We start from the raw sequence: 57,671 nt of genomic DNA on the forward strand, positions 1-57,671 counted from the left end.
TTTACAGGGTCAATACGCCCTAAATTAACGATCCAATCTATCATCTATCTGCTCCAACCAAGTTAATATTATACACTTGATTAGAATTAAACCGGTGAGCTGTAGATTTAATCATCTCATCTCCTTTTATAACGATATCTTATTTGCTATTACCCCTATTGCTCTCTCCTGAGAAATTCTGAGAAACTACTTCTATTACTGGACTTACGAACTTTTGCTATTTCAACACCCCGCCTCGTAAACAAAGTGCGTAAATTCAGCTATTAGTCTGATATTTAGGAAATTATAAAATTATTAATAAACAAGTTGGCTTTCTAGGGCAAAATGATCCGATAAATCAAGCATCCCATATGGTGCATACGGCACTTTAAGCCCACCATCATACATCGCATTCTCATCTGGCGCTCTTAGCACTAAAATTTGTGTGGTTTGTATTATTGGCTGCTTGTAATCCTTGATTGCTAAAACATAATCCAACATTTCGCGTGAGTCATCGGTATTCATCTTATTCTTAGTGAAGTCAGATGAGTAAGGTACTAAGGTTTGGTTAATCCAATGTGCTGCTTGCAATACATGCGGCATGATATTGCGATTATACTGCACTTTATCCTTTTCCCACCAGTTTATATTTAGATCTCCCATCAATAATACGGGCTCAGTATTTGGAATATTTCTACTTTGAATAAAACTATATATTTGTTGAAATTGTTGATCTCGTGCTGCAATCGCCTTTTCATCATTCCATGCTTGAGTATGCGTACCAAAAATATTGTAAAGTTTACCTTTTTTATTGATTTTAACCCACTGAATCGTCTTGTGAGCACCACAATCTGAACCAGTACAATCACTATAGATCAGTGCATCACTTTGCACAATTGGCCAACGGCTAAATATAACCACACCGCTGGTTAATATTGGATCAACCTCACTGGGGTATACTGGACCATAATGGTAAGGATAAGATTTGCTCATTCCGGCAATAAAATGCTCACGATGCGATTTGTCAAATAACTCCTCAGCAACAACGACATCATAATGTTGGATTTTAGTCGGGATAATCGTTGCCCTTTCACTGGCCATATTCATACGCGTATTCCCTACGGCAAAGTAAAAAGGGTTTAACTGCACATTATAGGTTAAAACATTTAGTACATTAGCTTCTTCATTAACCTGCGATGCCAATGACTGCTGTGGCGCATCAAGCACAAAGAAAATATCATCGGTACTTTGCACACTAGCACCGTGATGCACAATGCCTATATATAAATTAAAAGCTTGTCCATCATGTGTAAATATCTCTTTTTTGCTAATAAGCTGAGTATTATAAGGAAAACTTCCTGGTGTTGGTTTATGATCAAAAAGTGTTATTTTGCTATGCCCATCATCTGTGTACACTTCACTATCAGAAGACATAACACTAGAGCCAATCCAATCCCCTCTAACACACAAATTAAAATCAATGCGATTAAATGCTTTTTGATGACTTAGATCCGTTAATGTGCTGACAAAACAATATGTCTGACTATTTTTAATCCCTTTGTTATAGTTGATATCAAACAAAGGTGCATATCCATAAGGTGAAATATCCTTATCATATCCCTTGTATGCACTAGTAGAAATTGCTTGTGATGATGCACCTGCATTGAAAGAAGACTGCGCTTTCAATGCTCTATTTGTATTATTAATAAACTCAATATGATATTCCGCATATGACAGACCACTACATAACAAACTAAGCATTAAGATAGATTTTTTCATCATAATTTCCCTTTATCCTTTTTTATTTTCAACCCATCATTGGTTTAATAAAATTCTAATCACTTAAAAAATTTTAAATAACTAGTAAAAGTACTCAATAGTTAAAAAATTACATAATTTAGGGTTTTTCCCTGTTAATCATTTATCGGTTTTTGATTACCTTAGCACTGTCCGTCAAATTCATAAATTATTTATGCGCTTGGATGGCATACGCAGCTACACACAACATGTGGCATTTATAAATTAATAAAAAAGGAAAAAAGTGTAATGCACTATTATGCATGGAGTATATTAAGATTAAGTAGCGACCTTAATCAAAAAATGACAAAACCTGAGATGAAAGTAATTTGGACTATTGGTGGTGTCTGCGCCATATCTGTTATAGCAATTGCAGCTATTGCTATTTTTTTGTTGTAGCCATCTTGTTTTATATACTAATGGCACTACCTTTAGGAGGATTGATAACCATCCATGGCCGCTTCGCATTGGATCCTTACGCCATCCTGGCTCAGGATGACAAGTCAGGGGCGTCATTGCGAGCATGGATGCGCGGCAATCCAGTTTGCCAAGGATGGTTGATGTCTGCTTTTTGCAAAGCTTATATTCACAAACCACTTCTTAAGGTAGCGGCATTAGTTTTATATACCATTTATCAGACATATCACTTACTAACGTGAAACAGAATAATCAAAGCGCCTAGTTATGACAAGCTCTGGATATTTTTTGTTTTTTAACTTAAACGTTAAATGATAATTAAATGGCGTTGAGTTCCAGTTAAATATATTGGCTGCAGATGTTTGTAATTCATGATACAAGTCATTTCTGGCGCCTCCACCGTAGTATTTATTATATTGAATTTTTCTGTCACCCTCTACCCAAGGCAACTCGCCTTGTTGTGCCTGTGATATAGGGATATTTTGAAAATCATCTATTGTACCCCTGTAATTAGTAAATTTCACACCATATGTTTCTATGTACCAGTTAGAAAAGTAAAATAAAAGCCGAGTGTGTAAATTAAATTTGCCATCTGAGAAAGTTTTCATACTTGTGCCTAACTTAGGCTCATCTACAGAAGCAATCTCTTGAGAGGCGCTCGAGCTAAAACCTAAATTATCCATTACTTGTACACTAACATTATTATTACTTACAACACTTGGTGCTTGTAATACAATTTTTGCGCTGGTTTTACTGCCTGAAATCAACTTCCAATTACTTGGAATTGTCCATAGATAAGGTTGTACTACCAATTGCCTTCTCCCTTTTGCGCTTCCTTGTGCCTCGAGTGTTAATTCAGAACCGATTACTGTTGCTTGATGCCCAATAATTTTCACACTTGGATTTAACTGTGGATCTGGTTTAACACTATATTTAACAACAGCTGTACTGCTACTTTGGCCACTATCATCTACAACATAGACTTGTATACTGTATCGATTATTATTCAGATTATAATCAGGCACAGTAAACACTGGATTATAGACATTACCCGCACTTAAACAATTACCACAGCTAGCACTCCAGTAATAATTATTACTCGGGATACTGCGCCCTTTTCCAGCGGTTGCTTGCGCATTTAAACGCATTTCCTGACCTTCAAGAATCTCCTGATCTGCGCCCAAAGTAACACTTGGCGCTAGTACGGGATCTGGTTTAATTGCTACTGAATGCTGTGCATTTGCTTTAAAACCTTCACTATCTGTCACCTCTATAGAGATATTAGCACTTTGCCCCGCTGATTTATATTGAGGTGCTTTAATGGTAACTTGCGCTTGATTAGCATCACTAATGATTTGCCAAGGTGCGGGAATATGCCAAGTATAATGGCTTATACTTCGCCCGCCTTTGGCTTGTGCATCAGCATTTAGGGTAAGCTCATGAGACTCGACAATATCGCTCACACCATTGATATTAACTGTCGGTAAAAAACCGTCATTAGATGTTACTTGGTAGGTCACCTGCCCAGTTGATGATTTGCCATAAGCATTTGTAACCGTTAAAGTGAATGTATATTGATTGTTACCATTAGCATGATAAGCTGGCACATCAAAGCTTGCATTTAATTGATTCGCATTATTGATTACGATATGGGCATCTGATGCCTGCCAATGGTAGCTAAGAGTCTGATCTGGTGCACTTGTATCGCCCTGAACCGTAGCACTTAAGGCTTTATTGGTTTGCTCAATGATATTACCATTATCTGGCATTGTAATGCTTGGGGCTTGATATATTATAACGGTTAAAGCCACATCGTATATCAACTGATAACCGAAGTCAGGACCTTTGACACTCATTAATACTTGTCCTGTATAACGACCCGCGTGTGCTTGATCATAAGCAGCTGTTTTGACCAACTGAAAGATCATTTGGTTTTTATCTAGCATTTGATCAGTTAACCTATTTAATGGAAACCAACGGTAGCCATCGATAAGGCTTCTATAACCCATAAAATTAAAGTTGACAACTTTACCTTGCGCATTTTTAAGCTCTGCGCTAAAAGCGGTGTGATCAGGGTTGCCAATGGTTTCTTTATCGGTCAACTTACTTGGCACCCCAGATATCTCTGTATTTGCAGTTGCTTGCAGATCAGCTACATTTACATAGGCAAGCAACTGAGCATTGGTGTTGATAAACTTATCTTTATAGCCCAAAGTAGCACCGGAAAAACGCCTGTCACCTTCTTTTGCAAAATCCCAATGTAAAGTTTCAACTTCAGTAGCCACAGTACTTCCAACACTTGCCATCATTTGTGCTTTATTTGCATACATTACTTTTATCGTGGGCGTATAGGCACCTTTAGTCGCTGTTTCAAATATAGCATTAATCTCACAAGAATCACCGATGCCTAAGTCTTGAGAGCAAGTACTACTACTTTGCTGTAAGCCATCAGAGAAAATAATGTTTCCTAAGCCTTTGGCAATTCGATTGCCTTGATTTATCACGCGAAACTGCACTTTATAAGGTTGATTAATCATAATATTTTCAGGTAATGGTTTTGTTGCGACTATTTGTAATTGCATATTTTCAAGCACATTAATTATTATCGATTGCTCAGTTTGCACTCCGGTATTATCGGTAACGGTTAATTTAAGCACATAGCTATTTTTACCACCTTGATTAAACATAGGTGCAGTAAACTCTTTATGCGTATCGCCTCCTGTTGTATGTGCCATAGCAGTTCCAGACCACTGATAGTCTTCAATATTTCGTCCAACACCTGCATTGACTATTGCGTTAATATTTATCTTCTCTCCTTCAATAACACGATGGTTTCCGCCTAATACTACCGTTGGCGCTAGAGCATCATCCGCATCAACTGATATAGTTAATATGGCGTGATCACTACTTACCCCTGTGCTGTCTATAACTGTTAATCCTATTTCACCTTGTTGACCTGACCCACTATATGCTGGTGCTTTTAAGGTAATATGCTTTGCGTGTTGATCTCCTATGAACGCCCAACCCTTAGGGATAAGCCAATGATAATTATCTTCTGGAATATTGCGCCCACCCTTTGCTTGTGCATTAGCATTTAAGGTGATCTCTTGGTTTTCTATAAGCTGTTTATCTCCTTGAATTGTGACCGTCGGCTTTAAATTGCTATTGGCTTGTATTGTATACTTCACTGTATTAGCAATGCTTTTAACCCCTGTATTATCGGTAACAACCAATGATAAATTGTAGCTATCTGAGATACCGTTATATGCGGGCGCTGTAAATACGGGGGTTGCTGTATCTTTCCCTGATGTTAAATACTGTGCGCCATTACCACTCCATGTATAAGATTTAATATATCGACCACCTTTTGGACTGCCTGAACCTGATACTTGGCGAGATTGACCTTCCTCTATTATTTGATTACTTCCTGCATTGGCCGTTGGCTTAAGTGCATCATCAGGATCAACGGATATGCTCAAGGTTGTTTGATCACTGCTTACCCCTGTATTATCAATAACGGTTAATGCAATTTCACCTTCTTGACCCAATCCACTATACGCCGGCGCTCTTAAGGTAATGTATTTTGCTGTCTTATTTCCGACAACCTCCCATCCCTTTGGGACCAGCCAATGATATTTATTCTCTGGAATATTGCGCCCACCTTTGGCTTGTGCGTTAGCATTTAAGGTGACCTGTTGACTTTCTGTAACCTCTGTAGCGCCTTGGATTGTTACTGTGGGCTTTAGACTGCTATTTGCTTGAATTGTATAAGTCACTGTACTAACAGCGCTGTTAACACCTGTATTATCAGTAACAACCAAAGATAAACGATAGCTATCTGCGCCACCCCTATATGCTGGGGCTGTAAATGTAGGTGTCGCGGTATCCTTCCCTGATGTTAGATACTTTGCACCATTACCACTCCATGTATAGGATTTAATATATCGATTACCCTTTGCCTTGCCTGATCCTAATACTTGATAAGATTGGCCCTCCTCTATTGTTTGATTACCTCCTGCATTCGCTGTTGGCTTAAGTGTATCATCAGGGTTAACAGATATTGTTAATATTGTTTGATCACTACTTATCCCTGAGCTATCAATAACCGTTAACGCAAGCTTACCTTCTTGACCTAATCCACTGTATGCCGGTGCTTTTAAACTAATATGCTTTCCTTCTTTATCTCCTAAAATTTCCCAGTCCTTAGGAATTATCCAATGATAATTGCTCTCTGGAATATTGCGCCCACCTTTGGCTTGTGCATCAGCACTTAAGGTGATCTCTTGATTTTCAGTAACCTCTTTATTGCCTTGAATTGTTACTGTAGGCTTTAGAGCGCTATTAGCTTCTACAATATATTTAAGTATTTTTGTTGATATCTGCCCTGTTGAATCAGTCACTGTCAGCTCCAACTGATATTCATTACCGTTTAACTGATAAGCTGGTGCTGTAAAACTGGGACTTAAGGTGTTTGATGCATTTAACTGAATACCACCGCTAGCTACCCATTTATAGCTGGTAATTTGACGCTGCCCTTTTGCTTGTACCGTAATGTTATCAACATTAACTTTATCACCTTCTGTTACTTTTCTTAGAGGGTTAACCATGATAATTTCAGGCTTCAATTTTGAATCAGGCATAACAATAATAGTGTGACTGACTGTCGCACTTGATTGCTTTGTGTTATCAGTGACAAATAAGCTTACCTCAAGCTCATCTTCAGATGAACCACTATAAGCAGGGGCCTGTAAATGAAGTTCACTTTTATCACTTGCCTCATCTATTTTCCATGCCTTATTTTTTATTAGCCAATGATAGGCATTGGTAGGAATACTTCTACCATTACCAGCTTGTGCATGCGCTATTAAAGTAATGTTATCACCTTCAATTACCTTACCATCCTTATTGTCACTAATACTATTTATAATCGGATCTTTATTGCTATCAGACGTCACAATGATATGAATAGATGCGGGTTCACTTTGAATCCCAGTATTATCAATTGCGATCACTTGTAATTGATACTTATCCTCACCACCTGAGAAGCTTGGTGCTGTAAAGACCCTTTCTTGATCTTGTCCTTTCAAATGTGCTACCGCTGAACCAGAGAACTGATATTTACTAATTGATCGACCATTACCTGCTTGAGCAACTGTATTAATAGTAATGCTTTGCCCTTCAATCACCGTGCGATCACTACCTAAACTCACCTTTGGTTTTAAACCTTCATCCGCCATGATTTCAATACTATGATCTGCTTGAGCACTCTTGGCACCTACGCTATCAATCACCGAAACTTTAAAGCTGCCTTTAATGCCTGTTGTTGTATATTTAGGCACTTTTACTGTTAATTGTTTATGATTGCGATTGCCTATAACCTCCCAACCTTCAGGTACTAGCCAGTGGTAGTTATCCTCAGGGATACTGCGCTGACCTTTTGCGGTTGCTTTTGCTTCTAATGTTATCTTTTGCCCCTCTGTTACCTGTGTATCCGCTACAATCTCAACACTTGGTTCTAATATCGCATCTGGCGTCACCGTATAAATAACACTACTAGGCTCACTAACAATGCCTGCATTATCTGTCACACTCAACGTTAATTCATACTTATCTTGAAAAGCTCCCTTATAAGCAGGTGCTGTGAAAATTGGTTGTAATACATTAGGATCACTTAAATAACTTGCACCATTGCCATGCCAATGATATGAGCTGATAGACCTACCCTCTCCAGCAATGGCACTAGCAAGCACTTGATGTGTTTTACCTTCCTCAACTGACTGAGCTAAACCAGCATTTGCTGTTGCTTTCTTTTTGCTATCGGCCAATACCTCAAGTGAGGAGAAAACAGTTTGTTTATTGCCTTTGCTATCGGCAACAACTAATTTAAAGTCATAGGTATTATGATCTTTATGGTATGCCGGTGCTGTTATCTGTACTGTTTTTTGCGCACTATCTACATTATGTACCTCTTTTGCAAAGTCCCATTGATAATGCAAACTTTTATCCTCTGGGAAAATAACCGGTGTTAGTGAGTGATTTTGCCCTTCTTGCAATGTGATTTTTTGCGGTAAATAGACTGCATAATCTTGTGTCGAGATGACACTTTTTTTCACTGACTGCATAAACGCAGGGTTATTGCTCAAAGATATAAGTACTTTATTGCTTTTAGTCTTTTCTTCTTGAGCTGGCGATAGTTGACTAACATCATAGGTTCCACCATGGTTTTTGGCGCTATAATAAACCCCTTGGTTTGCCAAGGTCATATGCTGATAATTACTCGCACTTTGATAAACCTCTTTGACACTATTGCCTGCGGTGAAATAAAGTAAATATTTGCCAGATTGAGAGCGTAAATTACTGATATAAAACGCATCATCAATGCCTGTAATTGCACTTAACAATCCATATGGCAGAATATTGCTGACTTCAATTGAGCGCGATATTAACTCACCTTTTTCTGATAATTGATACCATGTTAACTGCCCCATCAAATTAACAAGAATATTAATCAGCCCATTCTGACTTGATAACGCCATAATATAGCGCGGACTATCAAATAAATGTATCAGTGGCTCTATGTGCGTTTTGCTTGCATCCTGCGCTATAGTAATATATCGCACCCCACTGTTACTTGATGTGTTAATCGCAAGTAGCGCTTGCTCTTTACCAACTAAAATTAATGATTGAATAGAGCCTGTAAAACTCGCAACTTTGTTAACACTACTGAAGTCACTGGCAACCTGATAAACATTATTTAACTTAGTCACAGGATTATAACTTGTAACAAGTATTGCCTGCATACTATCAACATAAAGTAAGTGTTGCAGAAATTGTGGATAGGTTTGAGAGAGTGTTAATGGCAATAATTGCTCATTACTATACTTAAATAGCGTATTACTTACATCATCACTTGCAAAATAAATATCTCCATGCTCATCTGCTATGGCACTATGTATTGATTTGATCTTAGGATCTAACTTAGCAACATCTATCGTCTGACTGTCTTGCGAGCCTTGTGATAACAACATATGGATTTGACTACCCATATTTGCCAACACACCACGTATAGGGAAAATATAATCTCTGGTGTTAAATAAATTATTTTTGATATCTAATGTTGCCGGTTCACTGCCAACTTCTACCTTAAACTGACATACTCCATGACTTGCTAAAGTAACGCTTTGATTTACAAACTCACAAGCATGCCTTTTTAGCTGACTACTAACGTCAACACCCTTACTCAGTATCTCGGTGCTAACAGGTGTGTCGCTGCCATTGTAAAGCGTGTACAAATAATCAGTATCGTTTATTTTATGATAAAAGCGCCAAAACTTTTGCCCAATGGGTTTAACATAAACAGGAATCTCGGTATCAGTTTGTAAGTTGCTATCAAGCGCATTAATTTTTAAATAATAGGGCTCGCTATCTTGCTGCTCTTTTTGCGGTGGTAGGTAGCCATAGTATATCTTACAGGCTTCGTTTGCTTTAAGTGATGTCAGATGCAAGCAATCCTGTGGCTGAGGAAGATAAGAAAAGCGCTGATCTTTGACAAACTCGCTATCATCAAAATTAACTTGAGAAAATCCCTGCCAAGCAAATGGCGAACCATTATATATTGTGAAATAATATGACTTACTATTGCCTGTAAATATTGGCACATCCGTTTGTAGTTTTATTGGCGCCACCATAACTTTACCCGTATATACTTCAGTTTGCTTATCAAACTGCCCTGTTACACTAATAAAACCCGAACCAAGGCTATCTGTATTAGCAATAAGCCATAGACTATAGCGTTGATTTGCGTGCAAGATGCCATCAACAACTAAAGGGTTATAGCCATCAATCCTCACACCCTTTGGCAGTATGATATTCACAGCACTTATTTTTAAGTCATGCTTAGGTATGATCGTCATTTCATAGCGTTGACTCGGTTGGCTAATATAAACATTATTAAACGAAAATGCCTGACTGTTATAAGTTTTCAGCTGAATATCATCACGCATATTTGAAGCGCTAATCGTAAACACACCTTGGTTTAATAATGAACTCAAATGATCTGTATTAAGCGAAATATCTACAGTAGCTAATGCGGGGATGACCTGTTGCCTTGAAACAACTTTACCATTATACGATAAAGCAACATTGTTTAAAGGGATAACATTTGGATTAAATAGTGTCACACTCTGTGTGTCATGACTTAGAAAAATATCGTTATTATGTGCAGACAGAAAATTGAGTACTGCCTCATCTAACAGCGCATTACCTTGTGGCTTAACGGTTGTCGAAAAATGTTTATCAAATACTTGATTTGTTGTCGTGCTTACACTGACATCAAAATTAATCACACCTAACTGGCTTGCCGTAACATAAAGAGGGATTGTACACTCATGTGTAAAATGCTTAAAAACACCCTGATCATTAAAGCAAGTTTTCGCACCTGCCAAGTCTTTGGCTAAACTCACCTCTTTATTGTTGATAAAAATATTTGTGATTTTAACGTCATGACTCGCATCCGAATGATTGCCAATAATTAACGAGTTTTCCTTATCATTGAATACTTTAAGAACCACTAAAGCCTTACTATGTTCTTTTATATAATGTGGCAAACTAACATTCGTGCCAATGGATACTCTAGTTTCACCAGCTTCACCAACCCCGTCACCTTTTACGCCACACCCAGCAATAAGTAAAAGATATACTACAAAACATAAATATCGCATATAGTTAAAACAAAACATGTCAAAGACTACCCCATCGCATCTGTTTTTTAATCAAATAATTTCTTCAAACAGATTATATCGGGCTAAATATTTGATCATACCTAGGGTTTTTACTAATGCTGCTATGATGGATATTTCAATCAAAAGATATATAGAGTTAGTCACTTTTAGTCATTTGTAATCAAAGTAAGCTTTGGTTAAATTAGCACCAAGCAGCAAAGCATACTGCTTAATCAAATCGTAACTTTAAAATATTGAGGAGTTAATTCATGAAAAAAATAACCACTGCCATCACACTTCTAGCTTCACTTGGATTAATTGGCTTTGCAAATGCAAACCAAGTTTCACCATATGCCTATGCATATAGTGTATATGGAGACAATTTAGTTGCAGGTGCTACGCTAACAAATGTAACAGCTGACACACCAAATACTGCTTTTAGCCTTCCTCAAGGTGGTTTGCCTGCCGCACTATCAAAAGATAATAAGAATGCAGGATTAGTGACATTCTATTCAACAGACAAAAATCAAAAAGATATTAAAATTAGCCTTACCTATAGCGTAGATGCGGGGGTAAGCCCTCAAACATGTGTAGTTACTGTTGAGTCAACGAATATTTTTGATAAAGGACAACCATTAAATGCTCAATTAACAACGCCAATCTGTGGTGTCTTATTCCACCCTAAGTACGGCACAAATACAAAAGATGGTGATCAGGTCGTAACAACTAACTGGAAAGTTGAGTAATCTATAAAAATCGCATCGACAAATCGATCGCTTGAATGTTTTTAGTCAATGCACCAATCGAGATAAAATTAACGCCGGTTTGTGCAACCGCATAAATACTATCAAGTGACATATTACCAGAGGCCTCAAGTTGCGCTTTACCCTTAGCGACACTGACGGCCTTTTGCATATCTCTCAATGAGAAATTATCAAGCATAATCACATCAGCATGTGCTTTAAGTGCTTCATTGAGCTCATCAAAGTTCTCAACCTCAACTTCAACCATTTTCTGTGGCGCGATTTCTCGCGCTTTTTCAATCGCCTTGGTAATGGAGTGATCACAAGCGGCAATATGGTTTTCTTTAATTAAAAAGGCATCAAATAAACCAATGCGGTGATTCATCCCACCACCACAGGTGACGGCATATTTTTGCGCCAAGCGAAACCCTGGAATCGTTTTGCGTGTATCAAGTATTGCGCACTCAGTGCCTTTAATCGCTTTGACATATTCACGCGTTTTTGTGGCAACTGCTGAGAGCATCTGCAAGAAATTAAGCGCATTGCGCTCAGCAGATAAGATACTGCGTGCTAAACCCTCCACTTCAAAAAGTGTTTTATTAGCAAGAACTTCATCACCATCATGATGATACCAATGGATTTTCAAATTAGGGTCAACCTGTCTGAAGACTTCATTAACCCAATCATAACCGCACATCACCATCGGTTCACGTGTGATTACGCGTGCACGAGCCTGTTCATCTTCATTGATCAATAATGCATTAATATCACCTTGATCAATATCCTCAGCCAATGCTTGCGTTACCATGGTTGTCACAAGCGCTTTTGGGACTTCGGTAATTTGTTCAGTTTGTAAGTGTGTATGACTCATTTATTATTAAACTCCACCATTCGCGTTAATGGCACCATTGCACGCTCACGCACATCATCTGGCACGATAATTTCATTGTCCTCATTCTCTAAAACTTCAGCAAGATTCTTTAAGGTATTCATCCCCATCCAAGGACAATGCGCACAGGATTTACATGTTGCACTATTTCCCATAGTTGGCGCTTCAATAAACACCTTATGTGGCGAGGCTTGCTTCATCTTATAGAAAATACCGGCTTCCGTTGCTACGATAAAAATAGGATTTGGTAAGTTTTTTGATGCTTCCAATAATTGTGAAGTGGAACCCACCGCATCAGCCAGTGCAACAATCTCTTGAGGTGATTCTGGATGCACTAATACAGCAGCTTCTGGATATTGTGTCTTTAAATCAAGGAGTGCACGCGCCTTAAACTCTTCATGTACAATACACGCACCATTGTAATGCACCATATCAGCGCCAGTTTGTTTCTCAATCCAACGTCCTAAATACTTATCTGGTGCCCATAGAATCTTTTGACCCTGTTCATCCAAATACTCACAAATTTGCAAAGCATTAGATGAGGTAACCGTCCAATCAGCTAGGGCCTTAATACGCGCTGAAGTATTGACATAAACAACAACTGTTCGATCAGGATGCTTAGCAATAAATGCTTTAAACTCTTCTTCCTGGCAACTTACATCAAGGGAGCACTCAGCCTCTAATGTCGGCATAATGACTTTTTTATGAGGTGACAAAATCTTGGCACTCTCGCCCATAAAGCGTACACCTGCAACGACAAGTGTATCTGCCGGATGGTCCTTTCCAAAGCGCGCCATAGCTAATGAATCGCCTAGCATACCACCGGTTTCTTCAGCCAATGCTTGAATATCTGCATCAACATAGTAGTGCGCAATTAAACAGGCATTTTTTTCTTTTAACAATCGTTTTATTTTCTCACGATAAAAGGTTTTTTCTTGTTCATCCGTTACCTGTAAGCTTTCAGCTTTTGGCCAAGCTTGAGCAACACGCGATTGAAATTCGACATCACTGATCATATTAAGATGACTTTAATATACTAATAAAAGGTTTTCGGAGTGTACCACAGACCATCAAAAATAAGAAAAAATAGCAGCACTTTTATTATTTTTTACGCTTTCTTACCACCTTAAAATATTTAACAACGCTATTTATATAGATGACACATACAATTTTAGATAAAAGCATTTGGTAAAGAATACTTAACTGATATATGATACTTAACAACTTTTAGTGACAATAAACCAACCAATTAACAATGATAATGCGCTTTAGCTTGTAATGCTAGTGTATCATTTTGTGGTTTAAAAAATTAAGGACAATCTATATAGTATGGGTTTTATTTTTAAAAAAATTGCCATTATTGGCACACACGATAACCCAGCGGTTTCTGAGACCGTTGAATATCTAGCACATACATTGATTGAACACTCAGCACGTATTTATCTTGAAGCTGAAACGGCGGAGAGTTTAGATCATCGTTTTGGTGAAGGTTATGACTTAAAAGCAATTGCTAAGCACTGCGATGTTGCTGTGGTTGTTGGCGGAGATGGTAATTTCTTAAATGCGGCAAGAAGCTTATCTTTGCTAAGTAGCATACCTATTGTCGGGGTTAACCGTGGCAAATTGGGATTTTTAACCGACATTAACCCCGATGAACTAAATACACGTTTGTTTGATGTGCTTGAGGGGAATTACCAACAAGAACAACGCTTTATGTTGCAAGCTTCTATTAAAAGTGACATCTGCCCACCTGAAAAAACCGTGGCATTAAATGATATTGTCATTGCAGCAGGTCAACATAGTCGTTTATTTCAGATGCATGTCCACATCGATGGTCGCTATGCTTTTGATCAACGTGCTGATGGTATGATTATTGCAACCCCTACCGGTTCAACCGCGCATGCACTATCCGCAGGCGGCCCTATTATGCATCCTGGACTTGACGCCATCGTTATGGTGCCGATGTTCTCACACTCTTTAAATAGCCGCCCGATTGTTTTAAATGCTAATTGTGATATTCAAATTACTGTTGGCGAGTATAATAACCCAGAACCAAGCTTAAGTTTTGATGGTCATATGAAATTACAACTTTCGCCAGGGGACACCATTAAGCTTAGTCGCTGCCCAAAATCAGTAACGATCTTACATCCGCTGGATTATGACTATTTTCACTCATTACGTTCAAAGCTTCATTGGGGCAAAATGCTCTTTCCTTAAATTCTAATCAATGCCTTTGTTTGCCAGTAAAACTATTGTATTTGGGCTTTGATCGGGCATAATAACGGCTTAAATTTGACAAGAAATGATAATGAAAACAGTAAAATAATAGGATTAAACATGGAAAACACACAAAACAACCAACCTAACTTCGTTATTCAAAAAATTTATACCAAAGACATTTCATTTGAAGCACCAAGTACACCTGATGTTTTCAAAGCACAATGGCAACCTGAAGCTAATGTTAACGTCGATACAACATCATCAAAGCTTGATAATGATGTATACGAAGTTGAATTAAGCTTAACTGTTACCGTTAAAAATAGTGACAACAATGCTTATTTAATCGAAGTTTCACAAGCAGGTATTTTCACTTTACAAAATATGCCAGAAGATCAAATTGCCCCAATGCTAGGTGCTTTCTGCCCAACCACACTATTCCCATATGCCAAAGAAACCATTGATAGCCTAATTAATCGCGGTGGATTCCCTCAGATTAATCTCGCACCTATTAACTTTGACGCACTTTATATGCAACGACTTGCGCAACAGCAATCAGGTGAGCAAACACAACACTAATCCAAATCTAAATAATTCCTCTTTCTTCTAATGATTTTTTCACATTCTCATGATCATTTGCTCTTGCAGGCTGTGCCATTTCATGATTAAAACGTTGTAAATTATCATCATATTTTTGCTTTCGTTTAATGTTTTCAATTTCGGCGTCTTCATTGGCAAACAATTCGGCCGTGATTAAAAGCATTGTCTCTTCCATATTCTCAAGCACATCTTCAATACTTACTTTTTTATGATGATAGGCTTGTAAACTCAAGCGTTGTTTTAAAAAACTTTTTTGTAATGCAAAATACCGTGATGCCTTATTAAGCTCAGGCTTTTGACTTGTTGCACCCACCGTTGTATTCAGACTTGTAATTGAATGTTTCAAATAATCCTCACCATAATTGCCATACTCTGTTCGTTCATTACCGAGCATAACAGCCCCCACCTTCACCGAGATACCACCGGATACATAACGCTGATTACCACGTGCTTGATAAAACTCACTGATTCTTCTAAAGTCTTCTTCCGCATGCGTAATTTGTGCATGATTAATCCGCGTTTTTGTTAAGCTTAAAATAGCAGTTGGTTCTGGCAAATCATCTGCAAATGCTTGATTAATCTCTGCATGCATTTGGTAATCGTTAGCGTGATTAGCAACATATGGCACAACTGTATCCCAAGATAAAATAAATATCTTTAGACGATCAAACACTTTAGTGGCAAGGTCATTACGCTGTATAGCAGAGATACCATGATCTATCGGTGTACTACATTCAGAAAAATTCTTTACCGAGTTAAGTTCAAAAGCATTCACCAGTATTAAAAAAGCATTGTCATTTAAATTTTGATTATGTTCGTTTAAATGCGCTTCACCAAGCCCATAGGTTTCAAGCTTCTCTTTGCCATGTCGTGATACCCTAGCATCAACCTTAACACGATATAAAGGTGCGCACAGTATTGCTTTTATTTTTTCTGCTAGGCAAAAACTCAACGTAACGGCATCATCAATATCTCTTTGTCGAATAGTCGATCTACCAAACACACGATTGTGCAATGAATAAAATTCTAAATAAAAATAACAAGCACTCATAATGCCATTATATAAAGCACTCAAATATTGACTCATCGCATCATCCAAGTTTTCACCTGTTAACGATGAGCTAAATATAGGCTCATTTAAAATAAACTCGGGAATAACTTTGATTAAATAGATCATTGCTAAGTCGCGTACACGCAAATCATTTCCAAAAGTTTCTTTCCAATGCTTTTGATAATTATCAGGAATGATTTTAACGATTTCTCTTTTTACTTCAGCACCTAGCTTTTTATTGAAATAGCTATTGTAATCATCAAAATACGCCCACAAGGTCACTTTGGTATCAATCACTTTAAAAAATTGTTCTCGCGTTATAGTGTGTTCAGCTTGACCGGCTTGGCTTGATGTATAAACAGGATAGCTTTCAAGCGATTCACTTTGAAGTCCATTACTTGTGAAGTTGAGTTTTTTATATTTGCGATTATAGCTTGTATCACGCGCCATCACTTCAGAATGAATGACTTTCTTAAGCAGTTCTTGACGTACTTGTTTAATTTCTTCAGGTGTCATATTACCTAGCTTATCCTTGTCGGCATAAAAGCGATTGTAGACCTCGCGCGTTTTGGTTCCTAGATGACGATCCGCCGGTTGAACAGCTGCGACAAGATTAGCAAGGCTAATGTATAACAAATTGGTTTTATAATTCACTCCCTTTGTAATTGATTTAAGATGATACAAACGCAAGCTCACCATTAAAATGGCTTGATTTAACGCATACTCTGCATATCTATCTTGATTACGCTGCAAATAGTCAATCTTTTCCTCAACTGTTTTGCTGTCTATTGCCCCACGATCACCAGATTTGACCATGGTGTTTAGAAATTCATTAATACAGTTCTGCGCCTTATATCTTGCAGTATAAATCTCATTGGTAGAATCATAGTTTTTTTTGCCAGTCATCGGGTCAGTCATGCTAAAGCCACGAATATCCGCACTAATGGTTTTAGCTGCAATATAATTCGTCAGATTCGATGTCACAGCAACAAGTAATGTATTGGCAACACGCTCTTTTAAGCTTCCATCAACCTGCGATGCTTTATAGATACTAGTAACACTGGTAGCAATCGCATAACCCAATGGACCGCCAAAAAACGTCGCAGCCACTGTTGCCATACCCATTACTACATCTACCGCGCCATCAAAACGATGCTGGCGTTTCTCCTCTAGCGTCATCCTTAAATAATATTGGCTTGCCAAGTTATCAATATCTTGTGCGTAGACTTTAGCCTCTTTTGAAAAAAGTGTAATCACTTCTGTCAATGCTTTTGATTGATCCTGTAGACGTTGAATTGTCATATTTTCCTCCTGTATTACCAGCTTCCTGTTCTATACTGTTCTATATACTTCCCCTGTTCTTTCCTTAGATCTTTCTGTCATCGCTATTATTGTATCTATACCCACCACAAATACGGATGGTAATTAACACATAACGTTTAATAAAAAGACAAAAACAGCATATGCTGTTTTGTTGATATTGAAAACATTTTTAAGCAGATTTTATACACGCGGCTAGATTTATTTTTACAACCTGCAATTTTGCATCGACTTATACCACTCGCAAACCATTTTACAGTCTTTCTGCCATTGAATTTATTGTTCTTTTGAGCCATTTGATATTGCTAATAGCGAATGCGTTAAGAAACAATGAATAGTTTCATTGTTTTAGCAAATGAGCGCCCAAAGACTCTGTTAAGAGCAGCTATTACCTGCAATCCAATGACTCAAAATTATCAAAAACTTCTTTGACATTAAACAACGCAAAATGATTCACGAGTGGTATATTTGTATTTTTTCTCATACAATGAGCTTTATTTCTGATATTTATATTTGCTATGCAACAAAGTATTCGTAAAACTTTACGCCGACAAAGGCAAGCAATTCCTAAGACACAAAAAACAGCATATGCTAAAGAGCTGCAAAGGATTTTTTTTGACTATTACGAGTCTTTATTAACTTCAAGTCCGAAAAAAATAGCAAGCTACTATGCCTCTGATGAGGAGGTCTCACCACGATGGATTGATGAGATTTTAAGTGAAACCCACGCACTTTACTATCCGGTATTGCACCCGTTTAAAAAGCGTCAACTTTTTTTTGCTAGACAAACAGAGAGCAAACGACTTAATAAATACCACTTAGAAGAACCATTGTTTATTGCTGAAGACATTTTAGCCCCATGGGAACTTGATATGATTATCGTGCCACTGGTTGGTTTTGATTCACATAAAAATCGCATTGGTATGGGTGGAGGATTTTATGATAGCGCATTAGCATTATGCAAAACCTTTAACCAAACTGAATTTGTTGGCATTGCTTTTGATGAGCAACAATTTAACGCATTTGAACATAACTCCATTGCAATGAATGATTGGGATATTAAAATGGACACCATTATTACACCAACACGCATCATTCGCTGATTATATGAGTACATTAGACAAAGAGATTATTGATAAACTTGAGAAAGCGTTTTCACCTTCCAGATTAGAGCTTATTGATGAAACACATAAACATCGAAAACACAAACAGTTTCAAGCGGGGAAATCGCATTTTAAATTGCGCATTGCCAGTAACAAGCTTACTTCACTTAGCACACTAAAGGCACACCAAGCAATCTATGCTTGTTTAGGTGAGCTTATGCAAACTCAAATTCATGCGTTATCGATCCAAATTGATAATTGAAGTTACGCACTATAGAAAAAACATGACTTCATAGAGGCTTCGACTTACGCTCAGTCAACATTTACGCAGTCAAAGCGGGTGGGAATATGGTCATAGCCGACTTATTTTTTACGAAAATAAGCATAAGATAACTTAAATACCACTGGGCTTAATAGCAACAATGCAATCAAGTTAGGTAGCGCCATTAAGCCATTTAAGGTATCGGCTAATAACCAGACAAAATCAAGTTTTAGCACGGCACCAATTGGGATTGCAATCACCCAAATTATCCGAAAAGGAATAATCGCTTTCACACCGAATAAAAACTCAACACAGCGCTCACCATAGTAACTCCACCCTAGAACGGTTGTAAATGCAAATAAAATCAAACCAAAGGTAATTACCCAAGCGCCGAAATTTGGCATTAAGGTATTCATCGCCTCTGACGAGAGACTTGCACCATTTAAGCCACCACTCCACTGCCCAGATAAGATAATAACAAGACCTGTCATCGTGCAAATAACAATCGTATCGATAAATGTGCCAAGCATCGCAATCGTGCCTTGCTTGACGGGGCTATTGGTTTTAGCTGCAGCATGGGCAATAGGGGCAGAACCCAAGCCTGCCTCATTGGAAAACACCCCTCGGGCAACACCCATTTGAATAGCAAGCATCACACCCGCACCTGCAAAGCCACCAGTAGCAGCAATGGGATTAAATGCATGGTTTAAAATCAAAGCAAAAGCATCAGGCAAAGCGCTGATATTTAAGATAATCGCAGTAAGACAACTAACAAAATAGACCACTGCCATAAAAGGGACAATCTTACTGGCAACCTCGGCAATTCGCTTAATGCCTCCAAGCAATACTAAGGCAACTAATAATGCGACAAATGTGCCAGTGATATAACTGGGAATATATAAGTTCTGATTGATGACATCTGCCATTGAGTTAATCTGCACCATATTACCAATACCAAATCCTGCAACAGAGCCAAATATAGCAAACAGTATACCAAGCCAGACAAAACGTTTACCTAAGCCATTTTTGATGTAATACATGGGACCGCCAACATAGGCGCCTTTTTGATCTACCTCACGAAAATTCACCGCTAATACCGCTTCGGAATATTTCGTTGCCATGCCGACTAATGCCGTGCACCACATCCAGAATATTGCACCTGGCCCACCAATGGCAATGGCAGTTGCAACTCCTGCAATATTACCTGTTCCAATCGTTGCCGAGAGTGCCGTCATCAATGCTTGAAAAGGTGAGATCTCTCCTGCTTTTTCTTTACTATCACTTCTTTTACGCCCAAATAATAGTTTAAAACCAAACCCTAGTTTTCTTAATGGCAAGAACGCCAATCCCAACATCAAAAACAAGCCAACGCCTAAGATAAGCACCAACATGTATGGACCCCATACATAGCCATTGATTGATGCTACTATATTATGAATAAACTCCATTATTCTTTCCTCCACTGAACATCCAAACACTATTGACTATAGCAATAAAACATTTATTTGCATTACAATATTGCACATGATTTGTAAATAACACTTACTTTTATGCTTATAGATAGTCATTGCCATCTTGATTTCCCTTGTTTTGATGGCATGCGCAACATGCTTTTAGATCATTGTGTTGAAAAAAATATTACTCACTTTATCAATCCGGCTGTAGCGTTTAGTAACTGGCAAAGAGTAATTGATTTAAGTATACAATACCTATCAATCACACCGGCATTGGGCTTACATCCATGCTTTATTGAACAGCATCAGAAGGAACACCTTAGTACGCTGAAACCGTGGCTTCTAGCGCATGACATTCCACTGATTGGTGAAATTGGCTTAGATAAACGCTATCTAGAATGTTTTGATCAGCAACTGTTCTTTTTTAATGAACAACTAGCGATTGCTCAAGATTTACAAAAGCCTGTGATTATTCATGGCGTTAAAGCACATAATGAAGTCATCGCCACATTAAAACATCATCATTTTACACATGGTGGCATTATTCATGCATTCTCTGGTAATTTTAATATTGCAAAAGCCTATTGCGATCTTGGTTTTAAACTGGGTATTGGCAGCATTTTGCATTACCCTAATAGCAAATTACCTAATGTCTTAAAACGCATAGGCATTGAAAATATCTTACTGGAAACCGACTCACCTGATATGCCAATACCAAATAGTGGAAATAAAATAAACACACCATTATCTCTATTACAAACACGCGATCTTTTGGTTGACATTTTTAATCTTTCTAAAGATCAAATACATCGAATACTGCTACAAAATGCACAACAGATTATTTAGAGCAACCGATACCACTTATCCCAAATATTTTGCCGTTTTTATCTAGCAAAAACCAATAATACACTACTGTGACACCACGCTTTGTGATATATTGCCACACAATGTTTTGATCAAGACGAACAATAAATATGGCTGAACAATTGGATAATAATGAGTTAGATAAAATAAAGCTTTTATGGAAAAAATATGGCTCGAAGCTAGTAACACTAATTTGCGTTATTTTAATACTTATCATCGCTTGGCAATATTGGCAAAAACGAAAGCTTGAAAATAATGTGCAAGCCGCTGAGCTTTACCAAAATTTAGCCCTTATTGCTGATAATGCATCAAGTAATTCAGAGGCAATTTTAAATCAAGCACAAAACCTGATTACACTTTATCCTAAATCGATTTATGCTGATTTCGCACGTTTGGAAATTGCGAAACAATCGGTTTTAAAAAATCAATTAGACCAAGCGGCAGTGAGCCTTAAGCAGGTTGCTGATAGTACGCTTAATCCAAATCTGCAAGCAATTGCCAAGCTTCGCCTTGCACGCGTTGAATTAGCGCAAAACAAAATAGCTGATGCCATTGCAACACTTAATAGCATCACATTGGCGGGCTTTAGTCTCTCAAGTAATATGTTACTAGGTGATGCTTACTTTGCTAACAAAGAGTATGCCAAGGCAAAATCATACTGGCAAAGCGCATTATCTGAAGCCAACAAGCCGGAATTAGCAAATATCAAAAGCTTATTACAAATGAAAATCGATAATCTTGCTGCATTAAGCAAATGATAACGGATAAACATATGACAAAGTTAACAATCAAAAATACTAAAAAAATTATTTTAAGCACTGCATTGATTGCTGTATTTGGTGGCACTTTAGTTGCTTGTGGTAATAAAAGTAATGACACACCACCTAAGCCACTTGTTGAGTTTAAATCAAGTTTAAATGCTAAATACGTCTGGGATACCAATATTGGCAATGGCAATGATGGTCAAATCGATTTAACGTTAACACCTGCGATTGAAAATGGTGTGATTTACACATCAAGTTATGACGGATACATTTCAGCAGTAAATGCAACAACAGGCAAACGTTTATGGTCAACCGATACTAAATTGCAGTTAAGCTCAGCAGTTGCTGTTAGTGGCAAGGTTGTCGTTGTCGGTAGCTTGCGTGGTACATTAGTGGCAGTAGATACTAGCTCTGGCAAAGTACTGTGGCAAAGCGCATTACCAAGCAGCTTATTCTCAGCACCGACTGTTGTTGACAATATCATCTACACACAAACACATGATGGCAGTATCTCAGCATATAACCTTAAAGACGGTAAGCAGCTATGGACACAAAGCATTGCTACGCCTGATTTAATGTTAGTTGGCAACAGCTCACCTATCGTTTATCAAGGCCTAGTAATTGCTGGCACTTCATCTGGGAGTTTATGGGGCTTAAAAACAGCCACCGGTGAAAAACAATGGGATAACCCGATTGCCTTGCCTCAATCAGGTTCACCTGCGCAACAGATGGTTGACATTACTGCCACCCCACTTATTGATAATGACACGCTTTATGTCGCAACATTTCAAGGCAACTTGATTAGCTTCAATACCAAACTAGGTAGCATGAACTGGCAGAAAAAAGCATCTGTTTATCGCAATATAGCATTAGGACAAAAGGCTATTTTCACAACTGACACTAAAGGTGATATTACCGCTTATAATCTCAAAACAGGTGACAAACTCTGGCAAGCTACTGAGCTTGAAGGACGCAAGCCATCAGCGCCTTTATATATTAATGGTATGATTGCCGTGGGTGATTATGAAGGCTATGTGCATATCTTTAATGCCGACACAGGTAAATATCTCACACGTGTTGAAATTGGTGGTGATGGCATTAGTGCCACACCTATTGCTGCAGGCAAATCGATCATTGTCCAAACCAACAGTGGCACACTTGCTGCTATCCAATTATAAAAATATATTGTAAATATAAATGTCTAGCACAAACACTTCACAGAAAATTGCGGCATTTATTGCCCCTTCTTTGTTTATTCTGGTGCTAATGATTTCAGTGGGTCCTTTTGGCGATACGATCTATGCACCCTCTTTGCCAAGCATTGCTGAAGCCTTTAATACACCTTATCATAATGTTCAACTAACCATTACCTTTTATCTCTTAGGTTACTCTATTAGCCAGATACTATATGGCCCTTTTTCTGATCGATTCGGGCGCAAACCGATTATGATTATTGGTGCAGTTATTTTCCTTATCGGCTCAATTGTGTGCCTTATCAGTCCAAATATCACCCTATTAATTTTCGCACGCTTCTTACAAGGGTTTGGCGCCTGTGCTGGTGCTGTTATCTCAAGTGCTGCCGTACGTGATGCATTTTCCTTAAAAGATCAAGGCAAAGTATTTGCCAAGATGAATGCCGCTTTTGCTATTGCCCCAGGTGCTGGTGCGATTGTCGGCACCTTTATCTCATGGCAGACAAATTTTATTGTGTTATTTGTATTAGCCATTATATTGCTGATTGCAGTGATTTTTCTCTTCCCTGAGACACTGCGCCAAAAAAACTATGGTGCAACACGTCCCAAGAAGCTAGTTATTAATTATTTTAAGTTATATCAAGCACGCGGTTATTTTGTTTATCTATGCTTATTAGGGCTTAATATCGGTATGGTTTATGCCTGTTTGGTTGAAGCGCCAGGCATTGTCATTAATATACTACACTTAGACAAAATCTGGTTTATTGTGATTGCTGCAGGGATTGTATTGGCATTTATGATTGGTTCGGTGTTATGCACCTACTTGGTACATAAGATGAGCCAAAACGGGATATTACTTATTGGCATGATTATTAGTCTCATAGGCGCGATTATGCTCTTGTGTTTTATGTCGCTTAATATCGTTCATTTATACAGCTTATTAACACCAGTGATCATCCTCTTTACTGGGATATCCTTTGTGATTCCAATCGCCACAGCCAAGGCACTTGCTCCTTTTACCCTAACAGCGGGATCTGCTTCAGCAATGATGGGCTTTTTTCAAATGGGTGCAGCTTCATTAATCACAGCGATTGTGACGGTATTACCCTTTAGCGATATACTTTCAATGCCGATTGCTTTCACCTTTCTATCTAGTTTAAGTATTGTGGTTTTAATTATTTATATGCTTTGGCTCAAGCGAGTAGCTTAAGTAATCAATGTTATCGTAAGCAACGCTCAACAATGATAAAACAAATTAAAGCTAATACGATCCCAACCATGCCTGTCACGCCAAGCTCATAAACCGTATCCAAAATATGCCAGGCACCCAATGCGGTAAATACAAATCCACCAATAATTTGAATAAAACTGAATATAGCAATTGATGTGCCCTTATACTCTGGGTAAACGGTTGTTGCAATGGCAATCATATTAGGGTAAACCCAAAGATAGACAAGCCAAAATATAGATAGACATATAATATCGGTGATATAAGTACTGGTATTTGACGATAAGGTCACACCAACCATACTAATAAACATGACAATAAGTGCTACTTTAACCAAGGTCATCATCGTATATTTTCTAAGGAACATGCTGTTTAACCACGCACCAATAAGCATACATACAATAACTAATGCAACCACCCAACCAAATGCCGCCACGGGCATATGATACTCTTGGACAAAAATATATGGGTAGGTTAAAAGCACACTAGCAGCGACACCATAAACGAAAAACATCACCAACGTAGCACTTAAAAAACGTAAGTTAAACATGATTTTTATTACTTGTGCGATATTTATTTTTATATGTGACGCATTTGATTTAATGGTGCCCCTACCAATAATCAAGCCGAAACCGACGATTGACGCAATAATCAAAGCGTACCAGAACATAAAGCTAACAACACTATGCCATCCTTGATATTGCATTAAATAGCCTGAAATTACTGGAGAGATTGATACGGTGAATACTGAAAATGCAGTAAGCAATGCATAAATTTTTGAAAAAGCCTTGCCTTGAAAAGAATCCGCAACAATAACGCGCGCTAACACTGCCGCCATACCCGCACCAATACCTTGAAAGATGCGTCCGACAAGCATCCACTCAATTGTGTGTTCAACGTGGCATAAAGCACTGCCTAGAATGGTAATAAGTAAGCCTAAAATCAATATACGCACACGTCCAAAGCGATCGGATAGCACACCTGAAATAAGTTGTGAAATTGCACTACCCAATAGAAAGAGTGCCACCGTATATTGCACCATTTCTCTTGATGTATTTAATGCTTTATCTAAATAAGGCAATACGGGCAAATAGATATCCATCATTGCTTGAGGGTAAGCCAAAACAAATCCTGCAGCAATAAATAGAATAACCGATATTACTTTACTTGGTTTAATTATCTTTGATGGTTTCTCTATTGCCATGATCTTTTAATATCCATTTTCTGTCCCTACATTATCAGCCGTTATTATAGATTAAAACTCACAAAAATCAGCTCTCTTTTTAAACTTTCTAACGTTGAACCTCAATGGATGAAGTCCTTCTAATAAATGATTTACTATTGGCGCTTGGCATCCATTGCTCATCAATTGACTTAAGAGTTTAGCACCATATATCATTGAGCATAATCCTTTTGAACCAAAACCTGTTAATAAATAAAGTCCTGAAAGATATTCTATCTGAGGCAATGCTTTTAGAGTAACACCCTTTTGTAACCGTTGGTAATACTGCTCAATAAAACTGGTATTATCAGCAATTGCCCCTATCATCGGCACATGATCAGCAGTGACACATCGTAATGATACACGTCCCAAGATGATTTTCATATCTACTGACGGATCAATAACATGACCTAGCTGAGCTAAGTTAACATTGTGATCACTCTCACGCACTTCAGCCATTAAATCATTATTATCACGAAACGTCGCACCAATAAGCTGCTTACCATTAACGCTTGGCAAAATATAGCCTTTATCAAGTATGATTGCCCTATTATTTAACAAGGTCTGCACCTGAGTGATTTGTCCATATGATGGATAAACCTCTATGTGTTTAAATGCCTCAAGATCTTTTACAAGCAAAGCATTGCCCGCAAAAACCACCATATCGTATGCTAACGATTTTTGATTATTTTTGTTATCAATGAAGCTCAACTGCCAAGTATTATTTGATCTGACAAACGCATCTAAGCGATGCGATAACAACAAATTAACATTTGTGCTATTACTAATAAGGCTCTGGCATAATGAATAAGGATTAACCATCATTGCCGTTGGATAATAAGCGCAGTTTGATGAAATCTCACAGCCTGCTATATCAGAAGCTGTTGCTGCATCAACGATTTGCAGCAAACCATAAAGAAAGGTACGCTTTTTGATAATATTGTCAAAACGTAACTGTGTTTTTTTATCACTTAATAACTCCAAAGCACCACATTCATTAAAATCAATCTCGCCTTTATGTTTCAGAATATAGTCTTTGGTATGTACAAAGCCTTGAGTATGAAAACTATCTGAGATATTAGCATCGGCTGTGATATAAGGCTTCAATATGCCATAAGGATTACCTGAGGCACCTTGCGCAATATCATCACATTGGTCAAATAGATCAATCTCAAAGCCCATCTGACTTAACTCATAGGCTAACGCACATCCTGCCATTCCAGCACCAATAATTGCAACTTTTTGTTTCTTATCAAGTGTTAATTGCGGCTTAGCAAAATACGGTTTAATCTTGGTTTGCGCTAACTTTTGAGTATCTTTAACAACAGCACAAATCATTTCACGTTTATGACCAAAGCCTTTTTGTTTTTCCACTTCAAAACCTTGAGCTTTGAGCGCCCGTTTAACAAAGCCCGCAGCAGTAAAGGTGGACAAGCTCGTTTTACCATGGCTTAAACGATAAATTTCTTTAAATAAATCATCCGACCACATATCTGGATTTTTAGCAGGCGCAAAACCATCCAAAAACCAAGCATCAACACTGATATCCATTGCTGCCAAAGCATTTACTGCATCATCAATTAATAAGGTTAAATTGATATTGTCAGCGATATTTAAAGATGTTGCACCAGTATAAAAGCTATTTGGATACACTTGAAGTAATTGATCAGCTTGAGGTTTAAGCTCGCGCCATATTGATAATGCTTTCTCTAAATCACTATAAGTTAAAGGGTATCTCTCACAACTTATGAAGCTTAATTTAGCCGTTTTAGGTGCATATTTATCCCAAAGTTTTAGTGTCGCAAGAAAGTTTAACCCCGTACCAAAACCTGTCTCAGCAATCACAAAATGCGCATTTTGATCAAGATGTTCAAATCGTTGCTTCAGTTTATTGCCATCTAAGAAAACATATTCACTCTCGGCAAGCCCATTCTGTTTTGAGAAATAAACATCAGCAAATTCATCTGAGAATGGCTCGCCTGTATCTTGCCATTTGAGTTTTGCATATTGCAATTTAGCGATCCTTGACAGCCATTGTTAAACGATTGATTGATACCAAACGCCCTTTCTCATCAGTAATTTCAATTGCCCATACATGCGTTGTCCGCCCAATATGATGTGCATAGGCTTTGGCTGTTAACACACCTTCTGTTGCCGGACGAATATGGTTGGTATTGATATCCAATCCAACACAATATTGCTTTGTCAGATCAACGGCATAATTCGCGGCAGTGCTGCCAACAGTTTCCGCAATACCGCAAGAAACGCCACCATTCATTATCCCTAATGGTTGCTTGTGCTTTTTCTGCAACAGCATTTCTGCTAATAAATAATCATCACCTAACTCTGTAAAGCGAATACCTAAAGTATCCGAGAATAAGCCAGCGCCTCGCTCATTCATTTGTTCTAGTGTTACAGGTGTTTTCCAAATGCTCATGTTTTTCTCCAATGTTTAATTGTTAATTTTCTCTCAAAAATATTTAGTGAAAAGCCTTTTAAGCAGTCTTTTGCAATAATTCTTTATTCGCTGGTGTTTCCTCTTATTTGGCTCAGCTTTATCAGCGCTTGTACCCGTTCGCGCTCAAGCTCTCTTATCAGCTCTTCCTCTGTCGGCAAGTAAGGCAAATATTTTGCCGCAAACAGCTGCTTTTGATCGGACAATATCGAGTATTTAACAACTGCTTCACTTTTCTCACTGCATAAAACTAAGCCGATGGTTGGATTATCATCCTTGCTTTTCCTCTGTTCATCATACAAACGCACATAAGTATCCATCTGTCCAATATCTTGGTGCTTAAGTTTACCTAGCTTTAAATCAACCAATAAAAAACATTTAAGCTTAAAGTTGTAAAACACCAAATCAATATAAAAATCTTCATCTTCAAAGCGAATACGTTGCTGACGTTCTACAAAAGCAAAACCTTTGCCTAGTTCCAGTAAGAATTGTTGTAAATTACTAATAATTGCTTTTTCAAGATCACTTTCTTGATAGGTTTTATCTTGAAGGTTAAGAAAGTCTAGAATATAAGGATCTCGTAAAAAGTCTTTAGCACCTTCTGCCAAAATTTTTGTTGCTTGTGCCGCCTCTGACTCCACGAGCTCTTTGTCTTTACTTGATAACAATCGTTCATAATATAATTTACTAATCTGACGTTCCAATGCTCTTTTACTCCAGCAACTGCCTATAGCTTCGCGCATATACCAATGTCTTGCATTTTCATTTTCAATACGCGCAAGCACATTATAGTGCGACCAACTTAATTCGAGAGACACCGTCTCTCGTTTTGGAAAAGATAGATAAAACCTTCTCATATTACGTAAATTAGTTATATCAAACCCTTTCCCTAAGCGCTCGGTAAGTTCTTTTGAAAGTAACTGTAACTGGTGTTTACCATAAGCTGCTCGACTTTCGCCTTTTTGCTCATGCTCTACTATTAGCCGACCAATTTCCCAATAGCTTTGAACCATCGCATGGTTGACCGTTTGACGTACTTGTTGCCTACTGCTTTCAATAATAATAGCAATGTCATTAATTAGGCTCATAAATTGAGTATCTTTAGGAAAGCTCATCTATCTGTCCTCTCAATATCGATAACAACACCCTTTGTTTGCACGAATCCTGCAAAATAATAGTTAATACTTAACTGTGGCTCCTCACAACTTGCCCATAGTGATGAATATAATTGAGATTTTTTAATTGCCATCTTTACTCTCTTTTAAGCCCCAAACAGTTTTAATCCATCTTTCTTGCGTTTTTCTTCGGCGCGAATTCTTCTGGCATCTTTGGGATCAATGGTTAATTCGCGATAAATTTCAATACGATCATCAGGCTTTACCATATGATCAAGTGTCACTATTTCACTATAAATGCCCACTGATTGCACATTTAAATCAATCTCAGGAAAATCACTTAACACCCCGCTTTGTGTAATCACATCTTTAACCGTCGTATTTTCATCACACTCAAGTTGATATAGCTTTTGCGCTTGAGGATTAGCATAAATCACTTCTACTTTCATACAGCTTCTGCTCCATACACGGTTTTCGCACGTTTACAAAAAGCATCAAGCATCGTATTAGCCAGTGTATTAAAGACAACACCTAATGCTAATGCCATGACTTTAGAGGAGAATTCAAACTCTAAATCAAGTGTCACTTTACAGGCTTTGTCATTTAAAGGAATAAAATGCCATACACCCAATAGACGTTTAAAGGGGCCTTTAATTAATCGTATCTTAATTTCTTTACCTGGGATCATGTCATTGTGCGTACCAAAATCAATCTTAACGCCACCTTTGGCGATTTTGAGTGTCGCCTCAGCTTCAGTTTCGGTATGCATGTGCACCTCTACTGCTTGGCACATGGGTAAAAATTGAGGATATTTATCAATATCATTTACAAGGTCATACATCTCTTTAGCACTGTATTCAACCAATGCCGTTCGATGAATTGTTGTCATAGTGTTTCTCTTATGTCATAAGTTCATGTTAGAATCTTGGCTATTGTAACGCTTATGCACTATTTTGCAAAACAATGGCAAAGACAAAAAACACCAAAAATACAAAATCAACGGCAACCAGTAGTACGATTGCCAAAAACAAAAAAGCTTTTCATGAGTACCTAATCGAAGAACGCTTTGAAGCAGGTATTGTGCTTCAAGGTTGGGAAATCAAAAGCATCCGCGCAGGTCGTGTGCAATTGACTGATAGTCACATTCATGTCAAAAATAATGAAGCTTGGCTTTTTAATGCATTAATTACACCTTTACACTCGGCATCAACTCATGTTGTACCTGTCCCTGCAGGCACACGTAAACTATTATTACACCGTAGAGAAATCAATAAACTCTTGGGTAAAGTCGATATCAAAGGCTACACGATTGTGCCATTGGCAATGTACTGGAAAGGCTCACGCGTTAAAGTGGAAATTGCAATTGCCAAAGGCAAACAACTACATGATAAACGTCAAGCCTCTAAAGAGCATGATTGGAAACGTGAAAAAGAGCGTTTATTTAAAAAGAGCTTATAACACCATGACGCAAACAGAAAAGAAACTTCATTTTTATATCACTAAAGCCATTGCCGATTATAAAATGCTGCAAAAAGGTGACAAGGTGATGATTTGCTTATCCGGTGGTAAAGACTCTTTCACACTGGTTAAAGTCATGCATGATTTAGTTACCAACGGCACTTATGATCTTGACTTAATTGTCTACACTTTAGATCAAACCCAGCCAGACTGGGATGACTCTGGGTTAAGGCAATATCTTGAAGATCATAATATTAAATACATTATCGAAAAACGCGATACTTATTCTGTTGTTATTGATAAGGTGCCTAAAAATAAAACCTATTGTTCGTTATGCTCACGTTTACGTCGCGGTAATATCTATCGTTTCGCACGCGATAACAACATTGATAAGATCATGTTAGGACATCACAAGGATGATGTGATTGAGTCGGCATTAATGTCGATGTTTTATCAAGGAAAAATCAAATCAATGCCTGCCAAGCTATTAACCGAAGATAAGCAAAATGTGGTGATTAGACCAATGGTTTATTGCCAAGAACGCGATATCGCCCGCTTTGCTAAAGAACAAAGCTTTCCAATTATCCCGTGCAACTTATGCGGCACACAGGAAAACCTAAAGCGTCAGCAGGTAAAAAACCTCATTCACGAATTAGCTCAACAAAACCCAATTATCCCACAAAATATATTTGCTTCACTGAGCAATATTGTGCCTAGCCATTTATATGATCAAACCCTATTTGATACACGTGGATGTGATCAAGAACGTCTATATGCTGATAGTAACTGCTTGATTGCCAATGAGTCATCTGAACATCTGTTTTAGTTCCTTTAATTAAATACTTACATTATTACACTTTTACTACAAACTTTCCCAGAATCCGTCTAGCACAAAAAATTGTTTTACCTTATACTGAACTTGCGTTCATTTTTTGAAAATTTTACAACACTAAAAGTTTAGTTATTGGGCAGGCATCATGTTACATATTAAAGCATCTACATCAGCTAAGGTTATTTTCGTTTTTATTATTATGGTTACCTCGATGCTGGGTATTTTTGTCTCTGATATTTATGTCCCTTCGTTACCGAGTATTAGTGAAGACTTTGGCACAGGCGCTCATTTATTAGCATTTAGTGTTACCTATTATTTTATTGTCTTTGCCTGTGCGCAGCTTATTTATGGTCCCCTATCTGAGCGCTTTGGGCGACGCAAAATTTTTCTTACGGGTCTTGCCATTAGCATTATTGGTACACTGATTACTGTGTTTAGTCTAAACTTTAGCATGCTAATGGTTGGGCGCACACTTGAAGCCATTGGCATGGCTGCACCGATGTCATTAGGTCGCGTTATTTTGCGTGATGTTATTCCTGATAAGGTTAAATATGCGCGCTTTATGTCATTTATGGGTATTGGCACTTTAATGGCACCTGTGATTGCCCCAATCGTTGGTGCATTCTTAGCACACGTTTATCATTGGCGTGCAGACTTTATTTTCATCTTAATTTTAAGTGTGATCTGCTACATTGGTGCTTATATTTATCTAGTTGAAACTTTACTAAATCCCAAAAAGCGCCTTTCAGCCAAACTATCCGTTAAAACCTATCTATGGGTTATGAAGAATAAAACGTTTATCAAAAACATGATAATCTCAAGTACCATTATGGGTGCTATCATTGCCTATTTATCCATAAGTGCTTTCTTGTTTCAACAATATTTTGGTCTCAGCGAAATCCACTACGCTATTGTATTTGGCATTGGTGAAATCTTTATTGCCGTAGGTATGTTTGCCAATGGCATGGCGCTTAAATATATTTCTATTGAACGCTCTCAAGTCATTGCTGTGATGCTTTTCTTGCTTTCAGGCATACTTATCACAATTCAAGCCGTTTTCTTTAGTCACAGCCTTGAGTTTATCATGCTGGCAGTGATTATCTTCAACTTTGCCGCAGGTGTCATTTTCCCAACAAGCAGCACATTAGCTATTGTCACCTTTAAAACACGATTAGGTGCTGTGGGCAGTCTATATGGCTGCATTAGCATGCTTGCTGCGGGTCTTATCAGTGGCTTTGCTTTATCTCTACCTTTAGCACCTAACTTACTGATTGCTTTATTAATACTTGTTATGGCGATTATTGCTGCTATTGTTTTAATTGGCATTAAAGACAAAGCATGATTTCAAGTGATAATAATAGTTTTGCATCTGTAATCTTAGGTCTGCCCAAGGACACCACATTAAATTCATGATTTGACTCGATCTCTCCTCGCAAGTGCACCTAACTCTTGATGCAACCCATCAAAAGCACCATTGCTCATAATGACATAATGAGTAAAACACCCTAGCTTTGATTGTTTAAAATGCTCAACAATATCGGCAACCTGATCAAATACCAGAAAGTTGTCTTTAGCATACGATGCGGCTTGCCATTGCATCACACTGTTTTGATAAAACCAGATCTCATCAGCGATATTAAGTGCATTAATTAATGCTGATTCTTGCGCGCCCATTTTCATCGTGTTTGAGCGTGGTTCTAAAATTGCGACAACTCTTTCCTTATCTGTCGCACGTGCTTTAATCGCTTTGAGTGTTTGCGCTACCGCCGTTGGGTGATGAGCAAAATCATCATAAATGGCATAGTAATTATTTTGTGCAATGCATTCAAGGCGGCGCTTGACCCCTTTAAAAGCTTTAAAGCTCTCTGTTACTTTATCCAATGAAACACCAAGTGTTTTTAAAACCGCATACGCTGATAGCGCGTTTTTGGCATTATGCTCACCTAATAGTGCCCAGTTAATCTTAAGTGTTTTATTGTGATCTATGATCTCAAACTGACTATAGTCTTCAATTATAGGCTTGATATCAAGCGCCTGCTCATCACCTTGAAGTGGACAACGTTCAGACCAACACCCCATCGTTAGTAGCTTATCAATATGTTTATCCGGCTTAGGATAAATTACCATTGCTTTACCAGGTAGCAGGCGCATTAGGTGATGAAATTGGCGATAAATATCCTCCATCGAGCTAAAAATATCGGCATGATCAAACTCAAGGTTATTAATCACCAATATATCTGGATGGTAATGCATAAACTTCGAGCGCTTATCAAAAAATGCCGTATCATATTCATCGGCTTCAATCACAAAGTACTCTGAGTTTGTTAAACGTGATGACACGCCAAAGTCCTGAGTAATCCCACCAACCAGAAAGCTTGGATTTAATCCTGCATCATCCATCAGTTTAATCACCATTGAGGTAGTGGTTGTTTTGCCATGTGTTCCGGCAATCGCAATAACCTTTTTATCTTTGAGAATTTCTTGATAAAGCCACTTAGGACCCGAAAAATACTCAAGCTCACTATTTAACAAATACTCAACAATCGTCATGCCACGGCGCATTGTATTGCCAACAATCACCTGATCCGGTTTAAGTGATTCAATATCATATTCATAACCGGATATCAGCTTAATGCCTTGAGATTCGAGGTAGCTGCTCATAGGTGGGTAAACATTTTGATCACTGCCTGTGACTTTATAACCTTTTTCACGCGCTAATAACGCTAAAGCACCCATAAAAGTGCCACAAATACCTAATATATGAATGTGTTTCATGATCTATTTTTGACTTTTTATTTTCTCAATAATTGACGTACTTGAGTGACTTGGCTTTAAGGTGATGGTCTTAACCTCGCCACCTGCGGCTAACACCTCTTTGGCACCCGCAATTTGCGCGATTTCATAATCAGCACCTTTAACCAGAATATCCGGTAACAGCTCACTGATAATCCGCTTAGGGGTATCTTCATCAAAGGCTACCACCCAATCAACACAGCCTAATGCCGCAAGCACTTCCATGCGCGATTGCAAATTAACATATGGTCGAGATTCACCCTTTAAGCGCTTAACCGACTCATCGGTATTGACAGCGACAATCAAGCGATCACCCAAAGCGCGCGCTTTTTGCAGGTATTCAACGTGTCCGGCATGCAAAATGTCAAAGCAGCCATTGGTCATAACAACTTTTTCACCTTGAAGATGGACTTCGCTCATTGCTTTTTTAAGCTCAGTTTGACTTAAAATCCCTTTGTGCACTATAGCCTGTGCATGGAGTGAATCATGCAATTCTTGGGCATTTAGTGTTGCCGTGCCGACCTTACCAACGACAACGCCTGCAGCAGCATTCGCCAGACGCATCGCTGAGATATAATCATAACCACATGAAACTGCCATTGCCATCACGGCAATGACGGTGTCACCTGCACCTGTCACATCAAAAACTTCTTTGGCAACAGTAGGAATCGTGGTTACCTCACCACTTTTTAATATCAAAGTCATCCCTTCTTCACTACGAGTAATTAACAGTCCACCTAAATGGCAGTTTGCTATTAACTGATGTGCTTTCGCAATTAACTCATCTTCAGTGTGACACTTGCCAACAACTGCTTCAAATTCCTTGCGGTTAGGTGTTATTAAAGTCGCACCTTGATAAATACTAAAGTCATTCCCTTTAGGATCAACTAATGTTGCAACCTTTTGCTTATTCGCAAGCTTTATGAGTTTTTGCACATCGTGCAATGTCCCCTTACCATAATCGGATAATACCATCACATTATAGCGTTGAAGCACTGCCTCAACATTGTTAAAAAGCACACCTTCATCAACTTGCGCAAAACCTTCTTCAAAATCAAGGCGCAAAAGTTGCTGTTTTTGCGATAGAACGCGCAACTTCGTAATCGTTGGCAAATGTGTTTCAATCAAATGACTATGAATTGATTGATCCGCTAAAAAGTTTTTTAAAATATGTGCTGGTTCATCCTGCCCAACCATCGCACATATTCCTGCCTCTCCTGCGAGGGATGTAATATTTAAAGCGACGTTACCTGCCCCTCCTGCGCGATCTTGGATATTTTTAACATGTACCACAGGAACCGGTGCTTCAGGTGAAATGCGCTCGGTTGAACCGTAGTAATAACGATCTAACATCACATCACCCACAACTAAAACGCGTGCTTTTTGTAAATTACTTTGCATTATTTGTCTTATTAACCCTGATAAGAATAGGCACAATACTACACTAAAGCTTAATAAAATTACAGTTTGTCGTTAGTGGTATTTGTAAGATAAATAAAAGGTTGAAATGCTCAATCATATCTGACAAAAATCGCGTTTAAAAAATAGGCGACTGTCCGGTCGGGTCTAAACTTCTACATACGCAGCATGTTTAACAAAATATAATAATCAATCTTATATCCTAAGATTGATTAGCGCCTATAACCTTATCTATTTTTTATGATTACACTCCTTATCCGTGATAGTATTATATTCATTATAATTGATCGATTACATAATCATTAAGGCAAGCCTTATGGGTGCTCATGACCTACAATTTCGTAAAGCTTTCTCAGATCCAAATATGTTTAAAGTGGCATGTGAAATTTATTTGCCCGAGGACATTAAAAAGAAGCTTAATTTCTCAACTCTGAAATTAAGACAAATGAGTGGCGCGTTTATTCGCAACCTTATCATACTGCAATACAATATTGATCCTGATAAAGATGCAAAGCTATTTGAGCAGTTAAAGGAAGAAATCGGCGATATCGTGTATAGTTGCGAAACATATGACGATGCCGAAGTATTGTTAATTGCCCATAGTGAGCATCAAAGCACACCAGATAAACATTATCCTTTGCGTAATGCATTATATGATATATCAGCGCTTAAAGATTTTGTTGAAACTGAAAAACCAGACAAATACCCTTTAGTTGTAAGTTTTCTTGCATATCATGGTAAGCCTTCACCATACCCTTACACAACTGATATTATTGAAAACTTTGAGCATCAGGAATTAGCGCAAAAGTATTTTCTAAAGCCGGTTTTGATCGATTATCGGCAATCAGCTGATGAAGAGCTGTTGGAGCATGGTGAGATCTCTGGGCTTGAAATTGCTTTAAAGCATACCTTTGATGAACAGGTTGATGATAGTGTCATCAAAAACTTAATGCATGGATTGCAAAAATGCACTAGAATCGAATTAAGACGTGACTGGTGGATGTATGCATTGCGATCATGGGAAACATCTGCAGACACGATGATTAAAGAGTATAAAGAGACCTTAAATGAAGAGGAAATTTTTGTCATGACAGCAGCACAACAACTCGTAGAACGAGGTGAATTAAAAGGCAAAAAAGATACAGCGCGTACTATGCTTAATAAAGGCTTAGATGCAAGGTTAGTTACCGAGTGCACAGGGCTTGAGCTTGATACTATATTGAAATTAAGAAATGAAATAGACAGTAAGACTCAACACTAAATTACCATTTTTTAACCACAATCGTGGTCGCAAAACAGGAAATCACTGTTCTGCTTATTTAAACAGTACTGCACATAATTCTAGGTAATATATTTTCAATCAAACTTATATAATATAGCTTTGTACGTTAGTCAGGTTATTATGTTTAGCAAATAAAAAGAAAATTAAGACACGAAATAAATCAGGGGGATGTAGTGTCATAGATTGAAAAGCGTAAATTCCTTGTTTACTTAACAAGTTATACTTTATCATATGATGAATTTGTAGACTGTTTAGAATATCTAGCTAAAGCCAATAGATACCTTGCTTTAATATAAAATCACATTGTTTTTTTAACCATTTTTTCCAGAGAATAGCGACTAAAATTAATCAGTTCGAGATAAAGTTAGTTAACGATGCTAGAACCTTTATATGTAAAGGCTTTTAGATCGATCATCCTATGAAATATTGACAAACTTCACTCTATGACACCATGCCCTCATAAAGGTTAATGAGAGCGCGCCAAATCGCTTAAGCTTCTAAAGGCGATATTGACTGATTCAAAGTTTGGTTCATCTGTACGCATATCTTCAATAAGTCCATTCCAGCGCGCTAAATAACTGCTGTTGGTACTCAACCAATACTCGACTTTGTCATTGACGTCATCGATATCTTTGGTAAATTCAATGACACGTCTGACCAAGCGGTATTGCAATTTATCAAGATCGTCACGTAAGGCCGATGTTGATAACGTACCCCAGTATGACTGCTTACCACCTAAGTGATTAATGCAACTTCTAAACCAAGACAACCATAGCTTTTGATTAAGCAGTATAGCAATCTTTTCAAATGATTTACTTTCTTTGGAGACCTCAATACTATGTGCTAAGTCCATCACAGATGTTGCCATCTTAAATGATAACACCTGATCAACAATTGTTTTTGGCACACCAGCATTAATTAAAGCTGTCGCTTTATCTTCAATTTTTTGCTTCTCTGATGGAATTAAAAGTCTTGGAAATACCTTTAATGCACTAGGCGCTGTATGTCGATACTTAGCAATCACCTCAGCAATTGGAAAACCTTTAGGTTCATTACGTAAAATCCAGCGACAATTACGACGCACGAATCTGAATAAGATCTGTAAACATTTCTGAATGCTTTCAGCGCTTACTTGCCCGCTTAATTTCTCCGCCTTTTGCCATAGCTTATCCAAAGAGAAAATCTCAACCACAGCAATAAACGCTTTGATAATATCAGCAACTGACGCCCCTGTTTCATCGTATAGACGCTGAATAAAAGTAACGCCCATATGCAACGTAACCGCGTTAGTGATCTGTGTGGCGATAATCTCACGCTTTAGTTTGTGCCCTTGCATTAAATCCGCGTATTTCTCACGTAACACTGTTGGAAACTCCCACAATAAGAAAAAGTTAAAGTGAGGATCATCTGGTAAGTCAGATTTCAAGATCTGCTGTTTAATCATCGTTTTGGTATACGCCATAATCACAGAAAACTCTGGTGCTGTTAGGCTTTTGCCCGATAACGCACGTGATTGTAGCATCTTATCGGTTGGTAAATACTCAACTTCACGATCAAGCTGCATCTTACGCTCAAGCTCACGCATCAAACGTGCATATGATTCGACAAAATAGCGCTCTTGTGACTGCAACTCATTAGCAATCGTGCGGTTTTGACCATAGTTATTTTGTAACACCAAATGCGCGACATCATCCGACATCTCAGCCAATAATTTATTGCGGCTACTTTCGGATAACTCACCATTTTCAATCGCCATATTCAGTAGAATTTTGATGTTTACCTCATGATCTGAACAGTCAACACCCGCGGCATTATCAATCGCATCAGTATTGATTGAGCCACCTTTTAAGGCATATTCAATACGCCCTAACTGCGTGCAACCTAAGTTACCACCTTCACCAACAACCAAGCAGTTTAAATCACGCCCATTAATGCGCACTGGATCATTGGCACGATCACCAACGGCTTCATTACTTTCAGTATGCGCTTTGACATAAGTGCCAATGCCACCATTCCACAGTAATTCATAATCTGCTTTCAATAATAACTGAATTAATTTGTTTGGTTCCAATTCATTCGCATTAGTCTTCAACAGTGCCTTCATTTCAGGACTTAATTGAATGCTCTTAGAGTGACGGCTAAATATACCGCCACCTTGTGAGATAAGCTTTTGATTGTAATCTTCCCAGCTTGAACGCGGTAAATCAAACATGCGTTTTCTTTCTTTATAGCTTGAAGCGGCATCTGGGTTTGGATCAATAAAGATATGCATATGGTTAAATGCACCCACTAAGCGAATATGTTTGGATAGTAGCATACCATTACCAAATACATCACCCGCCATATCTCCTATACCTACGACCGTAAAGTCTTCAGTTTGGGTATCTTTACCTCTTTCTCTGAAGTGACGTTTCACTGATTCCCAAGCACCGCGAGCGGTAATACCCATCTTCTTGTGATCATAACCATTAGAACCACCTGAAGCAAAGGCATCTCCTAACCAAAAATCATACTCCATCGCCACACTATTAGCGATATCAGAGAAGGTGGCCGTACCTTTATCTGCCGCAACCACTAAATACGGATCATCTTCATCATAGCAAACGACATTTTGCGGTTTAATGATTTCATTATTTTTAATGTTATCGGTAATATCTAACAATGAGCCAATAAACATGCGATAGCAGCTAATCGCTTCTTCCATCACCGCTTCACGCCCTTCTAGAATGGGCAATCTTTTTGGTAAAAAGCCACCTTTTGCACCCAATGGCACAATAACCGCATTTTTAACTTGCTGTGCTTTAACTAATCCTAATACTTCGGTACGGTAATCTTCTTTCCTGTCTGACCATCTTAGACCACCACGCGCGACTTTAGCACCACGCAAGTGAACCCCTTCCACACGTGGCGAATACATGAAGATCTCAAACATTGGCACAGGTTTTGGCATTTCGGAGATTTTTGATGGAATCAACTTAAATGAGATATATTCCTTATGCTGATTATTCGCATCTTTTTGATAAAAGTTCGTTCTTTGTGTTGCTTCAATCGCCTCTTGTAAACGACGTAATAGCTTATCTTGATCAAGGCTTGCAACATTAATGAGTTTTGCAGCCAATATCTCGCGAACATCTTTTGCTATAGCATCACGCTTTTTTTGTTCATAAACAGGGTTAAAGCGTGCATCAAATAACGACACCATCAAGCGAACGATCTGGGCATACTCGATATAAGTATCTTCAATATACTGCTGGCTCAAACGCACACCAATCTGTATCAGATAACGCGTATAAGCGCGCACAATCGCCACTTCACGCCAATCAAGACCCGCATAAACAATAAGTGAATTAAATCGATCATTCTCAGCAACACCTGACCAAGTAACCGCAAAAGCTTCTTTTAATTTATCAGTTACTTCAGCAATTTCAACGGGCTTACTGGTCAATAAGGCAAAATCCGATAACCAAACAAAGCCACCAGATTTAGGCTTAATCTTATAAGGACGCTCTTCAGCTACGGATAAACCAAAGTTTTCTAAAATCGGCATGACCTGACTTAATTGTACTGCCTGATCTTTTAAAAATAATTTAAAGTGCAAACGGTCACCAGATTCTTCAAGCACTTGATACAAACTCATCGATAAGCGATTTTTGCGTGCCTGTTCAAAATGCACAATATCAGACACTGCTTTACGTGGAATATAATCATCCTTATAAGCTGAAGAAAAGGCTTGTGCATATTCTTGGGCATAAGATCGCCCTTTGTTTTCGCCAAACTCTTCAATTAAATCATCAAATAGGTAATCGCTCCATTGGCGCTCAACACTCTTGATTTTATCTTCCAGTAATTCTAAATCAACCTGCTCTACTGGCTCGTTACCATCAAGATAAACCGTAAAGTCAATTCGGCACAATACACTTTCTAAGAAGTTTGTTTTAAAAGTCGTGCGTTGACCATTTAATGTTTTTAACAAAATACGCTCAACACGTTCTCTGACCTCTGAGTTATAACGATCTCTTGGCATGTATAACATACAGAAATAATAACGGCTAAACTGATCCTTGCGTACAAACAACTTCATGACTTGACGTTCGCGAATATGATAAATACCAAGAGCCGTGTTAAACAACTCTTCATCTGAGCTTAAAAACAACTCATCACGCGGATAGGTATCGATAATATTACTTAACGCCTTATAAGCATGACCAAACTGCCTAAAGCCCGATTGCTTTAACACCATTTCTTTACGCAAACGCAAAAAGGGAATATGTTGCGGTGATGAATGATATGCCGTTGATGTATACAGACCAAGTAAGCGTTTATAACCGGTGATTTCACCTTTTTTGTTATAAATTGCCACTGAAATAATGTCCATATACGCAGGGCGATGAATCGGAGAAACCTCATCAGATTTAGCAACCGTTAAAATAGCATCAACATTCTTATTGATATTTAGATTCTTCTCATAGATATCATTTAATGCGGTAATATAATCATCATTGACTGAAAACAAACCCAGTGCCGAAGGTTTCTCAGCAACAAATACCTTTTCACCTTTTACCGTTTTTGCATTAAATGCACAATAGCCCAAAAAGATAAAATGATCTTTCTTTAAGAACTCTAAAAAGTCGATTGCTTCTTCATAGTAGTTTTGCGCGACTTTATCTTTAGGTTGATGCACCTCTTTGATCATCGTTTGCAACTCTGCCTTCATTGGCTCGAAATCGCGAACAATTGCTTGAAGTTTTTCATAGTTTTCAGCAATTTTTTGCTCAATCGCCTTAAGTGTAACTTTATCGTCTGTTTGACGATCCACTTCCATGATGACCAAACAGGTTTTATCCTTATTGACCACACTCTTATCATCTGCCACATTATCCGTCAATGCGACCAAATCGCCTTTGGCATCACGCTTTAAGTCAATACCACCAATATTCATCATAAAATGAATACCAAGGCCCATGGATGACATCAACATCATTAACGTATCTACGATAAATGGAGAATCCTGACAACTTAGCTCGATAACCGTATGACGTGACACCCAGCCATTTTGCTCATATACTGGGTTATATGCACGAATCAGTGCCTTTCCTTCGGGATTTTTGTAGATAAATTTCCAAAAAGAAATAATCGAACCATATAAATCTAATAGCTCACGCTGATGAAGCTCATCTTCTGATATCACGCGTATATAAGCTTTTAATAGGGATTCGAGTACTGAGGCATCCTGCGTTGAAAATTTCTCATTGAACATGCTTGTTAACTTCTGAATAACCGCTTGCGTTCTCTCGTTGTAGTGCATTTTTAACCTACTGTTTTGTTTTGACAAAATACGCATGCATGATAAGCCAGTTTTGCCTGTCCCTCAACAGTAAGTTCTGCCTAAAATAGAGTTTTTTTACCTATCTGTTGTATATTTTAAATTTACTTGACTGTTAGGGAAAACTCAGGGTAATGACACGCTCAATACAGGTTAACTATAATATTTCTCCAAATCATCGGCACCACCGATATGCTGACCATCAATATAAATTTGCGGTACAGTTTGGCGATTAGTTAACGCCTTGACGGTGCGCATTGAAGCGCCATGCCCCAACACGACTTCTTCATAGCCTTGATTATGATCATTAAGTAGCTTTTTGGCACGTTTACAATGTGGACACCCTAGCTTAGTAAAAATGGTTACTTCTTTCGGCAATTGCGCATTAGGTGCAACAAACTTAAGCATCGTATCCGCATCAGAGACTTCAAACGGGTCACCTGCCTTATTTGGCTCAATAAACATCTTGGCAATCACGCCATCTTTTACAAGCATTGAATAACGCCATGAGCGCTTACCAAAACCTAAAGCCTCTTTATCAACCAACAGTCCCATTTTCTCGGTAAATTCACCATTGCCATCAGGGATAAACTCGATATTCTCGGCCTTTTGTTCTTTTTTCCATGCATTCATCACAAAGGTATCATTGACTGACATACAAACAATGCGATCAATACCATGCTCTTTAAATACTGGAAACAGCTCATCAAAACGCGGTACATGTGCTGATGAGCACGTTGGAGTGAAAGCACCTGGTAATGAGAACACAATAACATTTTTACCTTTAAAAATATCATCGCTTGTCACATCCTGCCACTGACCATTTTGCATGGTTTTAAACGTAACATTGGGTACTTGTTGATTTTCTAAATTTGGGAACATTTATTGACTCCTGTTTTATTGATTTTTTCGTTATTGGTTAATGTTAATTGATGCATTTAGACTATGTATTTGTGTCTTATGCACTTGTTTTGCCATTGTAGATGTTGCATAAAAATCTGTACCTGCTAACGCAAGATTACTACCTAACAACATAACACTGATTGCGATGCTTATGCTCTTTTTCATACTTATCTTCCCTAGTGCTCTTTTGTGATGTCAACACTATAACAAACGTTCAAGCATGTGATAAATATATTATAATTTAATTATTGATCAGTTTTATTTATCAACCAACACTTTACTAAACTAAAGTTACTAAAACAATGATCATCAACAATATCAATAAAAAACACACAATAAACTATCGACAGCACCAATATACTCATGTATCGTTACAAAAATACAAAGTTAAAACATGTTTAATCTTAAAAGGATAACTATGAATACCCAAAACTTTACCAGCAAGCATGGCATTGACGTACAATATCAAAAAACACCGTGCCAATATACAACCTTGAGTCATATTACTGAAGCCTTGCATCAATACAAAGGCATGATGCTTTCTTCAGGGATTGAATATCCAGGGCGTTATAATCGCTGGGAGCTTGGGTTTTATAATCCACCTGTTGAGATTATTGCTTATAGCGATCATGTTGTTTTTAACGCGCTTAACCCACGTGGTGTTATCTTGTTACAGCTTTTAAAGCCAATTTTTGCGGGCAACGCCCATGTCAGCTTGGAAAAGCACAATGAACTTACCTTGACATTATCAATCCATCTATCCAACGAAACATTCAGCGAAGAAAACCGCAGCTTACAACCTTCTGTAGCTTCCGTGTTACGTATTATTAATCAAGAATTTGCACCATTAAAAGATAATATGCTTGGGCTTTTTGGCGCATTTGCTTATGACCTTATTTTCGCGTTTGAAGCGATGCCTCTAACGCAAACACGTGCTCAGGACAGTAAGATTTATCACTTGTTTTTTGCTGATCACGTTTATGCTATTGATAAACAAAAGGATCAAGCTTTTGAGTTAACCTTAGAGTTTAGCCAGCATCAATTGAGCACAAAAAACAGCTCAACTGATGCTTTTAAGCTACTGACCACTGATCAAACAGACTTCAGCGCACAATCAACAATTGAGACCTCAATCTCTGATGAAGAATATGCCCAACTTGTTGAAAGCGCCAAAGAAGAAATGAAAAAAGGCAATATCTTTGAAGTCGTCTATAGCCGCCTATTTAAAGCACGTGTGTCAGGCTCTCCTGAGCAATTATATACGCGTTTAAAACAAATGAATCCAAGCCCTTATGAGTTTTTCTGTCAATTAGGCGACGAGCAAATCATCGGCACCTCTCCTGAGATGTTTGTGCGCTGTGAAGGCAAAGATGTTGAATCTTGCCCAATTTCTGGCACCATTCGTCGTGGTAATAACGCAATGGAAGACGAGCTTAAAATTCGTGAACTCCTGAATTCTTACAAAGATGAAGTCGAGTTGACGATGTGTACCGATGTTGATCGCAATGACAAAGCGCGTATTTGTGAGCCTGATAGTATTGATCTGATCTCAAGACGCACGATTGAGCGTTATGTCGGACTTTTCCACACTGTTGATCATGTAAAAGGCGTCTTATGCGATGGTTATAATGGTCTTGATGCTTTCTTAAGTCACATGTGGGCAGTCACCTTGACTGGTGCGCCTAAAAAGCGTGCGGTAAGCCTAATTGAACACAATGAAAAGCAACCGCGCAATTGGTATGGAGGTGCAATTGGCTGTTTGGGGTTTAATGGTGATATTAACTCAACCATCACTATTCGCACCGTACACTTAAAAGATAATATGGCACATTATCAATCAGGCGCTACTTTAGTATGGGATTCAAACCCACAGGAAGAAGCACAAGAGACAATCACCAAAGCCACGACTTTTTATAAGGCTTTAGGGCAGTTTAATCCCAAAGCAAGTCAAGACACATGGCAAGCACAGCGCTTTGATCAAATCAAAGCGATTATGATTGATCACGAAGACTCTTTTGTGCATACCTTGGCAAGCTATTTTCGTAAACTGGGTGTTAAGCTTACCACCTATCGCACGGGCACTATTACTACTGATGAAATCATCAAACAAAAACCTGATTTAGTGATTTACTCACCAGGCCCTGGCACACCAGATGATTTTAAGCTGCCGCAAATGATTAGAGCCATCACCAAAGCAGGCATCCCACAATTTGGCGTGTGCCTAGGCCTTCAAGGCATGTTTCAAGCCTTTGGCGGCGAACTTACCTATCTTGATAATCCACATCATGGCAAAACTTGGAAACTGATGCATCAAAGTGATGTTTTTAAAGATGTACCACAACACGCTGAGGTCGCTGCTTATCACTCAATCATTGCTGATCCAACGACCACACCGGATTGCTTGAGCATCATTGCTACAAATGAGCATCAACATATTATGGCAATACAACATAAAACTCACCCTGCTATTGCCGTGCAGTTTCATCCTGAATCAATATTAACCTTAAAGGATAATGGTGGGATTAAGATTATTCAGAATGTTTTAAATTCATTGATCGGTAGATGAGAAGTATTGCAGCTCATCGAGAATAAGTTAAGTTTTAGCTCCCTCACCCGTACAGCTTAAGTTGTACGACCTCTCCCACAAGAGAAGAGGTTATTTATACATCACCACATTACAAATCCTCAGTCTTAAACTCACTATAACCTTCATAGTAATAGCTAATATCTATGCCTTTCATAAAGAGCGCCCTATCGTTTATTTGCGTGGTTAATGCTTGTTTGAGTAAAACTTTGATTTCAATGTCCTTAACCACACTGCGCTCCATTGCCGATAAATACTCGTCTTTATCTGCTTGATTCCAATCAATCACATACTGAACTTCTTTTTTTAGGATTAAATCCAGCCAAATGCGTGTTACACGCCCGTTACCCTCTCTAAATGGATGTGCGATATTCATCTCAACATATTTTTCGATAATCTCATCAAAATTGGTTTGTGGCATGGCATCGATATATTTTAATGATTGCTCAAGATACATCAAAGGTGCAAAACGAAAATTGCCCTTGGCAATATTCACCTCACGAATTTTTCCAGCAAAATCATAGATTTCTGCAAAAAGATAAGCATGGATATATGATAATCCCGCGAACTTGCCAACTTCAACTTGATCAATATCACCACTGATAAATAACTGTTTGGCCTTCTGCTTACTTATTTTTTCTTCTACTTTAGCCAGTTCTAGTTGATTGGTGATATTCAATTTATTTGCCTTATTTGACAAAATCATTTTTGAGATTCTCCAAATTAGCCACGTTAGTCGAGCGTCCAGCTTAAACTGATTTTCCTATAAAATAACTTAAATCTTTACCATTAAGAATACTTGCTACAGGTAACATTTTTTTGCCTGGGAATTGTAACGAACCAATATTAACAATACCGTCTTGCGCCTGAATTTTAAGACCCTTTTTATCTACGCCGATAATAGAACCCATCGCCGAATTTGACATCTGATGCATAATATCAATATCAGCAAACTTGACTGCTTCGTTATCAATCATCATATAAGCACTTGGCCAAGGACTAAAGGCGCGAACTTTGCAATCAATTACGTGACAAGGATTATTAAAGTTAATCAATCCTTCTTCTTTAGTCAGTTTATGGGCATAGGTTGCACCCTCAGGCTGCACTTGCGGGTTTAATCTATGCTCTGCCATCTCTTTAAGCACAGCACATACAGCAGGGACTGATAACTCTGCCAAGCGATTATGTAAGCTCAAACTAGTGTCATCAGCTAAAATGGGTGTTTCAAGCACATGTAAGATATCACCAGTATCTAGACCCTCATCCATCTGCATAATGGTAATACCAGTTGTTTTGTCCCCTGCTTCAATCGCGCGCTGAATGGGGGCAGCGCCTCGCCATTTTGGTAAAAGGGATACGTGAATATTAATGCATCCCTGTTTAGGAGTTTCCAGTACCACCTTTGGCAATAACAAACCATAAGCAATAACCACCATCACATCGGCATTTAAGTCTGCTAGTTGCTTGATTGCTTCAGGCTCTTTTTTGAATGATAATGGTTGAAATACAGGGATTTCATGCGCCAAAGCGCAAGTTTTAACTGGTGAGTATTCCAGTTTCTTACCGCGCCCTTTGGCTCGATCTGGTTGCGTGAAAACGCCAACAATATTGTAATTTTCTTCAAGCAAGCTACTTAGCACATGTGCTGAGATATCTGGCGTACCAGCAAAGACGATACGTAACGATTTAGGATTATTTGACATATATTTTGAAAAGACTCAATAAGATTAATGATAAGCGTAAGCGTAAAGATTAGCACCATCCAACGGTCCAGTATTGCCTGAAGCCACACAATTGCCAATGACTTTGGTGGCACCATACTGCGCTGCCACTTCTTTGGCTTTTTGCACATTTTGCTCACACGCTGCTTGGATTTCTTTTTTACTGCTATAATGTGTATCAACACGGATAATACCAATCGGTGATTCATTAAGCCCGCTAACCACAGGCACCGCCTTTCTTAAGTTCATATCTTCTGAGGCATAAAACTGTACATCCTGAAGCTTGACCGGCGAGTAAATTTCTTTGGTTTGTGGCAAATACACTGCATGCGCTTCGTATTTTGTTTTAGGGACAATCGCCCAAAAAAAGCCAATCACGGCAATTAAAATCCCTGCATAAATAATATTTTGTTGAAAACGACTCATAACAATCAATAAATCAATACTCTAAGTTTTAATTAGCGCGTATCATAGCACAGTCAGCTTATGATAAGCTATACCACTTACTGCGCTATTTGCCTGCCAATGCGCGAATCACCAAGAAGATTAAAAACGGTGCACCAATTAAAGCGGTAATTACACCAACAGGAATAATCATTGGATAAAGCAAAGTTTGCGATAAAAACTGGCTGATTAGCATTAAAATCGCACCACACAAAAAGCTGCTTGTCAGCAAATACTTCATTTTATTCGTGCCAATACACATTCTGGCAATATGAGGTGCAACGAGCCCTAAAAAGGCAATAGGACCAGCAACTGAGACAATGGCAGCAATTAAGAATGCCAACAATATAATCAGTTGAATCAGTAATTTTTTAACATCAAGTCCCATCATCATTGCTTCAGATTCACCCAGACTCAATAAATCAAATGCCTGATGTCTATAGTAGGCAAAACTGCAAAACACCAAGGTAATCACAGTTAATAATATTACCTGTTGCCATGTTATATTGACGAAGCCGCCAAACTGCCACAAGGTGATTTGCTGCAAGGTTTGCGCTTGACTAAAGCTCATAATTAACGCCGTTAATGCACTAAAAATCGCTGAAACACCAACACCAAGCAAAATCACTATGGCGATATTAGCAAGGCGATCTTGGAAGCTAACCACCAATAAAAACACAATAAGCACAATAAATGCGCCAAACACACACGCAAGGAAAAAAAGCAAATACGAATAATGTGTCAATGTCACAAAATAAGTAGGCAAGACAAATAACAGCATCAACCCAACAAATTGGCTTCCCGAGGAAACCCCTAAAATACTGGCATCGGCTAAGGGATTACGTAATACCAACTGCAAAATGGCACCACTTACACCCAAGCCACCACCGACAAGCGTTGCTGCAACCCAGATAATTAACTGATATTGCCAAAACAACTGACTCGCCAATGAGCTATTTAAATGCGCATTATGAGCATACGACAGTGAGCTCACGATAACAAACAGTACGAGCAACAATAAGCCCAACATGATATTAAAGCCAACAACTCTACTTGCCTGTTTCATTTCTTTATTTTTCTCACTTTATTTATCTGTGTTTGCAACTTTTTCGCCCTTTCATCATAATTTACCACCTAAAGGCATAATTAGCCTTGCCAATTATCATGATATTCGTTATAAAATCGATATATTTTAACGATGCAATAATGCATTTGCGCTACCATTATTGGTAAAGTGCGACAAAATAACAAGGGAAACAAAATGCCGGCAGCTTTTCAAATCAAGGGAAGTCTCTTTACGTTGAGCGTATTACAGATATTGAGCACAGATCTTGAAGATATTGAAAAACAAATCACGACCAAGATAAAACAAGCGCCGCAATTCTTTAATAACACCCCGATGGTCATTGAATTAACCGCTTTAACAAGCGGGCTCACGATCGAATTTATCGAAAGTTTAACTGAAATGTTAAGAAAACACACATTACTTTCCGTAGGCTTTAGATTACCCGATCAAACACTAACTGATGCCTTACAAGCAAAGGGTTTTCCAATCTTCAAAGAAGGTAAAAACATCCCCGCGCCGACAGTTTCCGTTAATAAGGTTTCAACGTCACAACACAAAATTATCAACTCACGCGTGCGCTCAGGTCAGCAAGTGATCTCACAAAATGGTGATTTGATTATTTTATCATCCGTCAGCTCAGGCGCTGAACTGTTAGCCAGTGGTAATATTCATGTATATGGCACATTACGTGGACGTGCCATTGCTGGATTAGATGGTGATACCAATGCGCGAATTTTTTGTCACAAATTAGAAGCAGATCTTGTATCAATTGCAGGTCAGTATAAAATTTTTGAGGAGCCTGTTGAGCCACTTGGAAATGACAATAATGGCTATCAAATACAGCTAAAAGACGGTACAATCATGATCAGCCAAATTTAGGCTCCCCCATTTTTTTAAGAAAATAACAATTGAATCAAGGATTAAATACTGTGAGCACAGATTCCAAACAAACCAAAAAAAATGCCAAGCCGCGCGCCACAACCGTGGTCATCACCTCAGGTAAAGGCGGTGTTGGCAAAACCACAACAAGTGCCGCGATATCATTAGCATTGGCCATGAAGGGCTTTAAAACCGTTGTTATTGATTTTGATGTCGGTCTTAGAAATCTTGATCTTGTCATGGGCTGCGAACGCCGTGTTGTCTATGATCTAATCAGCCTTATCAATAAAGAAGCAAACATCAATCAAACATTGATTAAAGATAAGCGCTCTGAGAACCTTTATATTCTACCTGCCTCACAAACGCGCGATAAAGATGCGTTAACCGAGGCTGGCTTAGAGGGCATCATGCAAGAACTCAAAGAAAGTTTTGACTATATTATTTGTGACTCTCCTGCGGGGATTGAAAAAGGCGCATTAATGGCAATGCTCCATGCCGATAAAGCGATTGTTGTTACCAATCCAGAGGTTTCCTCTGTTCGCGATTCAGACCGCATTATTGGTGTGCTATCCAGTAAAACACGCAAAGCCAAAGAAAATGGTGAAGCTGTTGATGCTAAGCTTTTGATCACACGCTACGACCCGACACGCGTTTTACAAGGTGAAATGTTGTCTCTTGATGATGTTAAAGATGTATTATCTACCCCTCTATTAGGTGTTATTCCAGAATCCAAAATGGTATTACAAGCATCCAACTCAGGCGTGCCCGTAACCGCTTACCAAGACAGTGAAGCCGGTCAAGCTTATATTGATGCTGTTGAGCGCTTCTTAGGTCATGATAAACCACTACGCTTTATCACCGCAGAAAAACCTAGTCTTTTAAAGCGACTATTTGGAGGAAAGTAACATGGGATTGTTTAATTTTTTTAAAAAGCCTGTCGCAAAAAATAGCGCACACATTGCTAAAGAACGCTTACAGATCATCGTATCACATCAGAGAAATGAAGCTCACTCTGGCATTAAAAAACCAGACTTTATCAATAAGTTGCAAGATGACATTCTTGAGGTTGTCAAAAAATACGTCCATATTGGGCATAATGACATTAAAATTGACATCGATAGCCAAGGAGACAGATCCGTTCTTGAGCTTAATGTCACCATTCCTGAAGAGTCAAACCAAGCCAAGCAAGCATTAAACGCCTAATGTCTTACGATCACCTTGCTGTAAGTTTTGATAAAGTCGCCTTTTTCCGCGGTGAAAAGTGCATTTATAAAAACCTAACATGCCGCATCCCCAAGGGAAAAATCACCGCAATATTAGGTCCCTCAGGCACTGGCAAAACCACCCTTTTGCACCTAATTGGCCGCCTGATAAAAGCCAAAAGCGGTGATATTCGTGTACTTGATCACAAGCTTAATTCATTAGATAAGAAAGCATTACTGGCTTTACGTAAAAAAATGGGGGTTTTGTTCCAATCAGGTGCCCTCTTCACGCAATTATCAGTATTTGATAATGTTGCCTTCCCTTTGCGTCAAAACAGTAACCTAAGTGAACGCCTCATTCATAACTTAGTATTAATGAAGCTGCAATCTGTTGGATTGCGTGGCACAGCCGACATGCTGCCTAGTGAGTTATCAGGCGGCATGGCTCGACGCGTAGCCCTTGCCCGCGCCATTGCATTAGACCCTGATCTTATGCTTTATGATGAGCCATTTACTGGTCAGGATCCTATTTCTTTAAAGGTAATTTTAACCTTGATAAAAGAGCTTAATGATGCGCTGCATATGACATCTGTGATTGTCTCACACGATATCGATGAGGTGATGAGCATTGCTGATCATGTCATTATCATTGCTAATCAACAAGTGATGCTTGAAGGATCACCTGAATTTATCAAAAACAGTAAGGATCCATTTGTCTCACAGTTTCTATCCGGTAGCGCAGACGGTCCGGTGGCATTTGATTATCCTGCGCCTAACTTCTTAAGCACATTGCAATAAATGAGGAAGTGATTCATGCTAAAAATAATCCAAATGCTTGGTCGCAACACCTTAAACACAATAACCAATCTCGGTGAGTCTATATTACTGGCACTTGAGATGACGTTTGGTCGCTGCAATCCACGTAGCATTATTACGCAAACCTATCACGTTGGCATCAATTCGGTTTTGATCATTCTGGTTTCAGGTTTATTCATTGGTTTTGTCTTAGCACTACAAGGCTTTTATACACTTGCTAAATTCAGCGCTGAATCAGCTTTAGGTCCAATGGTTGCCTTAAGCATTATTCGTGAGCTTGGACCCGTGGTCACTGCTTTATTATTTGCTGGACGCGCAGGCAGCGCACTGACCTCTGAAGTGGGACTAATGAAAGCCACTGAACAACTTGCTAGCCTTAATATGATGGGCGTTGACCCCGTGCGTTTTATCTTAGCACCTAGGTTCTGGGCATGCGTTTTAAGTGTGCCTATTTTAAATTTGTTTTTCTCAACCGTCTCCATTTGGGGTGGGTACCTTATTGGTGTCAAACTATTGGGTCTTTTTAGTGGTACATTCTGGGGCAACATGCAAGCTTCAGTATTATTTTATGATGATGTGATGAATGGTATTTTAAAAAGCTTAGTATTTGGCATTGCCGTTGCGATTGTCTCGCTTTATCAAGGCTATAATTGCCGCGCTAATTCCGCAGGTATTGCCCAAGCAACAACAAAGACCGTTGTCTATTCCTCTTTAGCAATTTTAGGTCTAGACTTTCTAATGACCGCCTTAATGTTCAAAGGAGTTTAAAAATGTATAAGAAATCTTACGAGCTATTAGTAGGTGTTTTTGTCCTTCTTGGCATTGCTGCACTTATCTTTATGGCGTTAAAAGTCAGTGGACTATCACTTTCTGGCTTTGATAATAGCTCTTATCAAGTCAAAGCTCAGTTTCAAAACATTGGCAGTTTGCGCCCGGGTGCTGCAGTACGTATTGCCGGTGTTGAAATCGGCAAAGTAAACAGTATCACGTTAACACCGAACTACAATGGATTCGTTGCTGATGTTACTTTAAACATCAACAAACGCTACAACAACATACCAAGCAGCTATGGCGCCGCCATTGATACAAGCGGCATTTTAGGTGATAGCTTTATTGCCTTGCACCCATCCAATATGGACATACCTGGGTTATATAACAGTAAATACTTAGCAAATGGTAGCACGATAGAGTTGTCAAACACCTCTTCAGCCATTAACCTAAACTCACTCATTAATACCTTTGTGTCAGGTTCTGGAGATAAAAAATGATCCATAAAACCAAGAAAATAATAACCTTTGCAAGCGCCACTTTAATGCTTGGCAGCATGCAACTAAGCTTTGCAGCCGACGCTAAACCTGCAACAACTGTAACAACCTCAACCTCTGCGGGCACAAAACCCACTGCTGTGGTTAGCAACCCCGCAACAAACACCGATCCGGTAACATTGTTGCAAAAATCTATTGTTGAAACACAAAAAACATTGATTAAATCAAAAAATGAATTAAGTCAAAACCCCAAAGAACTTATCCAATTAATTGACACGCATGTAATGCCACTTTTAGCGACAAATATTATCGCTCAACTATTGGTTGGTAAGGGGCGTTGGCAAACTGCTGATAAAAAAGAACACCAACAATTTATCGCTGAAATTACACAAATGTTAGCTTACTCATATGCTGAGAATATTGCTCAGGCGGGTAATTATGATATTCAAATATTTCCTTTCAGTAATAACTCATGGCAAGGACAACGTTTAATCGTTGTAACTGGCAAAATCATTAATTTGCAAAACCAATCCTCTTCTGACTTGAGTATTAAAATGTTAAATGAAGCAGGAAAAGGTACTGCGGCCAAGTGGAAAATCTATGATCTAGCGGTCGCTGGGGTCAGCATATTAGACAACTTCAGAGCACAGTTTAAAGACTATAAAACCCTTAAAGATATTAACCTTGCCATTGAGAAAAAGAACAATGAGCTTATCAATAAAAAATCCAAATAGTTTTACCCTGCAAGGTAACCTTAATTTTAGCAACGCTTCAAGCATTGAAAAAGAACTAGATCATGCACTCAAATCCGTAACGTCAACACTAGCAATTGATCTTAATGATATTCAAGAGATTGATAGCGCTGGCATTGCACTTCTTATGTGTATTATCCATCACTGTCAGAGTAATGACATTAAGCTGAAGTTTATGGGTCTTGTTTCAGAAAATGCTAAATCATTGATTAACATCCACGGTTTGGATAATCTATTTTCACCTTTTATTAAACAGTAACAAATAAGAGATTATAAATCATGAATACAATCGAATTAAAAACCTTAATCGAAAATAAACTAGGTGCTAACACTACCGCGCTGATTGAAAGTGATGATAATGTACACTTTAATGCAACGATTATCAGTGATGTTTTTAACGGGGTTTTAAGTAAAGTCAAACAACAACAGATGGTTTATGCTGCAATTAATGAATATATTGCTTCAGGTGAGTTACATGCTATCGCTATGAAAACATATACACCTGAAAAATGGCAAACATTAGCTAAGTAAACTTAATAATTGGAGTATCACAATGTCAACAACCGCTTGGTCAATACCGATTATTGTGATGATGATTCTTACCATCGTCAGTGTTTTTATCACCCTATTTAGTCGCATTCAGGCCATTCGTAAAAGCAAGATTACATTGAATGATTTACGGACAATGGATTTTTGTAAGAAAGAACATCCTTGGCTTGAAATCACCTCAAGACATCTTGATAACTTATTTCAAATGCCGGTGCTTTTTTATATCTGCTTTGTCATTATCTTGCTCAATCCAGAGCTCATGCAGATCAGTTATTTTCTCATCCTTGGTTGGCTATTTGTCAGCTTCAGAATCATTAACTCAATTATTCATTTAACAACGAATAATTTAAGCTTAAGACTCTGCTCATTTCTATTATCAACTGCTTTTTTATTTACAATAATTCTAATGCTACTGATCGAGTTGATTAAGCTTCATTAACTATCAAATCTTAATTTTTTCTGTCAATCGTAAAGTATTGGTGGTCAATTGACCAAGAGCGATACAGTACGTTATAAGTATTGACAGAGACAGCATTAAGACTTGATTGATAAAGCGTTTCATAAGCTTTTGCCGCATTACCATCTGTAGGACCCAAGAGCTCAATGTTGTATTTGCGACACCATTTACGCACAGTGGTGGTTTTAAACCCAAACTTACCAGCAACGTCCTCATAACTTAAGCCTTCGCTTGAGTAACCCTTTAGCACTTCCTCTGCTGGTCGCCCATACTTCTTTGATAGAATAATTTCAAAGCTCTGAGAATATTGATTTGCCATTATTTTACTACTCCTTCCTCCATCTAAACATCGTGTTCATTCTTAGCTTCATGCTGATAGTCACCTTAAGACGTTTAAATTTCTGTTTACTTTATTTACTTCTGTTTATTTTCGTTTTTAATTACTTTATGTAATTTAGCTTCGCACTATCATTGATAACCAAAGTTACGGCATCCGTCAAGCATTTCACGCAAATAATCATTAACACACCCTCGACTTGTTCAATAAGCGAGCAACCCCATGCACTCCAGCATGATTGCCTAGATGCGCTGGCATAATTTTCACTTCTTTATAAAAAGGTAATACGCTCTCATGAAAATGTTGCCTTAATGCTTCGATAAAGAATGACTCCTCTGAAATCGCGCCACCAATAATAATCAATTCCGGTGCTAATATATGTGTCAATGAAATGAGTCCAGCAACAACCTGATGCAAATACGAGTCAAAGACTTGTAATGCAATAGGGTTTTTATTAAATAACTGTTCTTTAAAGTGTGTTATGCTTACCTCCTTACTTTGTGTTGCAGCGCAATATTTTTCTAATAAAGCTTTGGCTGAAGCATAACCTTCCCAAGCTCCTGACAGCATGTTTCTTGCTTTGTCATTATTTTGTTGATTATCTTGTGCATTTGTCAGCAGATAGCCAAACTCACCTGCCGCATTATTAAACCCACGATACAATTGACCATTAATAATAATCGCACCGCCAATACTGGTGCCTAAAGTTAAAAAGAGATAATTCTGACAGTGATTATTCCGCCAATAAATTGCTTCACCGATAGCCGCAGCATTAACATCATTTTCAATCACGACAAGCTCAACACCTGTTTCTTGTTTAAAACGCTCGACTAATGGGTAATTTTCTAGTGCTTTGACATAAGGCGAACCAAAGGCAATACAACCTCTTTGAGGGTCTACAATTCCATGACACGAAAAACCAACACCCACAATATGATACGTATCCTTTAATTCTACAAAACGCACAATAAACTGCTGAAGAAGCGCCTCAGGATCGATGATTTCTCCTGTGTGATACTTATCTGATACAACGATATTTCCCGCTAAGTCAATCAATGCATATTTGGTATAAGTACCCCCTAGGTCAAAACATAGATAACTCTTCATACTGTTAGCGATCTTTACTTAAGAATTGATGGCATTAGCATATACCGCTTCGACTATTTCAGCCAATGGAAAGCAGAGAAACCATTTAACTTTTGACTTTTTTGAACAAAACAGCAACAACTGATTGAAAACGTTAAGACAATCCTTTAAAATCTTGCCACCTTTTAGGCTGAGTTTATGCAGTTTTCCAGTGAATGCAGTAAACTCAATGTATAACTAACCACTGGCTTAAGATATATTGGAACTAAACCATGACTGAAAATTTTAAAGACCTCTTTGAAGCTTCACTAAAAGAAACTGAAATGCGTGTTGGCAAGATCATTAAAGCAACTATCGTTGCGATTGATCGTGAATTTGCTTGGATTGACGCAGGTTTAAAATCAGAATCTATTGTTTCTCTTGATCAATTTAGAAATGACCAAGGCGAACTTGAAGTTGAAATTGGTGACCAAGTAGATGTTGTACTTGATGCATTAGACAACAGCAACGGTGAAACACGTCTATCTCGCGAAAAAGCAAAACGCATCGAAGTTTGGGGTGCGCTTGAGAAAGCATGTGATGACCAAGAGACTGTATTGGGTCGCATTACAAACCACGTTCGTGGCGGCTACACAGTTGAAGTTAAAGGCTTACGTGCGTTCTTACCTGGTTCTCTTGTTGACGTTCGTCCATTGCGCGATATCTCTCATCTAGAAGACAAAGATATCGAGCTTAAGATTGTTAAACTTGATACTAAGCGTAACAATATCGTTGTTTCTCGTCGTGCGGTTATCGAAGCTGAGACGCAAGAAGATCGTGAAGCATTGTTCGAAAAATTAAGCGAAGGTTCAGTTGTTAAAGGTGTTGTTAAAAACATTACTGACTTTGGTGCATTTATCGATCTTGGTGGCGTTGATGGTTTATTACACATTACTGATATGTCTTGGAGCCGCATCAAGCACCCTAGTGATATGTTAGCGCTTGGTGATGAAATCGATGTTAAAATCATCAAATTTGATAATGACAAAGGTCGTATCTCTCTTGGTATCAAGCAATTGGGCGAAGATCCTTGGGCGAGCGTTGCTGAAGAGCTTGCTGTTGGCACTAAGC

The 57,671-nt window shown here is 38.3% G+C and carries 49 protein-coding genes (1 of these 49 running past the window's edge); 25 read left to right on the forward strand and 24 right to left on the reverse strand.

Going from position 1 to position 57,671, the window contains the following annotated elements:
• Positions 1 to 294: 294 nt before the first annotated feature.
• A complete protein-coding gene (locus tag IE867_RS06970; RefSeq protein WP_192484050.1) occupies positions 295 to 1,761 on the reverse strand; it encodes a sphingomyelin phosphodiesterase in 1,467 nt (488 codons plus the stop codon).
• A 665-nt stretch (positions 1,762 to 2,426) separates the two neighbouring features.
• On the reverse strand, positions 2,427 to 10,931 hold the full coding sequence (locus IE867_RS06975) for a hypothetical protein (protein WP_192484051.1): 8,505 nt from the start codon (positions 10,929 to 10,931) through the stop codon (positions 2,427 to 2,429).
• A 251-nt stretch (positions 10,932 to 11,182) separates the two neighbouring features.
• Between IE867_RS06975 and IE867_RS06980 the strand changes: the two genes are divergently transcribed.
• A complete protein-coding gene (locus IE867_RS06980; protein WP_192484052.1) occupies positions 11,183 to 11,659 on the forward strand; it encodes a hypothetical protein in 477 nt (158 codons plus the stop codon).
• A gap of 1 nt (position 11,660) precedes the next feature.
• Here IE867_RS06980 and nadC read toward each other — a convergent pair whose 3' ends face one another.
• The gene (gene nadC, locus IE867_RS06985; RefSeq protein ID WP_192484053.1) at positions 11,661 to 12,527 is read right to left on the reverse strand and encodes a carboxylating nicotinate-nucleotide diphosphorylase; all 867 of its coding nucleotides are present in this window, start codon (positions 12,525 to 12,527) and stop codon (positions 11,661 to 11,663) included.
• Positions 12,524 to 13,561 carry a quinolinate synthase NadA gene (gene nadA / locus IE867_RS06990; RefSeq protein ID WP_192484054.1) on the reverse strand — a complete coding sequence of 346 codons (1,038 nt, stop codon included), beginning with the start codon at positions 13,559 to 13,561 and terminating at the stop codon, positions 12,524 to 12,526. The genes nadC and nadA overlap by 4 nt, the downstream gene beginning before the upstream one ends.
• A 313-nt stretch (positions 13,562 to 13,874) precedes the next feature.
• On the opposite strand from nadA, the gene IE867_RS06995 reads away from it, so the two are divergent.
• Both IE867_RS06995 and secB read left to right on the forward strand, forming a co-directional pair.
• Positions 13,875 to 14,762, forward strand: a complete 888-nt coding sequence (locus tag IE867_RS06995) for an NAD(+) kinase (RefSeq protein ID WP_192484055.1) — start codon at positions 13,875 to 13,877, stop codon at positions 14,760 to 14,762.
• A gap of 120 nt (positions 14,763 to 14,882) precedes the next feature.
• A complete protein-coding gene (secB, locus tag IE867_RS07000; RefSeq protein WP_192484056.1) occupies positions 14,883 to 15,341 on the forward strand; it encodes a protein-export chaperone SecB in 459 nt (152 codons plus the stop codon).
• 7 nt (positions 15,342 to 15,348) lie between these two features.
• Here secB and IE867_RS07005 read toward each other — a convergent pair whose 3' ends face one another.
• Complete coding sequence (locus tag IE867_RS07005) at positions 15,349 to 17,715, reverse strand: hypothetical protein (RefSeq protein ID WP_192484057.1); 2,367 nt, start codon at positions 17,713 to 17,715, stop codon at positions 15,349 to 15,351.
• Between the two features lie 536 nt (positions 17,716 to 18,251).
• Here IE867_RS07005 and IE867_RS07010 point away from each other — a divergent pair.
• Together IE867_RS07010 and IE867_RS07015 are read left to right on the forward strand one after the other, a co-directional pair.
• Positions 18,252 to 18,836 carry a 5-formyltetrahydrofolate cyclo-ligase gene (locus IE867_RS07010; protein WP_192484058.1) on the forward strand — a complete coding sequence of 195 codons (585 nt, stop codon included), beginning with the start codon at positions 18,252 to 18,254 and terminating at the stop codon, positions 18,834 to 18,836.
• Between the two features lie 4 nt (positions 18,837 to 18,840).
• A complete protein-coding gene (locus IE867_RS07015) occupies positions 18,841 to 19,098 on the forward strand; it encodes a BolA family protein (protein ID WP_192484059.1) in 258 nt (85 codons plus the stop codon).
• 101 nt (positions 19,099 to 19,199) lie between these two features.
• Here IE867_RS07015 and IE867_RS07020 read toward each other — a convergent pair whose 3' ends face one another.
• Complete coding sequence (locus IE867_RS07020; RefSeq protein ID WP_192484060.1) at positions 19,200 to 20,546, reverse strand: alanine/glycine:cation symporter family protein; 1,347 nt, start codon at positions 20,544 to 20,546, stop codon at positions 19,200 to 19,202.
• A 102-nt stretch (positions 20,547 to 20,648) separates the two neighbouring features.
• On the opposite strand from IE867_RS07020, the gene IE867_RS07025 reads away from it, so the two are divergent.
• The 4 genes from IE867_RS07025 to IE867_RS07040 all read left to right on the forward strand — a co-directional run bounded on the left by IE867_RS07025 (position 20,649) and on the right by IE867_RS07040 (position 24,583).
• Positions 20,649 to 21,398, forward strand: coding sequence for a TatD family hydrolase (locus tag IE867_RS07025; protein ID WP_192484061.1), 750 nt, complete (start codon positions 20,649 to 20,651; stop codon positions 21,396 to 21,398).
• 128 nt (positions 21,399 to 21,526) lie between these two features.
• Positions 21,527 to 22,174 (forward strand): YfgM family protein, encoded by a 648-nt coding sequence (locus tag IE867_RS07030; RefSeq protein WP_192484062.1) that lies wholly within the window; start codon positions 21,527 to 21,529, stop codon positions 22,172 to 22,174.
• A 14-nt stretch (positions 22,175 to 22,188) separates the two neighbouring features.
• Complete coding sequence (gene bamB / locus IE867_RS07035; RefSeq protein ID WP_192484063.1) at positions 22,189 to 23,358, forward strand: outer membrane protein assembly factor BamB; 1,170 nt, start codon at positions 22,189 to 22,191, stop codon at positions 23,356 to 23,358.
• Between the two features lie 19 nt (positions 23,359 to 23,377).
• The gene (locus IE867_RS07040; protein WP_192484064.1) at positions 23,378 to 24,583 is read left to right on the forward strand and encodes a multidrug effflux MFS transporter; all 1,206 of its coding nucleotides are present in this window, start codon (positions 23,378 to 23,380) and stop codon (positions 24,581 to 24,583) included.
• A gap of 10 nt (positions 24,584 to 24,593) precedes the next feature.
• On the opposite strand, the gene IE867_RS07045 is transcribed toward IE867_RS07040, so the two are convergent.
• The 7 genes from IE867_RS07045 to IE867_RS07075 form a co-directional block, all read right to left on the reverse strand.
• On the reverse strand, positions 24,594 to 25,805 hold the full coding sequence (locus IE867_RS07045) for an MFS transporter (RefSeq protein ID WP_192484065.1): 1,212 nt from the start codon (positions 25,803 to 25,805) through the stop codon (positions 24,594 to 24,596).
• A gap of 51 nt (positions 25,806 to 25,856) precedes the next feature.
• Positions 25,857 to 27,836, reverse strand: a complete 1,980-nt coding sequence (gene mnmC, locus IE867_RS07050) for a bifunctional tRNA (5-methylaminomethyl-2-thiouridine)(34)-methyltransferase MnmD/FAD-dependent 5-carboxymethylaminomethyl-2-thiouridine(34) oxidoreductase MnmC (protein ID WP_192484066.1) — start codon at positions 27,834 to 27,836, stop codon at positions 25,857 to 25,859.
• 1 nt (position 27,837) lies between these two features.
• Entirely contained in the window at positions 27,838 to 28,260 is a 423-nt protein-coding gene (locus IE867_RS07055) for a PaaI family thioesterase (RefSeq protein ID WP_192484067.1), read from the reverse strand.
• 83 nt (positions 28,261 to 28,343) lie between these two features.
• A complete protein-coding gene (locus IE867_RS07060; RefSeq protein ID WP_192484068.1) occupies positions 28,344 to 29,393 on the reverse strand; it encodes a PDDEXK nuclease domain-containing protein in 1,050 nt (349 codons plus the stop codon).
• Positions 29,390 to 29,527, reverse strand: coding sequence for a hypothetical protein (locus IE867_RS07065; RefSeq protein ID WP_192484069.1), 138 nt, complete (start codon positions 29,525 to 29,527; stop codon positions 29,390 to 29,392). The genes IE867_RS07060 and IE867_RS07065 overlap by 4 nt, the downstream gene beginning before the upstream one ends.
• 12 nt (positions 29,528 to 29,539) lie before the next feature.
• A complete protein-coding gene (locus tag IE867_RS07070; RefSeq protein WP_192484070.1) occupies positions 29,540 to 29,842 on the reverse strand; it encodes an RnfH family protein in 303 nt (100 codons plus the stop codon).
• The gene (locus tag IE867_RS07075) at positions 29,839 to 30,282 is read right to left on the reverse strand and encodes a type II toxin-antitoxin system RatA family toxin (RefSeq protein WP_192484071.1); all 444 of its coding nucleotides are present in this window, start codon (positions 30,280 to 30,282) and stop codon (positions 29,839 to 29,841) included. Before IE867_RS07075 ends, IE867_RS07070 begins: the two co-directional genes overlap by 4 nt.
• 74 nt (positions 30,283 to 30,356) lie before the next feature.
• Between IE867_RS07075 and smpB the strand changes: the two genes are divergently transcribed.
• The 3 genes from smpB (at position 30,357) to IE867_RS07090 (ending at position 33,025) form a co-directional block, all read left to right on the forward strand.
• A complete protein-coding gene (gene smpB / locus IE867_RS07080) occupies positions 30,357 to 30,851 on the forward strand; it encodes an SsrA-binding protein SmpB (protein WP_192484072.1) in 495 nt (164 codons plus the stop codon).
• Positions 30,852 to 30,855: 4 nt separating this feature from the next.
• Positions 30,856 to 31,677: a tRNA 2-thiocytidine(32) synthetase TtcA gene (gene ttcA / locus IE867_RS07085; protein ID WP_225629987.1), complete on the forward strand. Its 822-nt coding sequence runs from the start codon at positions 30,856 to 30,858 to the stop codon at positions 31,675 to 31,677.
• Between the two features lie 151 nt (positions 31,678 to 31,828).
• On the forward strand, positions 31,829 to 33,025 hold the full coding sequence (locus tag IE867_RS07090; RefSeq protein WP_192484074.1) for a multidrug effflux MFS transporter: 1,197 nt from the start codon (positions 31,829 to 31,831) through the stop codon (positions 33,023 to 33,025).
• A gap of 65 nt (positions 33,026 to 33,090) precedes the next feature.
• Here IE867_RS07090 and mpl read toward each other — a convergent pair whose 3' ends face one another.
• Complete coding sequence (gene mpl / locus IE867_RS07095) at positions 33,091 to 34,461, reverse strand: UDP-N-acetylmuramate:L-alanyl-gamma-D-glutamyl-meso-diaminopimelate ligase (protein ID WP_192484111.1); 1,371 nt, start codon at positions 34,459 to 34,461, stop codon at positions 33,091 to 33,093.
• A complete protein-coding gene (gene hldE, locus IE867_RS07100; protein WP_192484075.1) occupies positions 34,462 to 35,877 on the reverse strand; it encodes a bifunctional D-glycero-beta-D-manno-heptose-7-phosphate kinase/D-glycero-beta-D-manno-heptose 1-phosphate adenylyltransferase HldE in 1,416 nt (471 codons plus the stop codon).
• 334 nt (positions 35,878 to 36,211) lie between these two features.
• On the opposite strand from hldE, the gene IE867_RS07105 reads away from it, so the two are divergent.
• Positions 36,212 to 37,156: an Rpn family recombination-promoting nuclease/putative transposase gene (locus tag IE867_RS07105; RefSeq protein WP_192484076.1), complete on the forward strand. Its 945-nt coding sequence runs from the start codon at positions 36,212 to 36,214 to the stop codon at positions 37,154 to 37,156.
• Positions 37,157 to 37,643: 487 nt separating this feature from the next.
• Here IE867_RS07105 and IE867_RS07110 read toward each other — a convergent pair whose 3' ends face one another.
• The 3 genes from IE867_RS07110 to IE867_RS07120 all read right to left on the reverse strand — a co-directional run bounded on the left by IE867_RS07110 (position 37,644) and on the right by IE867_RS07120 (position 43,568).
• Positions 37,644 to 42,482: an NAD-glutamate dehydrogenase gene (locus IE867_RS07110; protein ID WP_192484077.1), complete on the reverse strand. Its 4,839-nt coding sequence runs from the start codon at positions 42,480 to 42,482 to the stop codon at positions 37,644 to 37,646.
• A gap of 171 nt (positions 42,483 to 42,653) precedes the next feature.
• Positions 42,654 to 43,382 (reverse strand): glutathione peroxidase, encoded by a 729-nt coding sequence (locus IE867_RS07115; protein ID WP_192484078.1) that lies wholly within the window; start codon positions 43,380 to 43,382, stop codon positions 42,654 to 42,656.
• Positions 43,383 to 43,412: 30 nt separating this feature from the next.
• Positions 43,413 to 43,568: a hypothetical protein gene (locus IE867_RS07120; RefSeq protein WP_192484079.1), complete on the reverse strand. Its 156-nt coding sequence runs from the start codon at positions 43,566 to 43,568 to the stop codon at positions 43,413 to 43,415.
• 253 nt (positions 43,569 to 43,821) lie between these two features.
• On the opposite strand from IE867_RS07120, the gene IE867_RS07125 reads away from it, so the two are divergent.
• The gene (locus IE867_RS07125; protein WP_192484080.1) at positions 43,822 to 45,969 is read left to right on the forward strand and encodes an anthranilate synthase component I; all 2,148 of its coding nucleotides are present in this window, start codon (positions 43,822 to 43,824) and stop codon (positions 45,967 to 45,969) included.
• Positions 45,970 to 46,078: 109 nt separating this feature from the next.
• Here the strand turns inward: IE867_RS07125 and fic are convergent, their stop codons facing one another.
• The 4 genes from fic to IE867_RS07145 form a co-directional block, all read right to left on the reverse strand.
• Entirely contained in the window at positions 46,079 to 46,693 is a 615-nt protein-coding gene (fic, locus tag IE867_RS07130) for a protein adenylyltransferase Fic (protein ID WP_192484081.1), read from the reverse strand.
• A 43-nt stretch (positions 46,694 to 46,736) separates the two neighbouring features.
• On the reverse strand, positions 46,737 to 47,690 hold the full coding sequence (fmt, locus tag IE867_RS07135) for a methionyl-tRNA formyltransferase (protein ID WP_192484082.1): 954 nt from the start codon (positions 47,688 to 47,690) through the stop codon (positions 46,737 to 46,739).
• Between the two features lie 24 nt (positions 47,691 to 47,714).
• Complete coding sequence (gene fvfA / locus IE867_RS07140) at positions 47,715 to 48,134, reverse strand: Francisella virulence factor A (RefSeq protein WP_192484083.1); 420 nt, start codon at positions 48,132 to 48,134, stop codon at positions 47,715 to 47,717.
• An 85-nt stretch (positions 48,135 to 48,219) separates the two neighbouring features.
• Positions 48,220 to 49,218 (reverse strand): FecCD family ABC transporter permease, encoded by a 999-nt coding sequence (locus IE867_RS07145; protein WP_192484084.1) that lies wholly within the window; start codon positions 49,216 to 49,218, stop codon positions 48,220 to 48,222.
• 195 nt (positions 49,219 to 49,413) lie between these two features.
• Between IE867_RS07145 and minC the strand changes: the two genes are divergently transcribed.
• From minC to IE867_RS07195, 10 genes are read left to right on the forward strand one after another with little or no spacing between them, the layout of a single operon-like run.
• The gene (gene minC / locus IE867_RS07150) at positions 49,414 to 50,097 is read left to right on the forward strand and encodes a septum site-determining protein MinC (RefSeq protein WP_192484085.1); all 684 of its coding nucleotides are present in this window, start codon (positions 49,414 to 49,416) and stop codon (positions 50,095 to 50,097) included.
• Positions 50,098 to 50,147: 50 nt separating this feature from the next.
• On the forward strand, positions 50,148 to 51,002 hold the full coding sequence (gene minD / locus IE867_RS07155) for a septum site-determining protein MinD (RefSeq protein ID WP_404826256.1): 855 nt from the start codon (positions 50,148 to 50,150) through the stop codon (positions 51,000 to 51,002).
• A gap of 1 nt (position 51,003) precedes the next feature.
• Positions 51,004 to 51,300: a cell division topological specificity factor MinE gene (gene minE, locus IE867_RS07160; RefSeq protein WP_192484086.1), complete on the forward strand. Its 297-nt coding sequence runs from the start codon at positions 51,004 to 51,006 to the stop codon at positions 51,298 to 51,300.
• Positions 51,300 to 52,097 carry an ABC transporter ATP-binding protein gene (locus IE867_RS07165; RefSeq protein ID WP_192484087.1) on the forward strand — a complete coding sequence of 266 codons (798 nt, stop codon included), beginning with the start codon at positions 51,300 to 51,302 and terminating at the stop codon, positions 52,095 to 52,097. Before minE ends, IE867_RS07165 begins: the two co-directional genes overlap by 1 nt.
• A 15-nt stretch (positions 52,098 to 52,112) precedes the next feature.
• Positions 52,113 to 52,883, forward strand: a complete 771-nt coding sequence (gene mlaE, locus IE867_RS07170) for a lipid asymmetry maintenance ABC transporter permease subunit MlaE (protein ID WP_192484088.1) — start codon at positions 52,113 to 52,115, stop codon at positions 52,881 to 52,883.
• A gap of 2 nt (positions 52,884 to 52,885) precedes the next feature.
• Positions 52,886 to 53,383 carry an outer membrane lipid asymmetry maintenance protein MlaD gene (gene mlaD, locus IE867_RS07175; RefSeq protein WP_192484089.1) on the forward strand — a complete coding sequence of 166 codons (498 nt, stop codon included), beginning with the start codon at positions 52,886 to 52,888 and terminating at the stop codon, positions 53,381 to 53,383.
• Complete coding sequence (locus tag IE867_RS07180; protein WP_192484090.1) at positions 53,380 to 54,114, forward strand: MlaC/ttg2D family ABC transporter substrate-binding protein; 735 nt, start codon at positions 53,380 to 53,382, stop codon at positions 54,112 to 54,114. Before mlaD ends, IE867_RS07180 begins: the two co-directional genes overlap by 4 nt.
• Entirely contained in the window at positions 54,086 to 54,391 is a 306-nt protein-coding gene (locus tag IE867_RS07185) for an STAS domain-containing protein (protein ID WP_192484091.1), read from the forward strand. The genes IE867_RS07180 and IE867_RS07185 overlap by 29 nt, the downstream gene beginning before the upstream one ends.
• A 20-nt stretch (positions 54,392 to 54,411) precedes the next feature.
• Positions 54,412 to 54,663 (forward strand): BolA family protein, encoded by a 252-nt coding sequence (locus tag IE867_RS07190; protein WP_192484092.1) that lies wholly within the window; start codon positions 54,412 to 54,414, stop codon positions 54,661 to 54,663.
• 22 nt (positions 54,664 to 54,685) lie between these two features.
• Complete coding sequence (locus IE867_RS07195) at positions 54,686 to 55,120, forward strand: MAPEG family protein (RefSeq protein ID WP_192484093.1); 435 nt, start codon at positions 54,686 to 54,688, stop codon at positions 55,118 to 55,120.
• A 10-nt stretch (positions 55,121 to 55,130) separates the two neighbouring features.
• Here IE867_RS07195 and IE867_RS07200 read toward each other — a convergent pair whose 3' ends face one another.
• On the reverse strand, positions 55,131 to 55,457 hold the full coding sequence (locus IE867_RS07200) for a helix-turn-helix domain-containing protein (RefSeq protein ID WP_192484094.1): 327 nt from the start codon (positions 55,455 to 55,457) through the stop codon (positions 55,131 to 55,133).
• A 201-nt stretch (positions 55,458 to 55,658) separates the two neighbouring features.
• Complete coding sequence (locus IE867_RS07205; protein ID WP_192484095.1) at positions 55,659 to 56,582, reverse strand: ROK family protein; 924 nt, start codon at positions 56,580 to 56,582, stop codon at positions 55,659 to 55,661.
• A 251-nt stretch (positions 56,583 to 56,833) separates the two neighbouring features.
• On the opposite strand from IE867_RS07205, the gene rpsA reads away from it, so the two are divergent.
• Positions 56,834 to 57,671, forward strand: the 5' portion of a protein-coding gene (gene rpsA / locus IE867_RS07210; RefSeq protein WP_192484096.1) for a 30S ribosomal protein S1. 824 nt of this gene lie beyond the right edge of the window; the window shows 838 of its 1,662 coding nt (coding positions 1-838); its start codon is at positions 56,834 to 56,836; its stop codon lies off the right edge, out of view.

It is taken from the genome of Cysteiniphilum marinum, assembly GCF_014857925.1.
Lineage (GTDB): Bacteria > Pseudomonadota > Gammaproteobacteria > Francisellales > Francisellaceae > Caedibacter > Caedibacter marinus.

Excerpts from the sequence above, each read along its gene's own strand:
- fmt (WP_192484082.1), bottom strand. The coding sequence starts at position 47,690 with ATGTCAAATAATCCTAAATCGTTACGTATCGTCTTTGCTGGTACGCCA.
- nadA (WP_192484054.1), bottom strand. The coding sequence starts at position 13,561 with ATGATCAGTGATGTCGAATTTCAATCGCGTGTTGCTCAAGCTTGGCCA.
- secB (WP_192484056.1), top strand. The coding sequence starts at position 14,883 with ATGGAAAACACACAAAACAACCAACCTAACTTCGTTATTCAAAAAATT.
- minC (WP_192484085.1), top strand. The coding sequence starts at position 49,414 with ATGCCGGCAGCTTTTCAAATCAAGGGAAGTCTCTTTACGTTGAGCGTA.
- IE867_RS07060 (WP_192484068.1), bottom strand. The coding sequence starts at position 29,393 with ATGAGCTTTCCTAAAGATACTCAATTTATGAGCCTAATTAATGACATT.
- IE867_RS07195 (WP_192484093.1), top strand. The coding sequence starts at position 54,686 with ATGTCAACAACCGCTTGGTCAATACCGATTATTGTGATGATGATTCTT.
- IE867_RS07200 (WP_192484094.1), bottom strand. The coding sequence starts at position 55,457 with ATGGCAAATCAATATTCTCAGAGCTTTGAAATTATTCTATCAAAGAAG.
- IE867_RS07025 (WP_192484061.1), top strand. The coding sequence starts at position 20,649 with ATGCTTATAGATAGTCATTGCCATCTTGATTTCCCTTGTTTTGATGGC.
- IE867_RS07125 (WP_192484080.1), top strand. The coding sequence starts at position 43,822 with ATGAATACCCAAAACTTTACCAGCAAGCATGGCATTGACGTACAATAT.
- IE867_RS07020 (WP_192484060.1), bottom strand. The coding sequence starts at position 20,546 with ATGGAGTTTATTCATAATATAGTAGCATCAATCAATGGCTATGTATGG.
- IE867_RS07030 (WP_192484062.1), top strand. The coding sequence starts at position 21,527 with ATGGCTGAACAATTGGATAATAATGAGTTAGATAAAATAAAGCTTTTA.
- IE867_RS07005 (WP_192484057.1), bottom strand. The coding sequence starts at position 17,715 with ATGACAATTCAACGTCTACAGGATCAATCAAAAGCATTGACAGAAGTG.
- IE867_RS07065 (WP_192484069.1), bottom strand. The coding sequence starts at position 29,527 with ATGGCAATTAAAAAATCTCAATTATATTCATCACTATGGGCAAGTTGT.
- mlaD (WP_192484089.1), top strand. The coding sequence starts at position 52,886 with ATGTATAAGAAATCTTACGAGCTATTAGTAGGTGTTTTTGTCCTTCTT.
- IE867_RS07105 (WP_192484076.1), top strand. The coding sequence starts at position 36,212 with ATGGGTGCTCATGACCTACAATTTCGTAAAGCTTTCTCAGATCCAAAT.
- IE867_RS07040 (WP_192484064.1), top strand. The coding sequence starts at position 23,378 with ATGTCTAGCACAAACACTTCACAGAAAATTGCGGCATTTATTGCCCCT.
- IE867_RS06970 (WP_192484050.1), bottom strand. The coding sequence starts at position 1,761 with ATGATGAAAAAATCTATCTTAATGCTTAGTTTGTTATGTAGTGGTCTG.
- minE (WP_192484086.1), top strand. The coding sequence starts at position 51,004 with ATGGGATTGTTTAATTTTTTTAAAAAGCCTGTCGCAAAAAATAGCGCA.
- IE867_RS07055 (WP_192484067.1), bottom strand. The coding sequence starts at position 28,260 with ATGAGCATTTGGAAAACACCTGTAACACTAGAACAAATGAATGAGCGA.
- fvfA (WP_192484083.1), bottom strand. The coding sequence starts at position 48,134 with ATGAGTCGTTTTCAACAAAATATTATTTATGCAGGGATTTTAATTGCC.
- ttcA (WP_225629987.1), top strand. The coding sequence starts at position 30,856 with ATGACGCAAACAGAAAAGAAACTTCATTTTTATATCACTAAAGCCATT.
- smpB (WP_192484072.1), top strand. The coding sequence starts at position 30,357 with ATGGCAAAGACAAAAAACACCAAAAATACAAAATCAACGGCAACCAGT.
- IE867_RS07045 (WP_192484065.1), bottom strand. The coding sequence starts at position 25,805 with ATGGCAATAGAGAAACCATCAAAGATAATTAAACCAAGTAAAGTAATA.
- IE867_RS06975 (WP_192484051.1), bottom strand. The coding sequence starts at position 10,931 with ATGTTTTGTTTTAACTATATGCGATATTTATGTTTTGTAGTATATCTT.
- IE867_RS07070 (WP_192484070.1), bottom strand. The coding sequence starts at position 29,842 with ATGAAAGTAGAAGTGATTTATGCTAATCCTCAAGCGCAAAAGCTATAT.
- IE867_RS07115 (WP_192484078.1), bottom strand. The coding sequence starts at position 43,382 with ATGTTCCCAAATTTAGAAAATCAACAAGTACCCAATGTTACGTTTAAA.
- IE867_RS07185 (WP_192484091.1), top strand. The coding sequence starts at position 54,086 with ATGAGCTTATCAATAAAAAATCCAAATAGTTTTACCCTGCAAGGTAAC.
- IE867_RS07180 (WP_192484090.1), top strand. The coding sequence starts at position 53,380 with ATGATCCATAAAACCAAGAAAATAATAACCTTTGCAAGCGCCACTTTA.
- IE867_RS07120 (WP_192484079.1), bottom strand. The coding sequence starts at position 43,568 with ATGAAAAAGAGCATAAGCATCGCAATCAGTGTTATGTTGTTAGGTAGT.
- IE867_RS07165 (WP_192484087.1), top strand. The coding sequence starts at position 51,300 with ATGTCTTACGATCACCTTGCTGTAAGTTTTGATAAAGTCGCCTTTTTC.
- nadC (WP_192484053.1), bottom strand. The coding sequence starts at position 12,527 with ATGAGTCATACACACTTACAAACTGAACAAATTACCGAAGTCCCAAAA.
- IE867_RS07110 (WP_192484077.1), bottom strand. The coding sequence starts at position 42,482 with ATGCACTACAACGAGAGAACGCAAGCGGTTATTCAGAAGTTAACAAGC.
- bamB (WP_192484063.1), top strand. The coding sequence starts at position 22,189 with ATGACAAAGTTAACAATCAAAAATACTAAAAAAATTATTTTAAGCACT.
- fic (WP_192484081.1), bottom strand. The coding sequence starts at position 46,693 with ATGATTTTGTCAAATAAGGCAAATAAATTGAATATCACCAATCAACTA.
- hldE (WP_192484075.1), bottom strand. The coding sequence starts at position 35,877 with ATGCAAAGTAATTTACAAAAAGCACGCGTTTTAGTTGTGGGTGATGTG.
- IE867_RS07075 (WP_192484071.1), bottom strand. The coding sequence starts at position 30,282 with ATGACAACAATTCATCGAACGGCATTGGTTGAATACAGTGCTAAAGAG.
- IE867_RS06980 (WP_192484052.1), top strand. The coding sequence starts at position 11,183 with ATGAAAAAAATAACCACTGCCATCACACTTCTAGCTTCACTTGGATTA.
- mlaE (WP_192484088.1), top strand. The coding sequence starts at position 52,113 with ATGCTAAAAATAATCCAAATGCTTGGTCGCAACACCTTAAACACAATA.
- IE867_RS06995 (WP_192484055.1), top strand. The coding sequence starts at position 13,875 with ATGGGTTTTATTTTTAAAAAAATTGCCATTATTGGCACACACGATAAC.
- IE867_RS07010 (WP_192484058.1), top strand. The coding sequence starts at position 18,252 with ATGCAACAAAGTATTCGTAAAACTTTACGCCGACAAAGGCAAGCAATT.
- IE867_RS07205 (WP_192484095.1), bottom strand. The coding sequence starts at position 56,582 with ATGAAGAGTTATCTATGTTTTGACCTAGGGGGTACTTATACCAAATAT.
- IE867_RS07090 (WP_192484074.1), top strand. The coding sequence starts at position 31,829 with ATGTTACATATTAAAGCATCTACATCAGCTAAGGTTATTTTCGTTTTT.
- IE867_RS07190 (WP_192484092.1), top strand. The coding sequence starts at position 54,412 with ATGAATACAATCGAATTAAAAACCTTAATCGAAAATAAACTAGGTGCT.
- IE867_RS07145 (WP_192484084.1), bottom strand. The coding sequence starts at position 49,218 with ATGAAACAGGCAAGTAGAGTTGTTGGCTTTAATATCATGTTGGGCTTA.
- IE867_RS07015 (WP_192484059.1), top strand. The coding sequence starts at position 18,841 with ATGAGTACATTAGACAAAGAGATTATTGATAAACTTGAGAAAGCGTTT.